The 57,671-nt window shown below is 42.9% G+C and carries 57 protein-coding genes (2 of these 57 only partly in view); 29 read left to right on the top strand and 28 right to left on the bottom strand.

Annotated elements, in window-relative coordinates; translation table 11 throughout:
- Positions 1-1,519, top strand: the 3' portion of a protein-coding gene (locus FG28_RS11675) for a response regulator (protein WP_156102270.1). Its footprint begins 710 nt before the window's first position; 1,519 of the gene's 2,229 nt are visible here — the last part of the coding sequence; its start codon lies off the left edge, out of view; its stop codon occupies positions 1,517-1,519.
- Here the strand turns inward: FG28_RS11675 and lpxK are convergent.
- Entirely contained in the window at positions 1,516-2,514 is a 999-nt protein-coding gene (gene lpxK, locus FG28_RS11670) for a tetraacyldisaccharide 4'-kinase (RefSeq protein WP_036383030.1), read from the bottom strand. The two genes, FG28_RS11675 and lpxK, sit on opposite strands and share 4 nt — an antisense overlap.
- 48 nt (positions 2,515-2,562) lie before the next feature.
- Between lpxK and FG28_RS11665 the strand changes: the two genes are divergently transcribed.
- Complete coding sequence (locus tag FG28_RS11665; RefSeq protein ID WP_036383028.1) at positions 2,563-3,657, top strand: Nif3-like dinuclear metal center hexameric protein; 1,095 nt, start codon at positions 2,563-2,565, stop codon at positions 3,655-3,657.
- Between the two features lie 5 nt (positions 3,658-3,662).
- Positions 3,663-4,442, top strand: a complete 780-nt coding sequence (locus tag FG28_RS11660) for a zinc ribbon domain-containing protein (RefSeq protein WP_036383025.1) — start codon at positions 3,663-3,665, stop codon at positions 4,440-4,442.
- 259 nt (positions 4,443-4,701) lie between these two features.
- On the opposite strand, the gene FG28_RS11655 is transcribed toward FG28_RS11660, so the two are convergent.
- The 5 genes from FG28_RS11655 to FG28_RS11635 all read right to left on the bottom strand — a co-directional run bounded on the left by FG28_RS11655 (position 4,702) and on the right by FG28_RS11635 (position 8,627).
- Entirely contained in the window at positions 4,702-6,051 is a 1,350-nt protein-coding gene (locus FG28_RS11655; protein WP_036383023.1) for an NAD(P)/FAD-dependent oxidoreductase, read from the bottom strand.
- Between the two features lie 274 nt (positions 6,052-6,325).
- Entirely contained in the window at positions 6,326-6,874 is a 549-nt protein-coding gene (locus tag FG28_RS11650; protein WP_036383021.1) for a ClpP family protease, read from the bottom strand.
- 55 nt (positions 6,875-6,929) lie between these two features.
- Positions 6,930-7,784: a mechanosensitive ion channel gene (locus FG28_RS11645; RefSeq protein ID WP_036383019.1), complete on the bottom strand. Its 855-nt coding sequence runs from the start codon at positions 7,782-7,784 to the stop codon at positions 6,930-6,932.
- Between the two features lie 24 nt (positions 7,785-7,808).
- Positions 7,809-7,997, bottom strand: coding sequence for a hypothetical protein (locus tag FG28_RS11640; protein ID WP_036383016.1), 189 nt, complete (start codon positions 7,995-7,997; stop codon positions 7,809-7,811).
- Positions 7,998-8,627 (bottom strand): RNA polymerase sigma factor, encoded by a 630-nt coding sequence (locus FG28_RS11635; protein WP_231562621.1) that lies wholly within the window; start codon positions 8,625-8,627, stop codon positions 7,998-8,000.
- Between the two features lie 84 nt (positions 8,628-8,711).
- On the opposite strand from FG28_RS11635, the gene FG28_RS11630 reads away from it, so the two are divergent.
- The gene (locus tag FG28_RS11630; RefSeq protein ID WP_036383014.1) at positions 8,712-9,395 is read left to right on the top strand and encodes a hypothetical protein; all 684 of its coding nucleotides are present in this window, start codon (positions 8,712-8,714) and stop codon (positions 9,393-9,395) included.
- Positions 9,396-9,401: 6 nt separating this feature from the next.
- Here the strand turns inward: FG28_RS11630 and FG28_RS11625 are convergent, their stop codons facing one another.
- From FG28_RS11625 to FG28_RS11615, 3 genes are read right to left on the bottom strand one after another with little or no spacing between them, the layout of a single operon-like run.
- Complete coding sequence (locus FG28_RS11625) at positions 9,402-10,550, bottom strand: MFS transporter (RefSeq protein ID WP_036383013.1); 1,149 nt, start codon at positions 10,548-10,550, stop codon at positions 9,402-9,404.
- Positions 10,551-10,591: 41 nt separating this feature from the next.
- The gene (gene kynU / locus FG28_RS11620) at positions 10,592-11,860 is read right to left on the bottom strand and encodes a kynureninase (protein ID WP_036383011.1); all 1,269 of its coding nucleotides are present in this window, start codon (positions 11,858-11,860) and stop codon (positions 10,592-10,594) included.
- A 58-nt stretch (positions 11,861-11,918) separates the two neighbouring features.
- Positions 11,919-12,383 (bottom strand): GNAT family N-acetyltransferase, encoded by a 465-nt coding sequence (locus tag FG28_RS11615; protein WP_036383010.1) that lies wholly within the window; start codon positions 12,381-12,383, stop codon positions 11,919-11,921.
- Between the two features lie 65 nt (positions 12,384-12,448).
- Here FG28_RS11615 and FG28_RS11610 point away from each other — a divergent pair, with 65 nt between their 5' ends.
- On the top strand, positions 12,449-13,090 hold the full coding sequence (locus tag FG28_RS11610; RefSeq protein WP_036383008.1) for an O-methyltransferase: 642 nt from the start codon (positions 12,449-12,451) through the stop codon (positions 13,088-13,090).
- Here FG28_RS11610 and FG28_RS11605 read toward each other — a convergent pair.
- The 6 genes from FG28_RS11605 to FG28_RS11575 all read right to left on the bottom strand — a co-directional run bounded on the left by FG28_RS11605 (position 13,056) and on the right by FG28_RS11575 (position 18,964).
- Positions 13,056-13,628 carry a phosphatase PAP2 family protein gene (locus FG28_RS11605; protein ID WP_036383005.1) on the bottom strand — a complete coding sequence of 191 codons (573 nt, stop codon included), beginning with the start codon at positions 13,626-13,628 and terminating at the stop codon, positions 13,056-13,058. The genes FG28_RS11610 and FG28_RS11605 overlap by 35 nt on opposite strands.
- A 3-nt stretch (positions 13,629-13,631) precedes the next feature.
- Positions 13,632-13,910: a twin-arginine translocase TatA/TatE family subunit gene (locus tag FG28_RS11600; protein ID WP_036383002.1), complete on the bottom strand. Its 279-nt coding sequence runs from the start codon at positions 13,908-13,910 to the stop codon at positions 13,632-13,634.
- An 86-nt stretch (positions 13,911-13,996) separates the two neighbouring features.
- Positions 13,997-16,309: a M1 family metallopeptidase gene (locus tag FG28_RS11595; RefSeq protein WP_036383000.1), complete on the bottom strand. Its 2,313-nt coding sequence runs from the start codon at positions 16,307-16,309 to the stop codon at positions 13,997-13,999.
- 62 nt (positions 16,310-16,371) lie between these two features.
- Entirely contained in the window at positions 16,372-16,890 is a 519-nt protein-coding gene (locus FG28_RS11590) for a DUF6702 family protein (RefSeq protein WP_036382998.1), read from the bottom strand.
- Positions 16,891-17,417: 527 nt separating this feature from the next.
- The gene (locus FG28_RS11580; protein ID WP_036382994.1) at positions 17,418-18,227 is read right to left on the bottom strand and encodes a carboxypeptidase-like regulatory domain-containing protein; all 810 of its coding nucleotides are present in this window, start codon (positions 18,225-18,227) and stop codon (positions 17,418-17,420) included.
- The gene (locus FG28_RS11575; RefSeq protein ID WP_036382992.1) at positions 18,224-18,964 is read right to left on the bottom strand and encodes a carboxypeptidase-like regulatory domain-containing protein; all 741 of its coding nucleotides are present in this window, start codon (positions 18,962-18,964) and stop codon (positions 18,224-18,226) included. The genes FG28_RS11580 and FG28_RS11575 overlap by 4 nt, the downstream gene beginning before the upstream one ends.
- Before the next feature lie 213 nt (positions 18,965-19,177).
- Here FG28_RS11575 and FG28_RS11570 point away from each other — a divergent pair, with 213 nt between their 5' ends.
- From FG28_RS11570 to FG28_RS20795, 5 genes are all read left to right on the top strand, one after another.
- A complete protein-coding gene (locus FG28_RS11570; protein WP_156102269.1) occupies positions 19,178-21,589 on the top strand; it encodes a hypothetical protein in 2,412 nt (803 codons plus the stop codon).
- A 3-nt stretch (positions 21,590-21,592) separates the two neighbouring features.
- Positions 21,593-22,753 carry a gliding motility-associated C-terminal domain-containing protein gene (locus FG28_RS11565; protein WP_036382987.1) on the top strand — a complete coding sequence of 387 codons (1,161 nt, stop codon included), beginning with the start codon at positions 21,593-21,595 and terminating at the stop codon, positions 22,751-22,753.
- Positions 22,754-22,831: 78 nt separating this feature from the next.
- Positions 22,832-23,566, top strand: coding sequence for a M15 family metallopeptidase (locus tag FG28_RS11560; RefSeq protein WP_036382985.1), 735 nt, complete (start codon positions 22,832-22,834; stop codon positions 23,564-23,566).
- 41 nt (positions 23,567-23,607) lie between these two features.
- Positions 23,608-24,372: a M48 family metalloprotease gene (locus FG28_RS11555; RefSeq protein ID WP_036382984.1), complete on the top strand. Its 765-nt coding sequence runs from the start codon at positions 23,608-23,610 to the stop codon at positions 24,370-24,372.
- Between the two features lie 117 nt (positions 24,373-24,489).
- The gene (locus FG28_RS20795) at positions 24,490-24,657 is read left to right on the top strand and encodes a DUF6747 family protein (protein WP_176712395.1); all 168 of its coding nucleotides are present in this window, start codon (positions 24,490-24,492) and stop codon (positions 24,655-24,657) included.
- Between the two features lie 96 nt (positions 24,658-24,753).
- Here the strand turns inward: FG28_RS20795 and FG28_RS11550 are convergent, their stop codons facing one another.
- Positions 24,754-25,140: an ankyrin repeat domain-containing protein gene (locus FG28_RS11550; RefSeq protein ID WP_036382981.1), complete on the bottom strand. Its 387-nt coding sequence runs from the start codon at positions 25,138-25,140 to the stop codon at positions 24,754-24,756.
- A gap of 208 nt (positions 25,141-25,348) precedes the next feature.
- Between FG28_RS11550 and gpmI the strand changes: the two genes are divergently transcribed.
- From gpmI to FG28_RS11535, 3 genes are read left to right on the top strand one after another with little or no spacing between them, the layout of a single operon-like run.
- Complete coding sequence (gpmI, locus tag FG28_RS11545; RefSeq protein WP_036382979.1) at positions 25,349-26,866, top strand: 2,3-bisphosphoglycerate-independent phosphoglycerate mutase; 1,518 nt, start codon at positions 25,349-25,351, stop codon at positions 26,864-26,866.
- A gap of 45 nt (positions 26,867-26,911) precedes the next feature.
- A complete protein-coding gene (map, locus tag FG28_RS11540) occupies positions 26,912-27,730 on the top strand; it encodes a type I methionyl aminopeptidase (RefSeq protein WP_036382976.1) in 819 nt (272 codons plus the stop codon).
- 19 nt (positions 27,731-27,749) lie between these two features.
- On the top strand, positions 27,750-28,514 hold the full coding sequence (locus FG28_RS11535; RefSeq protein ID WP_036382974.1) for a class I SAM-dependent methyltransferase: 765 nt from the start codon (positions 27,750-27,752) through the stop codon (positions 28,512-28,514).
- Here FG28_RS11535 and FG28_RS11530 read toward each other — a convergent pair whose 3' ends face one another.
- From FG28_RS11530 to FG28_RS11495, 8 genes are all read right to left on the bottom strand, one after another.
- Positions 28,515-29,519, bottom strand: coding sequence for an FAD:protein FMN transferase (locus FG28_RS11530; protein WP_036382972.1), 1,005 nt, complete (start codon positions 29,517-29,519; stop codon positions 28,515-28,517).
- Complete coding sequence (locus tag FG28_RS11525) at positions 29,520-29,879, bottom strand: hypothetical protein (RefSeq protein ID WP_036382970.1); 360 nt, start codon at positions 29,877-29,879, stop codon at positions 29,520-29,522.
- Between the two features lie 88 nt (positions 29,880-29,967).
- Positions 29,968-31,278: an NADH:ubiquinone reductase (Na(+)-transporting) subunit F gene (gene nqrF, locus FG28_RS11520; RefSeq protein WP_036382968.1), complete on the bottom strand. Its 1,311-nt coding sequence runs from the start codon at positions 31,276-31,278 to the stop codon at positions 29,968-29,970.
- Between the two features lie 2 nt (positions 31,279-31,280).
- Entirely contained in the window at positions 31,281-32,024 is a 744-nt protein-coding gene (gene nqrE / locus FG28_RS11515) for an NADH:ubiquinone reductase (Na(+)-transporting) subunit E (protein WP_036382965.1), read from the bottom strand.
- An 11-nt stretch (positions 32,025-32,035) separates the two neighbouring features.
- Complete coding sequence (locus FG28_RS11510; RefSeq protein ID WP_036382962.1) at positions 32,036-32,683, bottom strand: NADH:ubiquinone reductase (Na(+)-transporting) subunit D; 648 nt, start codon at positions 32,681-32,683, stop codon at positions 32,036-32,038.
- A 1-nt stretch (position 32,684) separates the two neighbouring features.
- The gene (locus tag FG28_RS11505; protein ID WP_036382961.1) at positions 32,685-33,434 is read right to left on the bottom strand and encodes a Na(+)-translocating NADH-quinone reductase subunit C; all 750 of its coding nucleotides are present in this window, start codon (positions 33,432-33,434) and stop codon (positions 32,685-32,687) included.
- Between the two features lie 2 nt (positions 33,435-33,436).
- A complete protein-coding gene (locus FG28_RS11500) occupies positions 33,437-34,702 on the bottom strand; it encodes an NADH:ubiquinone reductase (Na(+)-transporting) subunit B (RefSeq protein ID WP_036382959.1) in 1,266 nt (421 codons plus the stop codon).
- A 1-nt stretch (position 34,703) separates the two neighbouring features.
- The gene (locus tag FG28_RS11495) at positions 34,704-36,056 is read right to left on the bottom strand and encodes a Na(+)-translocating NADH-quinone reductase subunit A (RefSeq protein WP_036382958.1); all 1,353 of its coding nucleotides are present in this window, start codon (positions 36,054-36,056) and stop codon (positions 34,704-34,706) included.
- A 151-nt stretch (positions 36,057-36,207) separates the two neighbouring features.
- On the opposite strand from FG28_RS11495, the gene FG28_RS11490 reads away from it, so the two are divergent.
- From FG28_RS11490 to FG28_RS20160, 8 genes are all read left to right on the top strand, one after another.
- Positions 36,208-37,452 (top strand): type IX secretion system plug protein domain-containing protein, encoded by a 1,245-nt coding sequence (locus FG28_RS11490; protein ID WP_036382957.1) that lies wholly within the window; start codon positions 36,208-36,210, stop codon positions 37,450-37,452.
- A 28-nt stretch (positions 37,453-37,480) separates the two neighbouring features.
- Positions 37,481-38,677: a DUF3667 domain-containing protein gene (locus FG28_RS11485; protein WP_036382955.1), complete on the top strand. Its 1,197-nt coding sequence runs from the start codon at positions 37,481-37,483 to the stop codon at positions 38,675-38,677.
- 3 nt (positions 38,678-38,680) lie between these two features.
- A complete protein-coding gene (gene apaG / locus FG28_RS11480; protein WP_036382953.1) occupies positions 38,681-39,067 on the top strand; it encodes a Co2+/Mg2+ efflux protein ApaG in 387 nt (128 codons plus the stop codon).
- A gap of 79 nt (positions 39,068-39,146) precedes the next feature.
- Complete coding sequence (pruA, locus tag FG28_RS11475; RefSeq protein WP_036382951.1) at positions 39,147-40,775, top strand: L-glutamate gamma-semialdehyde dehydrogenase; 1,629 nt, start codon at positions 39,147-39,149, stop codon at positions 40,773-40,775.
- An 86-nt stretch (positions 40,776-40,861) separates the two neighbouring features.
- Positions 40,862-41,626: a creatininase family protein gene (locus tag FG28_RS11470; RefSeq protein ID WP_036382949.1), complete on the top strand. Its 765-nt coding sequence runs from the start codon at positions 40,862-40,864 to the stop codon at positions 41,624-41,626.
- 2 nt (positions 41,627-41,628) lie between these two features.
- On the top strand, positions 41,629-42,591 hold the full coding sequence (locus FG28_RS11465) for a GlxA family transcriptional regulator (RefSeq protein WP_036382946.1): 963 nt from the start codon (positions 41,629-41,631) through the stop codon (positions 42,589-42,591).
- A gap of 75 nt (positions 42,592-42,666) precedes the next feature.
- Positions 42,667-43,704, top strand: a complete 1,038-nt coding sequence (locus FG28_RS20165) for a DJ-1/PfpI family protein (RefSeq protein ID WP_051947290.1) — start codon at positions 42,667-42,669, stop codon at positions 43,702-43,704.
- A 149-nt stretch (positions 43,705-43,853) separates the two neighbouring features.
- Complete coding sequence (locus FG28_RS20160; RefSeq protein WP_051947289.1) at positions 43,854-44,681, top strand: S9 family peptidase; 828 nt, start codon at positions 43,854-43,856, stop codon at positions 44,679-44,681.
- 305 nt (positions 44,682-44,986) lie between these two features.
- Here the strand turns inward: FG28_RS20160 and rsmG are convergent, their stop codons facing one another.
- Complete coding sequence (rsmG, locus tag FG28_RS11450) at positions 44,987-45,622, bottom strand: 16S rRNA (guanine(527)-N(7))-methyltransferase RsmG (protein ID WP_036382944.1); 636 nt, start codon at positions 45,620-45,622, stop codon at positions 44,987-44,989.
- 114 nt (positions 45,623-45,736) lie between these two features.
- On the opposite strand from rsmG, the gene FG28_RS11445 reads away from it, so the two are divergent.
- Positions 45,737-46,837 carry an acyl-CoA desaturase gene (locus FG28_RS11445; protein ID WP_036382942.1) on the top strand — a complete coding sequence of 367 codons (1,101 nt, stop codon included), beginning with the start codon at positions 45,737-45,739 and terminating at the stop codon, positions 46,835-46,837.
- Positions 46,838-46,853: 16 nt separating this feature from the next.
- A complete protein-coding gene (locus FG28_RS11440) occupies positions 46,854-48,041 on the top strand; it encodes a pyridoxal phosphate-dependent aminotransferase (protein ID WP_036382940.1) in 1,188 nt (395 codons plus the stop codon).
- Positions 48,042-48,184: 143 nt separating this feature from the next.
- On the opposite strand, the gene FG28_RS11435 is transcribed toward FG28_RS11440, so the two are convergent.
- Complete coding sequence (locus FG28_RS11435; protein ID WP_036386507.1) at positions 48,185-49,675, bottom strand: TrkH family potassium uptake protein; 1,491 nt, start codon at positions 49,673-49,675, stop codon at positions 48,185-48,187.
- Positions 49,675-51,024, bottom strand: coding sequence for a Trk system potassium transporter TrkA (gene trkA / locus FG28_RS11430; RefSeq protein ID WP_036382938.1), 1,350 nt, complete (start codon positions 51,022-51,024; stop codon positions 49,675-49,677). The genes FG28_RS11435 and trkA overlap by 1 nt, the downstream gene beginning before the upstream one ends.
- A 195-nt stretch (positions 51,025-51,219) precedes the next feature.
- On the opposite strand from trkA, the gene ubiE reads away from it, so the two are divergent.
- From ubiE to FG28_RS11415, 3 genes are read left to right on the top strand one after another with little or no spacing between them, the layout of a single operon-like run.
- Positions 51,220-51,948: a bifunctional demethylmenaquinone methyltransferase/2-methoxy-6-polyprenyl-1,4-benzoquinol methylase UbiE gene (ubiE, locus tag FG28_RS11425; protein ID WP_036382937.1), complete on the top strand. Its 729-nt coding sequence runs from the start codon at positions 51,220-51,222 to the stop codon at positions 51,946-51,948.
- A gap of 4 nt (positions 51,949-51,952) precedes the next feature.
- Positions 51,953-52,651 (top strand): porin family protein, encoded by a 699-nt coding sequence (locus FG28_RS11420; protein ID WP_036382936.1) that lies wholly within the window; start codon positions 51,953-51,955, stop codon positions 52,649-52,651.
- Between the two features lie 49 nt (positions 52,652-52,700).
- A complete protein-coding gene (locus FG28_RS11415; protein WP_036382934.1) occupies positions 52,701-53,111 on the top strand; it encodes a DUF6326 family protein in 411 nt (136 codons plus the stop codon).
- A 61-nt stretch (positions 53,112-53,172) separates the two neighbouring features.
- On the opposite strand, the gene FG28_RS11410 is transcribed toward FG28_RS11415, so the two are convergent.
- A complete protein-coding gene (locus tag FG28_RS11410; protein ID WP_036382932.1) occupies positions 53,173-53,889 on the bottom strand; it encodes an RNA methyltransferase in 717 nt (238 codons plus the stop codon).
- Between the two features lie 24 nt (positions 53,890-53,913).
- Here FG28_RS11410 and FG28_RS11405 point away from each other — a divergent pair, with 24 nt between their 5' ends.
- The 3 genes in view from FG28_RS11405 to accD are tightly spaced (at most 55 nt apart) and all read left to right on the top strand, a layout consistent with a single transcriptional unit that may run on beyond the window.
- Positions 53,914-56,502 (top strand): BamA/TamA family outer membrane protein, encoded by a 2,589-nt coding sequence (locus FG28_RS11405; RefSeq protein ID WP_036382930.1) that lies wholly within the window; start codon positions 53,914-53,916, stop codon positions 56,500-56,502.
- Between the two features lie 55 nt (positions 56,503-56,557).
- Positions 56,558-57,625 (top strand): class II fructose-bisphosphate aldolase, encoded by a 1,068-nt coding sequence (fbaA, locus tag FG28_RS11400; protein WP_036382928.1) that lies wholly within the window; start codon positions 56,558-56,560, stop codon positions 57,623-57,625.
- Between the two features lie 27 nt (positions 57,626-57,652).
- Positions 57,653-57,671, top strand: the start of a protein-coding gene (gene accD, locus FG28_RS11395; RefSeq protein WP_036382926.1) for an acetyl-CoA carboxylase, carboxyltransferase subunit beta. Its footprint extends 842 nt past the window's final position; only the first 19 of its 861 coding nucleotides appear in the window; its start codon is at positions 57,653-57,655; the stop codon falls past the right edge of the window.

Genomic DNA, 57,671 nt, shown 5'->3' with positions numbered 1-57,671 from the left:
ACGGGCAGCGAATGAACAATTGTCCAACATTTACGAGGTTATGGGGCGATATAATGAAGCCCTGACCTACAACAGAGCTCTAGAGAGCATCAAAGATTCCATTTTTAATATAGAAAAGGCCAAACTGGATGCCAGTACCGCAGACAAAATTCGGTTTGAGCACCAAATGAATGAAATAAACAAGCTCCAAGCCAAAAACGAGGAATTGAGCGAATCCAAGAACCGTTCGGAGATCACTGCCATATTAACCTCCGCATTTTTGACCATCATCTCTTTACTGGCAGTATCGCTTTTTAGGAACAACCAAATCAAGCTCAAGACCAACGACCTATTATATACCAAGAACAAAGAATTGGAGTTGGCCAGGGATTCTGCGGTTTCCGCCATGGAGGCAAAGACCAATTTCCTCTCTACGGTTACCCACGAACTTCGAACACCTCTTTATGCCGTGACCGGGCTCACGCACTTATTGCTGGAGGAAAATCCGGCAGAGCACCAAAAAGAACACCTGAAATCATTGAAGTTTTCAGGGGAATATTTGTTGAATTTCATCAACGACATCCTTCAAATCAACAAGATAGATGCTGATAAGCTGGAACCCCTGAACATTGAGTTCAAATTGGAAAAAGTGCTTACCGATGTTGTGGATTCCTTACAGCAAAATGCAAACGAGAACAAATCGAAGCTTATTTTGGATTATGACCCCAACATTCCCCAAACCCTGCTTGGAGACCCGATCAAGTTATCACAAATCTTCATGAATCTTGTGGGGAACGCCCTTAAGTTCACCAAAAATGGGAAAGTGGAGGTCATTGCCAAATTGTTGAAAAAAGAGGAAGATCAAGTAAAACTTTACTTTGAGGTCAGGGATAGCGGTATTGGAATTTCAGAAGATAAGCAGAAAAATATCTTTGACAGTTTTGAACAGGGCTCCATCCAAATCAATAGGGAATATGGAGGCACCGGACTTGGACTTACCATAGTAAAAAGCTTACTTGGTCTCTTTGGAAGCACCATTCAATTGGAAAGTGAATTGGGCCATGGAAGTTCCTTCTTCTTTGAAATGGACCTAAAATGTGATGATAAAGCCATTGATGAAGTTGCTTTTGAACTAAATCCTGAAGAATTTGACTTTAAGGGACTCCACGTATTAATTGTGGAAGACAACAAGATCAACCAGGTCATCACCAAAAAAATGCTCACCAAAAAAGAGATTACCTGCGATATTGCCAATAATGGTAACGAGGCCATTGACATGGCCAAGGCAAACACTTATGACTGCATTCTAATGGACATCCACATGCCGGGCATCAGTGGTGAAGAGGCCACACGCCAGATCAGAAAGTTTGATCCGGATATCCCCATCATTGCACTGACCGCAATCTCTTTGGATGACAGTCTGGAAAGTTTTTACAAAGCCGGTTGCAACGACGTGGTCACCAAACCTTTTAAACCCGAGGTGTTCTATCAAAAAATTGGTGAAAATATCTTTAGACGAAAAATGGAAGGTTTGGTTTAGATCAGACTTTTAATGATTTGTTCCAAGTATATCCCGTCTTCAGAGCCAAAGCTGTGGGCAACTTCCAAATAGAACAAATTTTTTACCCTGCCCTTTAAGCGTACATAGTCCTTTTCCGTGGTCAAGACCATCCCATGATTCCCGAACTGCTCAATTTCCTTGTCCGAGAAATTATGATGATCTCCAAACTCAAAATGCTCAAACTGCAATCCCAAGGACTTTAAATGGTGTACCAACGGTCCAGGTGAGGCAATGCCCGTAACCAATGCCATATGCTTCTTTTTTACTGTTGAAAGTTCAAAATGTTCCACCCCTTCGCCCTTAAGCACATTGTTGTATTCCAATTTAGAAAACAATACTTTCTGATGTGGTAACGGTTTTATTTTTTGGAGAATCAATGTTTGTTCTTCTTCCGAAAATACTTCAGGGCATTTGGTAACAATAATAATATTGGCCCGCCTTGCCTCTCTTTTACTGTCTCTCAGATTTCCCGTAGGGAGGTACCAATCATCAGTATAAAGATGTCCGTAGGCCGTCAACAGGATGGAAAAATCTGGTCTTACCCTTCTATGCTGAAATGCGTCGTCCAATAAGATAATTTCTGGTTTCACCAAGGCTTCCAACTGGGCAATCCCGTTCCTTCGGTCGGTATCAACTGCCACGGTGATTTCAGGGAATTTTTTGTGCAATTGATAGGGTTCATCTCCCAAATCCAACACGGAACTGTTTGCATTGGCCATTAAAAATCCTTTGGATTGCCGTTTATACCCACGACTCAGTACAGCAATTGTATGACCATCCAACAACCTGACCAGATATTCAATCATGGGGGTTTTTCCCGTCCCACCAACACTTAAATTGCCCACACAAAGGGTTGGCGTTTTATAAGATTTGGATTGAAAAACTCCAGTATCGTATAGAAAATTTCGCAAATGCACGATTAGGGCATAAACCAAAGAAAACGGGAACGCTATTTTGCGAAGCAATTGCAGCATGGGGCGAAAATATAATATTTTATCTTTAGCCTACTTAAGAAAAACCAAATGACCGTAAAGGATATTACAAAAATACTGGAAGAACTGGCTCCTATGGCCCATGCCGAGGATTTTGACAACGTTGGATTACTGGTGGGAAATCATAATATGACCGTAAATGGTGTCTTGGTCACGCTGGACACGTTGGAAAATGTTGTGGACGAAGCCATTGCTAAAAATTACAACTTAATTGTCAGTTTCCATCCCATCATATTCAGTGGTCTCAAAAAACTTACTGGCAGTACGTATGTGGAACGTGTGGTCATGAAGGCCATCTCCAATAACATTGCCATTTATAGCATGCATACGGCCCTGGACAACAGCAAACATGGGGTAAATGCCAAGATTTGTGAGGTATTGGGCATCCAAAATCCAAAGATTCTGATGCCCAAGAAAGGAACCATCAAAAAATTGACCACCTATGCACCCAATGGAGAATCAGAAGCTATAAAGTCGGCTCTTTTTGGTGCCGGAGCAGGTGAAATTGGAAAATACAGCAATTGCAGTTTTAGCTTGGAAGGCAAAGGAAGTTTTGTCGCCGGTGAAGAAGCCAATCCAACGGTTGGAAAAATTGGGGAGGTCCATGTGGAAAAAGAAACCCAGATCAATGTGATCTATTCTTTTGAAAAAGAACAAAAAATCCTTGAAGCACTTTTTAATGCCCATTCCTATGAAGAGGTGGCCTACGAAATCTCTGCACTGGAAAACATAAACCAGGACATTGGCATTGGCATGATGGGCACACTGGAAGATGAAATGGATGAAATGGCCTTTTTGCAGTATGTCAAGAAGAAAATGAACGCATCCATGGTGCGCCATTCCAAATTGCTTGGAAAGAAGGTAAAACGAGTGGCGGTTCTGGGAGGGAGTGGCTCCTTTGCCATTTCGGCCGCTAAAAAGGCAAAAGCGGATATTTTTGTGACTTCTGACCTAAAATACCACCAGTTTTTTGAGGCCGAAAACCAGATTGTCCTTGCCGATATTGGGCACTTTGAAACTGAGCAGTTTACAAAAGATTTATTGGTTGATTATCTTACAAAAAAAATTCCTAATTTTGCAGTCTCTTTATCGGAGAGTAAAACAAATCCCATCAAGTATTTATAAATAATATGGCGAACAAAAAAGAAAGCACCGTGGAAGAAAAATTGAGAGCATTGTACGATCTACAGCTCATTGATTCCAGGGTTGACGAAATACGCAATGTACGAGGTGAACTCCCATTGGAAGTACAGGACTTGGAAGATGAGGTATTGGGTCTAAAAACCCGTATGGACAAACTAAAAACGGACGTTGAGACCATCAATTTTGAAATCACTGCCAAGAAAAATCTTATTGAAGAGTCCAAAGCGCTTATTAAAAAATACGCTGAGCAACAAAAAAATGTGCGAAACAGCCGAGAGTTCAACTCCTTGAGCAAGGAAGTGGAATTCCAAGAATTGGAAATTCAATTGGCTGAAAAGAACATTAAAGAATTCAAGGCACAGATTGAGCAGAAAAAAGAAGTGATTGCTGAGACCAAAGAAAAACTTTCGGAGCGTGAAGGCCACTTGAAGCACAAAAAAGGTGAATTGGATGCCATTCTTGCTGAAACAGAAAAAGAGGAAAAAGCCCTTTTGAAAAAATCAGAGGAATACGAAGAAAAAATTGAAGACCGTTTGGTTCAAGCGTATAAAAGGATTCGCACCAACGTAAAAAATGGTCTTGCCGTGGTTCCTGTGGAGCGTGGCGCTTCTGGAGGTTCGTTTTTCACCATTCCACCCCAAGTACAGGTGGAAATTGCTTCCCGTAAAAAAATCATTACGGATGAGCATAGTGGACGAATCTTGGTAGATCCACTATTGGCAGAGGAAGAGCAAGAAAGAATGCAAGGTTTGTTTGCGAAGCTATAATTTGCATTTCCTATAAAATTAAAAGCCACTTTTTAAGTGGCTTTTTTATTGTGCCTTTGTCATTCCGAACTCGTTTCGGAACCCCATATCACCTTATAGTTTTGAGAAAATTCGCAAGATTCGTGTGAAAAAGATTTCTTGACTACCTCTCCATCAGTGCGACCCTGAAATGAATTCAGGGTGACGGGTTTAACCCAAACAATATATCTTCGAGAAAATTGGTGAAATTCGTGTCGAACTAAAAATATAAAGAGCTTTGCTAATCCTCTTCTAAAAGTTCCAAGATTTTATCTTCCACTTCTTTGGTTTCCCATTCTTCTGAAATATTTGGAATTTTCAAGATTTCCTGCATAATATCTTCCTGTTTGTCCCCAATGGCCAAAGCTTCGGCATAAGGCCTTTCAGAGAAGGTCACCCTGCTATACACTGGAATCCATTTGTCTGGATGTTTGGAAGAAAACCACTTTTCAATCTTCTTTTGCAGCAGAAACTTAGGGTCAGCCGTTTTACTGCTCATCTCTACAAAATTTCGGTAACTGAGCTCGGCAATGGCATCGGCATTGGGTTTTCGTTCTTCTTGGTATTCTTTAAAAATGGCATCCCAATTGTCTCCATGGGTTTCCATGAGCTCGTTCAGCACATAAATATCCTCAAAACCGGCGTTCATGCCCTGCCCGTAAAAAGGAACAATGGCATGTGCAGAATCCCCAACCAAGGCCACCTTATCCCAATAAGTCCAAGGATAGCATTTCATGGTAACCATGGCACTCGTTGGGTTTTTGAAAAAATCTTGGGATAGATTCTCAATATTCTTTTTCACATTTGGAAAATAGGTTCTAAAAAAGCTTCTAGCCTGATCTTCTGTAGTGATACTTTCAAAGGAGACTTCTCCCTCAAAAGGCAAGAACAGCGTACAGGTAAAACTTCCATCGATATTGGGCATGGCTATGAGCATGAATTTGCCCCTTGGCCAAATATGAAACGAATTCTTGTCCAATTTATGGGTACCATCCGCATTGGCGGGAATGGTCAGCTCCTTGTACCCTACATCGATGAAATCTTGGGAATAATCAAACCGGCTTCGGCGCTGCATTTTGTGCCTTACCCGCGAGAAAGCGCCATCACACCCGAAAACAAGGTCGTATTGATATTCCTTCCACTCGCTCTTTTCTGTTTCTCCAGTATAGATTTTAGCTTCGGGAAGGTTTACATCCCATACTTTTTCATTGAACCGGAAAACAGTTCCGGCCTCTTCAGCCAAATCAATCATTTTTTTATTGAGAATCCCACGGGAAATGGACCAAATGGCCTCTCCTTCCTTTCCATATTTTTGAAAATAGACTGGTTTTTCATTTACGTGCATCGCGCGCTTGTCCAAAGGAATGGCAATCTCCTTGATGCGTTTTTCCAAGCCTACTTTTTGCAATGAACGCCAACCCCTATTGCTCATAGCGAGGTTGATGGAGCGACCTGAAAATTTAATGGTCCTGATATCCGGCCTACGGTCAAATACCGTAACCGAATGTCCTTTTTTACGTAGATAAATGGCTAAGAGCGAACCCACCAATCCGGAACCGATGATGGCTATGTTTTTAGGCGTCTGTGTCATAAATGCCGAATGGCGAATTCCAATTAAAGCATAAAAATACGGAAATTGGGTGGTATACGCTGTTTTAACATAGTCTATCAGAAAATCAATCTGTTACAAAACCAAATACCTAGAGCAGCCAATACATCACCCATTTTTAACACTTCTTTAAAGTCTTTTGGTATCCATCTTGCCGTATATATATTAAAATATTCCGCTTCGGCGTCCATATATATGCAAAAAGTCCTTCCCAAAACTTGCGAAGGACTTTTTCCCTTTTTAGGGTATCTGTTTCTTATTTCAAAATCTCGTCCACAATGCCGTATTCCACAGATTCTTCAGCACTCATCCAATAATCCCGATCAAAATCTTTCATGACCTTATCAAAAGGTTGACCACAATTATCCGCTAGAATCTGCGCACCCAATTCCTTGGTCTTTATAATTTCCCGTGCTTGAATTTCAATATTGGAAGCTTGGCCACGAGCACCTCCGCTGGGTTGGTGAATCATGACCCGTGCATGGGGCTGAATGAACCGTCTTCCTTTTTTTCCTACGGATAGAAGGATTGACCCCATGGAAGCCGCCAAACCGGAGCAAACCGTTGATACGGGACTTTTAAGTTGTTTTATCGTGTCATAAATGGCAAAACCGGAGGTTACATACCCTCCAGGGCTATTGATGATCAATTGAATTTCCTTGTTATTTAGCAAATCCAAGTACAGCAGACGATCTATGACGTGTTTTGCAGAATCATCATCAACCATTCCCCACAAAAATACCTTTCGCTCTTCTAGCAGTTTTTCTTGGATCAATTCTTGAACCTTTCCTTTCTTTGAACTCATTTTTTATTTGTTGAAAGTTTCAAAAATAATCAAATTCCAAGGAAATATTGGTGCATTATCCGCTTTTGTCCAAATACGGTGACTGCGGCTTTATTTCTACCTTTTGAGCGACCACATCTTTGATGGGAATTATAAATTTTCCGGCTTTGGTCACCAAGGTAAGACTATTGTTATCAATGGCCTCAATGGTCCCCGCATCGGCACCGATTGTTATTTTATCACCCACAGCATAGATTTTTCTGGTATAGTAAGAGCGCAGGATATCTGCAATGACATCTTTGGAGCCCAATCCCAGTCCCAAACCAAAGGCCAAGAGAAAGGAAGCCAAAATCAAGGTGATGTTGTTGGTAATTATGGTCGTGTCCACCCCAGCTTGGTTCAAAGCGGTTATCGACATAAAAACAATGATGATGTAGAACAAGAGGTTACTTACCAGATTTGAGCCTCCCAATTCCAAAGAATCGAACAACCGTTTTACGGTATTCTTTACCAAGTTTCCAATATAGAATCCTATCATAAGTAAAACCAGTGCACTGAAGAATCTAGGCAAATAGCGCAAAAGATTACCTATTTCGGTGGAAATGATTTTCCAATTGAGTATATCGGCAGCCACAATAAAAATTACCAGCACTAGTCCCCACTTTACAAATCCCAAGATTATTTTTATAATGTCCACTTTTACATCCCCCTTGCCAAAAATATCCATGTCGTTGATTCGTTCACTGAGTGCATTTGCCTTGGTGAGCTTTAAAATTTTTCCCAAAAGGAACAGTGCTATTTTTATGACCAACCATCCCAGGACAAGAACGGTAATTGCTCCTATGATCTTTGGAAGTACCACGGCTATTTCCTTTCCCATTGCCGATAGTGAATCAATTGTGAGATTTTTCCAGTTGTTCAGTGTTTCCATAGTTGTTGTTTATTTATGTTGTAGTTAGTTCTCTCCCAAGGTTCTGAAAAGTTTTCGCAAAGCGCTGCCCACATTAAGGGAAAACAGTGCAGCCATATCCATGATCAACTTTGCCGCTGCAATGTCGTTCATTACTTTTTGCTTCATTTCTGGAGGGGCCTCCTTAAGCGAAGCCTCCAATTGTTTAAACGGGTTCCTGTGTTTCTTAGCCATCTATTGTAGGGTATTATAGATTTGCATTAGTTTTTCCTTTGCGCGCTTTAATCGCATTTTCACCGCACTTTCCCCAATCTCCATTAGGCTTACCAATTCTTTGATACTGGCGCCATCTTGATACTTCAGCAATAAAAGTGATTTATCTTCAACTGAAATCAGCTCCAAGGCTTTTTTTAGCTTCTCGGCTTTCATTTCATATAGGCTCTCATCGGGAACTTCGGTCTTCAACTTGTATTCAGTTGCTTCTACCGGAATTGATTGATCCCGCATCTTACGCTGTTTGTTCCGGTTTACATAGTTGACACAAAAATTATAGGTGAAGGAATATAACCACGTTGAGAATTTGGACTTCCTTTTGAACATTTTCAATTTAATGAACAACTGTAAAAAAACATCTTGGGTCAAATCCTCGGCTTCGTCGTCCGATTTGGCAAAACCACAGCATTTATTGTACACCATTTTGGCATAACGATCATACAATAGACCAAACAGCAAAGGGTCATTGTTTGCAACTATCTGTTCCACTAATTCCTCATCCGAAAGATGGGTACACAGGTCTTCCGTTTCCAAAGATGCTTTGTCGGGGTTACTTATAATTATTAGAAACAGCCTTTTAAGAAAAGTCACTTTGTTGGGTTGATTTAATTTGATCTCTCGAAAAAATGGCGCGCAAGATACCAAAAACATGGTATATTTGATTAAAAATCAGACATGAAGCCCATATATCCACTCCTTATCCTTTCGTTGGTACTTTTCATCGGTTGCAAAACCGAACCCAAAACTTCAAATGCAGAAGCACAACCGGAAGCTGAAAAGACCATTCCTGAAAAAATTGCCGATGCCCATGGCTATGAAAACTGGAAGTACGTTTCCGAAATCACCTTCACTTTTAATGTGGACCGGGACAGCACCCATTTTGAGCGAAGCTGGGTGTGGAAACCCAAGATGAATGAGGTAACCGCCATATCTGGCGAAGATACGTTGACGTATAATCCAAAATCCATGGACAGCATTGCCTATAAAAGAAACAGTGGTTTCATCAATGACCGTTATTGGCTTGCTGCCCCTTTTAACTTAATGTGGGACTCCAACAGCTATACTTTTGAACATACCGAAGCTGAAAAAGCACCTATTAGTGGGGAAAACATGCAAAAATTGACCATTGTATACAAAAATGAGGGTGGGTATACTCCCGGTGATGCATACGATTTTTATTTTAAGGATGATTACATCCTAAGGGAATGGGTCTACCGAAAATCCAACCAAGAGGAGCCTTCTTTGGCCACTACCTGGGAAAACTACAAAAATATAGGGGGATTAGAGATTGCCCAAGACCACAAAAAGGGAGATGGCAGTTTTCACCTCTACTTTACCGGTTTGTCCGTAACGGAATAGCAACTTTTATTTTCGTTTTTTCTGAAGGAAAAATGTAATCCCCAAAACCAGTAGGGCCAAGCAAAGTAGTATAATAAAACTGTAGTTCAGGGAAGAACTTTCGGCAACAAATCCTAGAATCACCGGACCCAACAAAAAGCCCATATAACCCGCTCCTGCAATAAAAGCAACCCCTTGAGAGGAATCCACTCCCTTTACATTGCCCCCAATTCGGAATAATTCGGGAACAATTACCGAGAAACCGAGACCGCAAAAAGCGAAGCCGATAATGGACCATGTGGTCTGCTGTGTCAATACCAAAACAAAACCAATAGCTGCAATAAAAGCACCCAGTCCCACTATTTTTATGGGACCGATTTTGGCACTGATTCCATCTCCAAGAAACCGACCCAAAGTCATTGTAGTTGAAAATGCCAAAAATCCGGCTCCAATGAGCATTTCAGGGGCCATGGTCATTTCTTTTAGGTAGAGTGCGCTCCAATCAATGATAGCACCCTCCCCACCAAACGAAACAAAACCAATAATGCCCAACAATAATAGGGGTTTAAAGAGTTTTAGACTAAAAGGTTCCTTTTCCACTGGGGCGGCCACTACGTGGATGTAATGTTTCTTCAGAAAAAAATTGATGACAAATACCAAAATCACGGTAATGCCCATGTGCAAAACGGGGTTTCCAATCACTGGGATCAGAAAACTGCCCAGCCCCACCAAAATACCACCCAAACTAAAAAAACCATGTGCGGCTGACATAAAATTTTGCTTCTCCTCTTTTTCAATCTCCGTGACCAAAGTATTAATGGCTATATCAATAAAACCATTACTGGCACCAAAAAGGTACAAAGCCGCCATCAACAAATAATAATTGGATGCCATAAGGGGCAACATGGCCGTTACGGAGACAAACACCACCCCGTACCACGATGCCCGGCCCACACCAAGTTTGTTGATGATCTTGGAAGCCACTGGGAAAATGGTAAAAACTCCTAAAGACAAGCAAAATAAAGCGATGCCCAAATCAGCCTTATCTATGCCCAATTTTTCCTTGACGGAAGGGATATAAATGGCCCAGGTACCGAACCAAATATTGATACTGGTAAATACCCATGCCGCCCCAAAATATCTTGGTTTGGATAAAATGAGCCACAGGGATTTCATAAAGTTAAAGGGTTTGGTTGGTTCATTATAGCGCTTTGTGCTTATTTGTCCTGTATTCCAGCTTTTAAAATCTGACCAAAACGGAACATATCCTCAAAAGAGCAATAGAACGGGGCTGGGGCCAATCGAATAACATTAGGCTCACGCCAATCGGTGATGACTCCGTTTTTCATAAGATAATCGAACAGAGGCCGTCCTTCGCCATGCAAAAAAACAGAAAGCTGACAACCACGTTCTTTTGGAGTGATGATTTCAAATGAACTTTCCACTTGTTTGTCGATTTCATGCAAAATGAACTCCAAATAGTCCACAATGGTCCTTTGCTTTTCAATAAGGGCATCCATACCCACTTCATCAAACAATTCCAAAGACGCCAAGTATGGCGCCAGGGACAATATGGGAGGGTTGCTCAATTGCCACGCATCTGCCGATTCAATGGGGTCAAATTCAGGTTCCATTAAAAACCGAGTTTCTTTTTTGGTGCCCCACCACCCTTCAAAACGGGGAATGTCTTTTTTGCCCAAATGCTTTTCGTGCACAAAAATACCCGAAGCATTTCCAGGCCCACTGTTCATATATTTATAGCTGCACCAAGCGGCAAAGTCGGCATCCCAATCGTGCAGGTTCAATTTTACGTTGCCCACAGCATGGGCCAAATCCCAACCTACAAAAGCGCCTACTGATTTTCCCGCTTTGGTGATGGCTTCCATATCCAACACCTGACCGTTGTAATAGTTTACACCGCCCATCAACACCAAGGCGAGCTCCTCTCCTACTTCATTGATTTTTTCAAGGATATCCTCTGTTCGCCAAAAATGTTCCCCTTCCCGCTTTTTGAACTCAACTAGGGCATCTTTTGGGTCCAGACCATGAAATCGCAATTGACTCTGCAACATATACTGATCGGAGGGAAATGCCTTTTCTTCACACAGAATTTTGAACCGTTTTGCGGTAGGGCGATAAAAAGACACCATCAAAAGGTGGAGATTTACGGTCAGGGTGTTCATCACTGAAACCTCTTTTGGGCTTGCGCCCACAACCTTCCCCAAGCCTGATGCCAATCGCTCGTGATAATCCCACCAAGGTTTGTCCGCATAAAAATGCCCTTCCACAGCCAATTCGCGCCAATCCTTCATCACCTCGTCCACAAATTTTTGGGTTCGTTTGGGCTGCAACCCCAAGGAATTGCCTGTAAAATAGATGACATCCTTTCCGTTTACCTTGGGATAGTGAAATTCTTGTCGGTATTTGAAAAGCCTGTCCTTAGCATCCAACTGCTGCGCAAACTCAAGGGTATTTTGGAATGTCATGCTTTTTCTTGATTTGCCTCAAAAATACAATTTGTGAACCTATTTTGGCTCAAGGAAATCATTCTAAGCGCATTTCAATGATGTGCTTTTTAAATCCCACCTTTTCATAAGCCTTTATGGCAGGAAGATTATCGCTGTAGACCGTCAATCGAATCTCTTTTAAACCTTTTTCTTCGGACCATTTTTTCAGTTCTTCCACAATAAGGGCATTAATACCCCTACCTCTGTATTCTGGATCAGTGTACATAAAGCCCAAATAAGCATAATACTCATGATTTAGGTAATTCCTTGCCCGTTTGGAAATGGCATATCCGGAGGACACCACTTTCCCTTCCGTTTCTGCCACAACAACACAGCTGCTATCATCCAAAATCATTTGTTTGAGGTCATAATAACTTATAGGATCTTCTTTGATGGTTACGTCGTATGGTCGTTCTGCAGTGATGATGCCTTGTTCAAAATGCAGCAGGATGGACAAATCCTCCAAAGTTGCATTACGAATTGTGATTTGGTCTGAAGTCATTTTAATTGAGGATACAAGTTGTCTCCGAATGTAGTTCTTTTATCTATTTTTGAAAAAAATAACCCATGCATTTCCTGTCCAACATACTGGAAGACTATATAGAGGAACACTCCCAAACAGAACCCGAACTATTGGCGGAGTTATCACGGGAGACCCATTTAAAGGTATTGCAGCCACGCATGATCACTGGGCATTTTCAAGGTCGGGTTTTGAGTCTGCTCTCCAAAATCATCGCTCCCCAAAATATCTTGGAAATAGGAACCTATACGGGGTATTCTGCTATTTGTTTGGCGGAAGGACTCCGCAACAACGGAGAATTGCACACTATTGAAATCAATGAGGAACTGCACGGTTTTCAACGTAAGTATTTTGATAGAAGTGATTTTGGGCCCAAAATCATTCAACATACGGGAGATGCGTTGAACATCATCCCAAAACTGGAACTCACCTTTGATTTAGTTTTTATTGATGCCCAAAAAGTGAACTATGACGCCTATTTTGAGGCCGCTATTCAAAAAACGAAACCGGGCAGTGTTATTTTATCGGACAATGTGTTGTGGTCCGGGAAGGTGGTGGAACCTGTTCCAAAATCGGATAAAGCGACCCTTGCCTTGAAGGCGTACAACAAAAAACTGCAAAATGACCCCAGAGTTGACACGGTATTGCTGCCCATTAGGGATGGGTTGACCCTGAGTAGGGTGAAATAAATCGGTTGTACAGCTTATAAAAAAGCAGTCCTGAAAGCAATCCTACCACTGTACCCACTAAAATATCGATGGGGAAGTGCACCCCTACATAGATTCGGCTCATGGCGAACAAAATAGGCCAGATAAAAAATAAAATAACCCACTTTACTTTTTCTCTCAAGAAAAGAAATACCAAAGTGGTTATGGAAAAGGAACTCGAAGCATGCCCAGAAAAAAAACTATAGTCTGTTGGTGTTTTTAGGATTCGAATCAAGGTATTGATTTCCTCTGTGTTGTTGGGCCGCAAGCGGGCCACTGATATTTTGGTCCAATGGGTTATGGCTGTGATAAAAAGCACCAAACCGATCAGGGTCAAAAGTTTAAACCAAGCTTCCCTTTTTGGAAATTTCAGGAACAGTAATACGAGAAAAAGGATAAAAAGTGGGGTCCATGTGGCAATATTGGTAATGGTGGACCAAAACCCATCATATTCCTCAATGCCCAAACTATTGAGATAGATAAACGTGTCCCTATCCCATTCGAGCACTTTTTTTAACATGGATTATTTGAGATTTCTTTTTACCGAACCTGTGACCTCATCCACATTTTTCTTGACATCATCGATTTCTTTCCGGATATCCTTGGTAAAATCGGTATCAATGCCCTGCTTGTCGGCACTTTTTTGGATTTCGCGCTTAATATCATCGGTTGCATCCCGAAGTTGGCGCATTCCCTTGCCAAGTCCTTTGGCAATCCCAGGAATTTTATCGGCGCCAAAGACCATCACCACTATAAATAGGATGAAAAAAATCTCTGCGCCACTTATGAATAGAATATGCATGCAACAAATATAATGAGAAGTTGGTAGGAAAATAAAAAAAGCCTCGTGAAATCACGAGGCTTTTAACAGCTATTTTGTAACTAAATTTATCCTTTGATATTATCCTTAAACTTATCAAAGTCTGATTTCTCTTCTTTCTTGGGCCAAGCATTGTTGGTGGTATCTATATCCGCAGTTTCCAACTTTGGATCCACCACAATACCTACCAATTCTTTTTGGGATGAGATAACCCTTTTTACCTCAGCATCGTTCTTTCTCCAAATTTCAGGTGGGTAGGTAACACTTTCCGTTGTACCATCGGCATAGGTGTACTCCACAATCAATGGCATTGGGATTCCTCCTGGCTTGTCGAAAGTAACTTCGTAGAAATATTTGGGCTCCTTAACCTGTGACCTTTCGGCCTCGGTCATGTTGTCCATCATAAATTCCTTCAGGTTTTGGGAAGTTTCCGTTGGGGATTTCCCTTTAAGCTCGGGCATATAATCCTCACTGTCTTCTTCTGCCAAGTATACCAAAGGCGGCAAATCGGCCTCAGTGATATTTCTATCAGCCATATATTTTTCCATTTCTTTGGTAGGCTTGTTGGTCACATAGTATTTTTTCACCCCTTTTACACCTATATCCACATAATCGGTGGTGTAGAACCAGCTTCTCCAGAACCAGTCCAAATCTACAGCGGAGGCGTCTTCCATGGTGCGGAAGAAATCCTCTGGTGTCGGGTGCTTGAACATCCAACGTTGTGCATAGGTTTTAAAGGCATGGTCAAACAATTCCTCACCCATTACGGTCTCCCTTAGGATGTTCAATGCCGTGGCGGGTTTACCATAGGCATTTGGACCCAACTGGTAAACGTTTTCTGGGTTGGACATGATTGGAGAGATGTAACTCTGATCTCCGGCCATGTACGGTACAATATCCGCAGGGTTCCCTCTGCGTGAGGGATATTTTTCATTGGGAGCAATCACGGAAGGATTGTTTTTTCCGAATTCCTGCTCGGCCAAATACTGCATAAAAGTATCCAGACCTTCGTCCATCCATCCCCATTGACGCTCATCGGAGTTTACGATCATGGGGAAAAAGTTATGGCCCACTTCATGGATGATCACACTGATCATTCCAAATTTCACTCGATCGGAATAGGTACCATCCTCATTGGGACGACCATAGTTCCAACAAATCATAGGGTATTCCATCCCTTGATTCTTGGCGTGAACGGAAATGGCTTTGTGATAGGGATAAGCAAACGTATGCTTGGAATAGGTCTTTAGGGTCTGAACCACAGCTTTTGTGGACATTTCTTCCCAAAGTGGATTTCCTTCTTTTGGATAAAGGGAAACCGCCATTACATCCTTACCGCCAATGTTAACGGCCTGCATATCCCAAATAAACTTACGGGAAGTGGCAAAAGCATAATCCCTAACATTGGTCGCTTTGAATTTCCATGTTTTGGTATCGGTTGAGAATCCTTTTTCAGCGGCCTCAGCTTCTTCTTGGGTCACGATGATCACAGGCTTGTCATAGGATTTTTTGGCATCCTTGTAGCGCTTCATCATTTCTTTGGTGAAGACCTCATCCCTGTTCTGCAATTCCCCGGTAGCATCCAAAATGTGGTCCGCTGGCACGGTAATGCTCACATCGTAGTTTCCAAAGGGCAGTGCAAACTCTCCGCTGCCCCAGAATTGATGGTTCTGCCATCCTTCCACATCACTATAAACTGCCATTCGTGGAAAGAACTGGGCAATAACGTAGGCACGGTTGCCGTCTTCAGGGAAATATTCGAATCCAGAACGGGCCCTGTTTATGGTATGATCGGGAACATTGTACCACCACTTGATGGAGAAAGAAACTTTTTCCCCACTCTTTAGTGGTTGGGGAATGTTCACCCGCATCATGGTCTGGTTGATGGTATGGGACAATGGTTTTCCACTGGCATCCGTCACTGATTCAATATTAAAACCACCATCAAATGGTTCGCTCATATAGGTTTCAGCAAAATTACCGGCGGTGTACGCGATATTCACCCCATTCCCGTCACGAAGCGGGGATTTGGAATCCTTGGAACGGACATTTTGGTCCAATTGTACCCAAAGAAACTCCAAATCATCTGGGGAATTGTTGTGATAGGTGATGGTTTCCTCACCATGGATTATTGCTTTTTTGTCATCCAACTGCACATCGATCACATAATCTGCCTGCTGTTGGTAGTAATCCGGACCTGGCGCCCCTGATGCGGAACGGTAGGTGTTGGGCGTGGAAAATTCCTCATACAACTGTTTAAATTTACTCTGATTGTAATGACCTGGCTCCCGCTCTGGTTTGGCTTCTCCTTCTTCCTGTGCCATTAAAACTGCACCAAAAAGAAACAGTACGGAAGCAACATGATACTTGACTCTGTTCATTTTTCTATTTGATTTTAAAACGGTGAAAAATAGCTCTTTTTTAACCAATCGTTAACAATACGTTACAAGTTTAACATTCCTTTATTATTTTCCTTGATGAGCACAAAACTCTTCTTGTGTCCCTTCCATTTTAGGTGGACCACGTTCTGTTGTTCCTCAAACAAATCGGTGAGGATCTCATTTTGGACGGATATGGATTTCAACGTTGGGAAGCCTACTTTGGGAATTTCAAGATAGCAGATGACCACATCATTGTCATATTCCTTTCCCAAAAAATTATATTCGGCTGGTTTACCATTGAGTTCCATGGCAAATTTGGCCCTGAAATATTTTTCTATGTATTCATCGGCCACTTTTGACTCATTGGGTGTGGCCAACTTGGATTTAATGCCATACCGCTCTTCCAAAAGGTCATCCAAATCATCAATAAAAATGCGACTGGTAATCTGAAATGCATCCTCTTCCTCAGCATACACCACATTAGTGACACTAACGTAGAATTTATGGGCTGATGTGAATGACAAAAAGAGCACTGCCAAAAATGGCAATAGCAGGTTCCTTGCTGTTTTCATTTTCATCATACTAAGGTATTTGACTCCAATACTGGGGCAATGTTACAGGATTTCATGGGATTTTTATGCAAAAGACTTGCCAAAATCTACTTTTTAGATACTGGACCTGATATATTGGAAAAAAGACAAAAAATCGGTATTGGTTATTGGAATTTGATATTTGTTACTTGGCTCTTGCTTATTGGAATTTTGAACTTGAACTTGAACTTGAACTTGATTCTTGACTCTTGGTTAATGGTTAATGGTTAATGGAATTTGGTATTTTGGAACTTGAACTTGAACTTGACCCTTGATTCTTACTCCTGATATTTAGGTTTTGTCCACTGCTAATCGAATTATCATTCTGAACGAGCAAACCGAGTGAAGAATCTCACTATTGGTTCCTGACACAAATTAGCATGAAGGTTGTTTTCTCTTGATTCTTGAACTTGATTCTTGATACTTGAATCTTCAAAACTGCCCCTTCGACTGCTTGCATGTCCGTCATGCGGGCACTCAGGGTCTCACTTCCAACTTCCGACTTCCGACTTCCGACTTCAATCCAAGTTATTGTTCTCCCGGTACACTCTACTTTTTTGCACCATAAAATCCCATATTTTCAACTTGTCTTGTGAATCAACCGTGGTTTGAAACGCTTCGTCCACCTCGCAGAAATACATAAAATCCTTAATTTTTTCCATGGGAATCTTCAAGGTGGTCACAAAAAGCGAATCCACATAAAAATCCTGTACCCGCTGCGTCCGAGCATAAGTATTGTCCACCTTTACCCGATTCTTCAACATTTTGGTACGACCCGTAATGGCATTGATAATGGGATTGAGGGACACAGCACCTCCAGCCCCGCCAAGTCCACCACCACCTTTAATACTCATGGAAGATGCCTCCTTGAGCAATCGTTCACTTTGGGTAAAATCCTTGGCATTGGCATTGGGCAGCCCCAGTGCTTCGGCGTCCACCACTCTTTGGGCAGGGAGTTTTTCAAGATCTTTATCCAAAACACCAGAAAGGTTATACGGACTCACCACCACCTCTCGCAATTCATTTACAAATTCTTCCATGGGAACGGTCACAAAGTTGGAATTGTACAGCGGTTTGGTAACAGGAAGCAGCTTTCTTTGAAAGTGCACTGCAGAAAACACCAAAGTGTCATTCACCTGCACCCTAATGGTGAAATTCCCATCAATATCTGTGATCACGGCATCTTCAGAAGAAATATTTTGGACCACAACGCCCACAACATCCTCAGTGGTGCTGGTGACCGCACCCCTCAATATTTTACGGCTACCATCTTGAGCCGTCGCCCAAAGTGTGCATAAACATAGTAATGGGAAAAGAAGTTTTTTCATTCCTCATTCAACTCCGTCAAAAAAGCCTTGCTCTGGGTCACCAAAAAATCAATCAATTGAAACTCGTTTTCCTTGCGCAACAAGGTCTGGGAAGGAATTTTATCATCACAATACAATAAAAAGGCATCTATTTTGTCTTGCGGCAGCTTAAGATCCACCACAAAAAACTCATCGTCATACACATGCCGAAGTACCTCGCTGACCTTAAGTGGGGCCCTTTGCACACCCGCTGCCTCATTGGATTTAAAAAGCGCCTTAAAAATATTCACAAAATTAAGACCGTCCCGCATGCCACGCACCGTTCGGGACTCGGCCACGTTTTCAACCTCCGTGCTTCGGTCAATTTCGTAATCAAATTGTTTAAAATCCTCATTCTTCACCTCCAAAAACCGTTCTTGGTTTTCAGGGGTCACCACCACCTCGTCCAACTCCCGCACCTTTTCGGTCACCTCCACTACCAAGCGATTGTTCTGTAGAATTTCCTCGGTAATGGTAATTACCTCCAATTGGTAGTTCACCGCGGTAAAGACCAACTGGTCACCCACTTTTACCATAATGGCATACTCCCCATCGTCGTTGGTGATCGTGGCATTTCCCGAGGTAGAATTGATCACGTTCTCGTTGGGCACATTGGTGCTGCGGTACAGCACTTTTCCGCGCAACAATTGTCGGTCCTCCTGTGCCATGGACAGACTGGTGAAAAGCAACGAAAACAGAATCAAAACTATATTTTTCATAAGAAAGCATTTAGCCCAAGTTAAAGAAAACTCTTGAAGCCCATATAAAAAAGGAAAGCTGTTCTAAACTTTTGTTAATTCTCCTGGGGCGTACTTTTAAAAAGGGTATCCGTTCACCTGTGAACTTCGCCTTTTGAACGGGATTTATTAGTAAAATCCAATCATAAGTTTAGTTTTGTGGATTCCGTTTGGAAACCTCAAATATCAAACACTGTGAAAACGCAAATTGTCTTTTTGATCGTTACCCTACTGCTATTCTCTTCCCTGAAAGCCCAGGTAAAAATTGGCAATAATCCCCAAAATTTGGACCCCGCCTCTGTTCTGGAATTGGAAAGCAGCAATCGCGTGCTGGTCATCACGCGGGTCACCACGGCCCAAATGAGCACCATTAGCCCGTTGCCGGGTGCCTTGGTCTACAATACCGATGAAGAATGTATCCACTACTATAACGGTGTGGAATGGATCAACATCTGTGAGGCGTTGGACAACTCGTTTACCGTACGCAGTGAAGCAGTTTTTAACACCGCTCCCGACTCTAGAGACAGTACTGTGGTAGTGACCCAAACCGAAACTCCGGATGGCATCAACTATAATTTTGAGGTGAACCAGATTACGGGCGACAATGTATACAACGGTACCTTGTTTGGTAGCGATTTGGCCCCTCAAACCGTTGGGGTAAGGGAACTACAAAATGGCGGGGTTGGGCTTGAAAAATTGGAAGATGGCACTTTGGCCGGGCAACTCATGCAATGGAATGGTACCGATTGGACCTTGATCTCCGAAGCGGACATTAGTGTTACTGAGCTAGATGGTGTTGTGGGGAATGAGGTAACGAATGTGACCGATGGAACATTGACAAGATCAGGAGCGGGAACCTTGGCGGATCCCTACACACTTGGGGTCTCAACCAACGGAATCTCGGACAATGAAATTGCGAATGATGCTGTTACGCTCCTAAAACTTGCCAATGGAACAACCGCAGGAGAACTCATGCAGTGGAACGGAACCGACTGGGTTTTGGTAGATCCATCGACATTGACCATTACCGAGATCGATGGAATTGTGGGTAACGAAGTTACAAACGCCACCGATGGAACATTGACTAGGTCAGGGGCAGGCACCTTGGCGGACCCCTATACACTGGGAGTATCCACCAACGGAATATCGGACAACGAAATCATCAATGACGCGGTGACACTTGCCAAGATCGCTAACGGGACCACTGCCGGTGAACTCATGCAGTGGAACGGAACCGACTGGGTTTTGGTAGATCCATCGACATTGACCATTACCGAGACCGATGGAATTGTGGGTAACGAAGTTACAAACGCCACCGATGGAACATTGACTAGGTCAGGAGCGGGAACCTTGGCGGATCCCTACACACTTGGGGTCTCAACCAACGGAATCTCGGACAATGAAATTGCGAATGATGCTGTTACGCTCCTAAAACTTGCCAATGGAACAACCGCAGGAGAACTCATGCAGTGGAACGGAACCGACTGGGTTTTGGTAGATCCATCGACATTGACCATTACCGAGACCGATGGAATTGTGGGTAACGAAGTTACAAACGCCACCGATGGAACATTGACTAGGTCAGGGGCAGGAACCTTGGCGGATCCCTACACACTTGGGGTCTCAACCAACGGAATCTCGGACAATGAAATTGCGAATGATGCTGTTACGCTCCTAAAACTTGCCAATGGAACAACCGCAGGAGAACTCATGCAGTGGAACGGAACCGACTGGGTTTTGGTAGATCCATCGACATTGACCATTACCGAGATCGATGGAATTGTGGGTAACGAAGTTACAAACGCCACCGATGGAACATTGACTAGGTCAGGGGCAGGAACCTTGGCGGACCCCTATACACTGGGAGTATCCACCAACGGAATATCGGACAACGAAATCATCAATGACGCGGTGACACTTGCCAAGATCGCTAACGGGACCACTGCCGGTGAACTCATGCAGTGGAACGGAACCGACTGGGTTTTGGTAGATCCATCGACATTGACCATTACCGAGACCGATGGAATTGTGGGTAACGAAGTTACAAACGCCACCGATGGAACATTGACTAGGTCAGGGGCGGGAACCCTGGCGGACCCCTATACATTAGATGTAAACGCACAAGGAATTGATACGGATGAGCTTGCCGATGATTCAGTAACATTGGCCAAAATAGGAACACTGGGGGCTGCCGATGCCAATAGCGTCCTCACCACTGATGTTGCCGGCGACCCACTATGGGAACCCAGAGCAAACTTTGGAGGACCTGCCGTTGCTGGTAAAATAGATGCAACAGGAAACATACCACTAAGCGAACTCAACATCACTTCAGTTGACCATGTCAATGGTACAGGGGTTTACACCGTAAATTTTGCAGATTTGGGGTCAACAAATTATGTGGTCAACACTAGTGTGGAAAGTAATGGAACCAATGATGTTATTTTAAATATTAGCGGAGTCACAAATACTAGCTTTACTGTGGAAATTAAAGAAATTGTATCTCCATTTATGCCATACGGGGATAGTGGAGGAGATACTGTCAACATTCCAGAAACACAGATTAATCCAATTGATAAAAACTGGTCATTTACCATTTTTAACTTCTAACCCTTGAAACCCCTCCTCCACATATCCATTTTGCTATTGGGCAGTGTGCTACACGCCCAAACTGGCCTGTATCATGCGGGCAATATGCAGGTGCATGGCAATTTGGGGTTCCATACCAGTTTTATCAACGATTCCGCCTTTGATCAAACCGAGGGCTTGGTAGGCTTTTACGAGAGCAACGTTATCCAGGTAGCGGGCAATATACCACCAACCCTTTGGGATATGGAGGTGATGGTGCCCAACAATATTTTTTTACGGAATTCGGTAAATGTGCGGAACAACCTCAATTTTATTGAGGGCAACATTCTTACCACCCTCAACGACCCATCGGTCTATCTTAATTTTATGGACCAAGGTACCTATACCGAGCAGGCCAATGATAGAAAAATAACCGGGTTTGCCGCCATCACCGACCGGGATGTTTTTCAATTCCCCGTAGGCGATGAGAACCAACTTCGGTCCTTGACCTTGGATTCGCAGGGAACAACACCTTTGGCCATCTGCGCCTATTTTTTTGAAGACCCTTCCTCACCCATATCCATCACCCAAAGTTTTGATGTCAACGAAAAGGTACGGGACATTGGTACCGTGAGCGACACGGAATTCTGGATTGTGCAGAGCAGCGTACCGGCCCAGGTCACCATCAGTTGGAACGCCCGGAGCGGATTGGGCCTTATTCCCAATGCCTCTCTGGAATCGGTTAGATTAATAGGATGGAACAAAGCTTCCAACCAATGGACCATTATTGGCAACGCCGCCATTAGCGGTGATATTACCGAAGGCTTTTTAACCTCCAACACCTTTGTTCCCAATGATTTTGCCGCCATTACGTTTGGCACCATTCCCCTGCCCACAGACACCTTTGCTGTGGACAATCCTACCTTGGGCAACTATTTTTTGAGTCCCAATGGCGATGGGACCAACGATTTTTTGGTGATTGAGGGCATGGAAGAATCGCCCAACAACAGTTTGATCATCTACAATCGGCTTGGACAAAAAGTCTATGAGAAAATCAACTATATCAATGAGTTTTATGGGATGTCCAATGCGGGAAGTCTTTACACCAACCGCGAAATCGGTCTGCCCGAAGGTGTCTATTTTTACCTGGTCACATTGGATGATCTAGGACTGGAATACACTGGTTTTCTGTTTTTAGACCGATAGTCCCCAATCCATCACCAGCAAATAGTGTAGCTTCCTTGACAAAAAAATACTTCTTACCTTGGCACAAAAATCAATTCCATGAAACGAAGGACTTTTGTTAAAACAGCATCCATTTCCGGTTTGGCCTGTTCCCTACCTCCAGTTTTTCCGCATTTTATTTCTGATGAATATTCCACTGACGAATTGATGGGCAAGGCTGTTATAGATCTCTTTGGTGAGGGCATCAACCTTAGAAAAGAGGCCTATGAGTCTTTTGTGGAAATGAAAAAAGCCGCCTACACGGATGGTTTCGATATTAAAATGGTTTCCAGTTACCGGGATTTTTACCATCAAGCAAGCATTTGGGAGCGAAAATATTTAGCGTTTACCGAAGATGAAGGCTTGGAACCCCTGCAGGCCATAGACAAGATCATTGAATATTCCACCATTCCGGGTACCAGCAGGCATCATTGGGGCACCGATATTGACATTATTGATGGCTATCCCAAGGTTTCAGGCGATGTTTTGGTTCCCGAAAAATTTGAAAAAGGCGGTCCCTTTGAAAATTTTAAACTGTGGCTGGATGAAAACTCGGAAAAATTTGGATTCCACCTCGTCTACACCAACGAACCCAAACGAAGGGGCTTCAAGTATGAGCCTTGGCATTATAGCTACGCCCCCATTTCCATTCCCATGTTAACGGCCTACAGGAAAATCAACATTCTGCGTTTGCTTCAAAAAGAGGAATTTTACGGCGCGGAACACTTTACCACAGGCTTCATTAAAACCTACATTCAAGACAATATCCTGGACATAAATCCAGCCCTGTTGTAGTGCTTTTTTTCGTATCTTCATTCGTATAGAACACGACCATCATGAGAAGAGGAAGTTGGAGAATCCGCATCCTGATCGGACTGGCCATTGTGGCCTTCGCTTTTATCCGCCGTTGCAACAACCAAGAAGAGAATCCCTATACCGGAAGGGTCCAAAACATAAACATGACCGCAGAACAGGAGATTGCCATTGGGCTGCAAAGTGTTCCGGAAATGGCTCAGCAGTATGGTGGTCTCTACCCTGATGAACGAATGCAGGCCTTGGTGGATGCCGTGGGCAAAAAGCTGGTCAATAGCAGTATTGCCCGTGAAACACCTTATGAATACGACTTTCACCTCTTGGCCGATGATCGTACCATCAATGCCTTTGCCTTGCCCGGAGGGCAATGTTTTATCACCTATGCGCTGTTTTCCCAACTCAATGAAGCCCAATTGGCCGGAGTGTTGGGGCACGAAATAGGCCACGTGATCGGTAGGCACTCTGCGGAACGGATCGCGGAAAGCAATTTTTGGCAAACCCTGGCCACAGGTGCCTCTGTGGGTGGCGATATGGGAAGCGTGGTGGCAGGCATTGGTCAGAACACCTTATTGAAAAATGGCAGGGACGATGAACTGGAAAGTGATGAACTGGGTGTCCTGTTCATGGTCCAATCCGGGTATGATCCCTATGAGATGATCAAGGTCATGGAGATTTTAAAGGCGGCTGCCGGACCGGACCGTGTACCCGAATTTCAAAGCACGCATCCAGACCCCGAAAACCGGATAGAAAGGATAAAGGAAGTCATTAAAAAATATTCAGGTCGATAGATTCGACACGTTTATCGAGAAAAAAAGACCTTTGCAAAGATTTGCGTATCTTTGATATACCCCCAAATCCTACAATTGTTTTCTTATCCCGTTTGTGCTATCCAAAAACGAGAACACATGGGAACACTAGTACACTTTAAGAACCTCTACGTAGAGGCATTTGACGATTGTAAACCGAGCTTTATTGTACTTTTTTTAAAAGGGTATTCCGTATTTTGTGGCATCATGTTGATGATGGCGTTGTATGCGTTTTTTTATAGAGCTTTTACTGGCTTTGAATTCTAAGCCCAACATATACTCTTTTACAGGACACTACAAGTAAATGAGAAAAAAAAGCCCATCCTTTGGATGGGCTTTTTGCTTTGAATGAATAAACTCCTTTTATTTTTTCATAGCATCTTCCAAAACGGCAAGTGCTTCAGCGGCATTGGACATTTCGGCATATTTTTTAGCAGTATATCCTTGATCGGAACGTCTTTTAAAGTTTGCTCCGTTTTCAATAAGCAGTTTCAAGATTTCTGCTTGGTTGTAACGGGCTGCAAAATGTACAGGAGCCATCCCAAGGGATTTTTCATTGACATCCTCACCAAGCTCAATAAGTTTTTTAACAGTCTCTACATCGCCTTGCATAATGGCCTTACAAAAAGAATTGACCTCAACGGGCAGGGCGGATACATTCAGATTCACATCTGATTTAGGTTCATTGGCAGAAACGCCAGTTGCTACTAGCATGCAAAATGCAGCTACTGTTAGGATTGTTTTTTTCATGATGAATTGTTTTTGTTTATGGATTAAACTGTTACAAAAGTAGACTTCTCCCAGGGGCAAATGTTACAGCATTAACAGTTAAATAACTAAATTTTAACAATGCTTCATTTTAAGTGCCTGATAATTATTAAATCCATAACTATAAAAACTTACGAAAAGCTAGGGCATCCAACCAGATCACTTTATTTTTGAAGTACAATTTTACACCATGAACAAGAAGACAATCCTTATGATTTTGGATGGCTGGGGAAAATCCCCGGATCCAAAAGTTTCTGCCATTGCACAAGCCAATACACCCTTTGTTGATTCGCTATATACCCAATACCCCAATGCCAACCTACTTACCGATGGAATGAACGTTGGACTGCCGGAAGGTCAAATGGGAAACAGTGAGGTGGGCCACATGAATTTAGGTGCCGGTAGAATTGTCTATCAGGATCTGGCCAAAATCAATAAAGCGGTCAAAGAAGACACCTTGAAAGACGAAAAAGTGTTAAAGGATGCCTTTGACTATGCCAAGAGCAATGACAAAGCCGTTCATTTTTTGGGTTTGGTCAGTGATGGTGGGGTGCATAGCCACATAGATCACTTAAAAGCCTTGATCAAGGCTGCTGACGACAGCGGGGTTCAAAATTCCTTTATCCATGCCTTTACCGATGGACGTGACGTGGACCCCAAAAGCGGAAAAGGTTTCTTGATTGACCTTACCCATTTCTGCTCGGACAAGAATGCCAAGCTGGCAACTGTGGTTGGAAGATATTACGCCATGGACCGTGATAAAAGATGGGAACGTGTAAAATTGGCCTATGATGTCATGGTAAATGCCGAAGGTGAAAAAGTTAAGGACATTAGCGATGCCATGCAAAAAAGTTATGATGCAGGGGTCACCGATGAATTTATAAAACCATTGGTTTTGACAGGAGAAAATGGCCAACCATTAACCAAAATAACAGAAGGTGATGTGATTGTCTTCTTCAACTTTAGGACAGATCGTGGTCGTGAACTTACACAGGTCTTGAGCCAGCAGGATTTTCACGAGCAGAACATGCACAAAATGGATCTGTACTACGTTACCATGACCAATTATGACGATTCGTTCAAAGGCATAAAAGTGGTCTATGACAAAGAAAACATCAAGGATACTTTGGGCGAAGTATTGGCTAAAAATGGCAAAAAGCAGATTCGTATTGCAGAGACTGAAAAATATCCACACGTAACCTTTTTCTTCAACGGAGGGCGGGAAGAACCTTTTGAAGGCGAGCAACGTATCCTATGCCCATCACCAAAAGTGGCCACGTATGACCTGCAGCCCGAAATGAGTGCGTATGATATTCGGGATGCGATTATCCCGGAACTCAAAAAAGGAGAGGCTGATTTTATATGCCTCAACTTTGCCAATCCTGATATGGTGGGCCATACCGGAGTTATGGAAGCTGCCATAAAAGCCTGTGAAACGGTGGATGAATGTGCCAAGGATGTCATTACAGCGGGATTGGAAAATGGCTATTCCACCATTGTTATTGCAGACCACGGAAATTGCGACACCATGATCAACCCAGATGGAAGCCCAAATACTGCACATACCACCAATCCAGTTCCTTTGATTCTTGTGGATAAGGACATAAAGGAAATCAAGGGTGGTGTTTTGGGTGATATTGCCCCTACCATTCTAAAAATGATAGGCATTCCACAACCCGAACTTATGACCCAAAAACCATTGGTTTAGAGCAAAATTCGCCATAATCCATAGATTCAATTTATCTTTGCGGCTATGATTCACGTAAAGACAGCAGAGGAAATTGAACTGATGCGCGAAAGTGCTTTGGTGGTTTCCAAAACTTTGGGCCTATTGGCCAAGGAAATCAAGCCAGGGGCCGTTCCATTAAAGTTGGATAAAATGGCCGAGGAATTCATTCGGGAACAAGGTGCAGAACCCGGTTTTTTGGGCATGTACGATTTTCCAAATACCTTAAATTGGAGTCCCAATGCGCAGGTAGTGCATGGCATACCCAACAATGACCCTCTAAAAGAAGGTGATATTGTTTCTGTGGATTGTGGGGCACTGAAAAATGGGTTTTACGGAGACCACGCCTATACCTTCGAAGTTGGCGAAGTAGCTGAAGAAACCAAAAAACTGCTCAAGGTCACCAAAGAATCCCTTTACATCGGAATCAGGGAGTTTAAAGAAGGAAACCGAGTTGGAGATGTAGGCTATGCCATCCAAAAATACACTGAAGACCATGGCTATGGCGTGGTACGCGAATTGGTGGGTCATGGTTTGGGAAGAGAGCTCCATGAAGACCCCCAAATGCCCAACTATGGAAAACGCGGACGAGGGAAAAAATTTGTCAACGGTATGGTGGTGGCCATAGAGCCCATGATCAATATGGGGACCCGACGCATTAAGCAATTGAAGGACGGATGGACCATTCTCACTGCAGATGGTAAGCCCAGTGCGCATTTTGAGCATGACGTAGCTTTAGTGGATGGAAAACCAGAGTTGCTCTCCACTTTTCAATACATTTATGATGCCTTGGGCATCACCAGTGATGAGGAGGATGAGTTCAGAAGTAAGAAATTGGTACTTTAAGCATCAATTAGTGTGATTCGTGTCAGATATATTCAAGTTTTTCCTCAATCTAATTCCAAGACCTTTACTTATACGATTAAGCTATTGGGTACGGCCATTGATAGCCTTTTCCCTAAAGGGAACCAAGTTCACGGACCCCATTGACGGCAAAAGTTTTAAAAAGTTTTTACCCTATGGGTATGAGAATCCCAGGGAAAACGTGCTCTCCCCCTCCACGCTTTCATTGGAGAGACATAGACTGTTGTGGCTCTATCTGGTAAACGAGACGGATTTCTTCACCCAACCGCACAAAGTGCTCCATTTTGCCCCGGAACAAGCTTTCTATAAGCGATTTAAAAAGTTGTACAACATAAAGTACACCACAACAGATCTAAATTCTCCCTTGGCAGAAGTAAAAGCGGATATTTGCAATCTTCCTTTTGAAGATAACAGCTTTGATGTGATTCTCTGCAATCATGTATTGGAACATATTCCCGATGATACGAAGGCCATGCAAGAGCTCTACCGCGTTATGAAACCTAGTGGTTGGGGCATCTTTCAAATTCCACAGGATTTGAAACGGGAAAAGACCTTTGAGGATGATGCTATCACCGACAAAAAAGAGCGAGCCAGAATCTTTGGTCAGTATGACCATGTGCGTATCTACGGAAGAGACTATTTTGATAAACTCCGTGACGTAGGGTTTACTGTTGAAGAAGTGGATTATACGCAGACGCTTCCAGTGGAGGAGGTGGAAAAATACCGATTGGCCAAAGGCGAGATTATCCCCTTTGTGAAAAAGTGATTATTGCTTTACAAACGTCTCGAAACCAGAGGTCATAAACTCTTTGGTATCCCCATTTTCATCCAAGTAGATGATATACGCCTCCAATTCTGTATGTTCAGCCAAAACCTTCTTGGATTCCTCTAAATCCATCGCCATAAAAGTTGTGGCATAGGCATCTGCAACGGCACAGGTATTGGCGACCACACTCGTTGCCAAAACATACGAATTTTGGGTATAACCCGTCTTGGGGTTTATAGTGTGGACGTACTTTTCTCCTGTTTCCGAATCAATCCGAAACTTGCGGTAGTTGCCTGACGAAGCCATGGCCTTATCTTCCAAGGTTACAATCAATTTTAATTGGCGACCCGTTTCTACCTGGGGATCGTCAATGCCCACGGTCCATTGCTTTCCCGAAACAAGATTGGTTCCCTTGGCCAAAACCTCTCCCCCTACTTCAACCAAATAATTGTCTGTGCCTTTGGCATCCAACAGGGCACCCAAACGGTCAATGGCGTAGCCTTTTGCCACCGCATTAAAGTCAAAACGGATGGCGGAGTTTGCCTTAGTAATGGTATTATCACTATTCAACTGCACTTTTTCCCATCCCACATAGTTCAACAAGCTATCTACCTTAAGGCTGTCCAACTCAATCTGCTCCCCAGGACCAAATCCCCAAGCGTTGGCCAAAACACCAATAGTGGGGTCAAAATAGCCATTTGAGGCTTGATGTACGTTAGAGGAAATAGCAAAAACTTCCTTGAACATGTCATCTACCACCACTGTGGAATCCCCTTCGTTGATTTTTGAAATATCCGAAGTGGGCACGTAAGTGGACATGGATTGGTTCACTGCTTGAAAAACAGAGTCAATCTCTTTTTGGTAGTCCAAGGTTTCATCAGAAATGTAAATAATGGAATACGAAGTACCCAAGGCTCCACCACTATTCAGGTTTTTTACCCATGAGGGGGAATTACATCCCAAAAGCAATATGGCTACGGTTAAAAGAAGTGCGTTTTTCAACATTTATATCTCAATAAGTCCTTGATAATCCACAATATATTCTTCATCCAAACACAACGGAAGTTCTTGGTCGGCGGCATTGGAAAGCCCGACTCCAGCAAAATAGGTTTTGGCCTCAAACTTTTCTGCATGGTTCTTGACCGTTTCCATCAATTCCTCATCGTACTCCCTGGGGTTAAGGGGAAATTCCACATTCCGAACCACAATAAAATGCAGCACTTTTTCTTTGAGACAAACATATTGCGGATTTTTCTTGAGTTTACTGTTGATGGCCATAAACTCAAAGCCGTCGGCTTCCAACTCATGACCTACAATGTTCATGGCCAGATTATGAAGTTCCTGCGCTGTTAATTCTCTTCCCATATGGATAAAAAAACCGATGCGTTGGCATCGGTTGGTTTTTATGATTAACTACCTCTCGACTGCGCTTGAGGTGACGTTTAACTTTGATTTATCCTCCAAAGTCATCGAACCTGATATTTTCATCTGGAATACCAAAGTCCTCTCCCATTTTCTGAACAGCTTTGTTCATCAATGGTGGACCACAGAAATACAGTTCAATATCCTCCGGAGTTTCGTGGTGATTCAAATAATTATCGATAACACAGTTATGGATAAATCCAACAAAACCATCACCTTCTTCGTCGTTAATATCTTTTTTGACCTTCCAGTTGTCTTCTTCCAAAGGTTCTGAAAGTGCCATGTAGAACTTAAAGTTAGGGAAATTTCGTTCCAATTCCTTGAAGTGCTCAATATAGAACAACTCCCTCTTGGAACGACCTCCGTACCAGTAGGTCACCTTTCTGTTGGTCTTTAAGGTCTTGAACAAGTGATATAGGTGCGAACGCATAGGCGCCATTCCGGCTCCACCACCAACATAAAGCATTTCGGCATCTGACTCGTTGATGAAGAATTCACCGAAGGGTCCAGAAATGGTCACTGGGTCACCTTTTTTCAAACCAAAGATATAGGATGAGGCAATCCCGGGATTTACATCCATCCATCCATTTTTAGAGCGATCCCATGGTGGTGTGGCTATACGAACGTTCAACATGATCTCGCGTCCTTCAGCAGGATAGGAGGCCATGGAATAAGCGCGCTCCACAGTCTCTGGATTCTTCATCACCAAGGGCCACAGATTGAACTTGTCCCACTCGGCCTGGAATTTATCCGGAGTTTCATGTTCTTCGGGGTGGGCGGTGATGTCTATATCAGCATATTTTACTTCGCAGGGCGGAATCTCAATTTGAATGTATCCACCAGCTTTATAGTTCATTTCCTCTGGAATCTCAACCACAAATTCCTTGATGAACGAGGCCACGTTGTAGTTCCGTACCACTTTGGCATCCCACTTTTTAATACCAAAGACCTCTTCCGGAATGGTGATTTCCATGTCTTGCTTCACCTTTACCTGACAAGCCAAACGGGCTCCTTCACGCAGTTCCTTTTTGGAAAAGTGTGGCGTTTCAGTTGGCAATGCCTCACCGCCTCCGGAGAGCACATGGCACTCGCACTGGATGCAGGTTCCACCTCCCCCACAAGCGGAAGGCAAGAATATTTTTTGATTTCCCAAAGTGGAAAGCAATGACCCTCCTGATCCCACTTCCAATTCTTTTTCACCATTAATGGTAATGGTCACCGGACCTGAAGGAGACAGTTTTTCCTTGGTGAACAGCAATAGGGCCACCAACAATAACAACAAAATAAGAAAAGCTACTACGGTAATTAAAATAGTACCTCCAGTACTTGCGGCTAATATCATCTTTATTTGTTTATAACTTCGTTATAGGAAACTGCTTTTTCTTTGTCCTCAATCTCCTTTTTAATTTCTTTTTCTTCTTTGTTCTCAGCTTTTACCGTGGTGGTCTCTGTTCCTTCAGGTGGCTCATTGTCACCGGTTAGCATACCCCCAAAGCTTTGAAAACCTATTCCCATCAATCCTGTGATGATGAAGGTGATGCCCAAACCACGCAACGGGGCCGGTACATTGGAATAGCGAATTTTTTCACGAATTGCGGCAATCGCCAAAATGGCCAAGAACCAACCAATCCCAGAACTAATACCATAATTAAAGGCCAATCCAATATTTGGAATCTCACGGGTCTGCATAAATAAGGAACCTCCCAAAATAGCACAGTTCACCGCAATCAATGGTAAAAAGATACCCAAGGAATTGTAGAGTGCTGGAGAAAACTTCTCCACCACAATCTCTACCAATTGTACCATGGTGGCAATGGTTGCGATAAACAGGATAAAGGAAAGGAACCCTAAATCATAGTCGGCATATTCTGGTCCCATCCAGGCCAATGCCCCATCTTTCAACAAATATTGATCCAACAACCAGTTTAACGGAACGGTAACCCCCAAAACGAAGATGACGGCAGCTCCCAAACCTACGGCTGTGGATACTTTTTTGGATACGGCCAAATAGGAACACATTCCCAGAAAGACCGAAAACACCATATTGTCTATAAAAATCGACTTAAAAAATAATTCTAAATGTTCCATATCTTCCTAGTTTATGCTTCTTCTATCAACGCTCTATTCTTGGAACGTTGCACCCAAATGATGATTCCCACTACAATCAATGCTGCTGGGGGAATGATCATAAAGCCATTGTTCTCGTATCCCAAGGCATACAATCCGGTTTTGGCCACAGGATCTCCCAAGACCTTGAATCCAAATAAGGTCCCAGAACCCAAAAGCTCCCTGAAAAATCCAACGATGACCAAAATAACTCCATATCCCAGGGCATTTCCTATACCGTCCAAGAAGGATTTCCAAGGTCCATTGCCCAAAGCAAAAGCCTCAAAACGTCCCATGATGATACAGTTGGTAATGATCAATCCCACAAATACAGACAGTGTTTTGCTCAATTCATAGGCAAAGGCTTTCAGTACCTGATCCACAATAATTACCAGCGCGGCCACAACGACCAGCTGTACAATAATCCTGATTTTTGCCGGGATGATATTACGTAGTAAAGAAATGACCACGTTACCCACCCCAAGCACAAACAATACTGAAATTGCCATTACCACCGAAGCTTTTAGTTCTGCAGTAATTGCCAGGGCCGAACAGATTCCCAATACCTGAATGGTAATGGGGTTGTTGTCCGCCAAAGGATCTAATATCAGATTTGTATCTTTTTTTGATAGTAGCGCCATATTATTTTTTTCTAATAGTTTCTAAATAAGGTTTGTAAAGCTTCAGGGCGTCTTTGATCATGGCAGTGACCCCGTTCCCGGTAATGGTGGCACCCGCCAAGGCATCCACTTCATTATCGTCCTTGTTCTCGTTCAACGGGTCTCCATTTCCCTTGGCCACGGCAATCCCAGCATAGCTGTTGCCGTCCATAATGGATTCTCCAACAAAATCATCCATAAAGAAACGCTGGTTAATGTTGGCTCCAAGTCCGGGTGTTTCCCCTTTGTGATCAAAGAAAACGCCTTGTACCACCATGTTCTCATCCACGGACATAAAGCCCCAGATGGCATCCCACAATCCTTTTCCGTAAAGTGGAATGATGTAATACTCCTTGCCGTCTTTCTCACCTATTAATAGAGGTAATTCAGCATTACCACCGCTTTTGATGGTACTGAGTTGCTTTTTCATGTCAATCAAGTAGGCATTGTCTTTCTCCTTGGCCTCTGAGCCTTCAATAACCAACTGTTCCTTGATGTATTTTGAAAACTCACTTTCCACTTCCGAAGTGGGTACAAAGTTCACACTGCCTTCACCCTCATTGTCATTTACCCCCATGGCATAGAGGATGTTCTGCTGCTTTTCAAATCGCTGGTTTTCATCAACCTTCGGCTTTAGTGCCGATGCCAAAAAGGCAAGAAGGGAACCTACAACGATTACCATCAAGACCGCGAAAACTACAGTGTAGCTATTTTTTTCTGTATTGACTGACATAATTAAGCTGTTTCCGTTTTTAATGCATCAACTTCTTCATCCGAAGCTTTGGGATAAATGGTTGCTGTCTTCAATCGTTTCAATCTCTTTTTGATATTGCCCTTTATCACGTAGTGATCAATAGTAGGGGCAAACACGTTCATCAACAGTATTGCCAAGAAAACGCCTTCTGGGTATCCTGGGTTGAACACACGGATCATGACGGACATAAATCCGATCAAGAAACCGTAAATCCATTTCCCTTTATTGGTCTGGGAGCCCGTTACGGGATCGGTGGCCATGAACACAATACCGAAGATGAGACCACCCACCAACAAATGCTGCCAGTACGGGAAGCTCATCAAGGTGTAGAATTTACTGTATTCTGGCAACCAACCGGCATCTACAATTCCATTAAAAATCAATCCCATGGCCAAAGAGCCCAATACGGCGCTCAACATAATGCGCCATGAGGCTATTTTGGAGAAAATCAGGAACAGACCACCCAATACAATCAATAAGGTAGACGTTTCTCCCACAGAACCGGGAATAAAACCGTAGAACATATCGGCCAAGGAGTATCCTGTGTCCGTATTGCCCTGTGCCAGATACCCTAGAACGGTTTCCCCAGAAATGGCATCGGTGGAACCCGCTTGGGTAATTCCATCTTTTGCGCCGTGCACCCAAACCTTGTCCCCACTCATCCAAGTTGGATAGGCAAAGAACAAGAAGGCACGGATGGTCAACGCCGGGTTTAAGATATTCATTCCGGTTCCCCCAAAAACTTCTTTACCAATGACCACGCCAAAAGCGACCGCTACGGCCAACATCCAAAGGGGTGTGTCCACAGGAATGATCAAAGGAACCAACATTCCTGTCACCAAATAGCCTTCTTCAACTTCATGGCCCTTGATTACCGCGAACAAGAATTCGATGGCAAGACCCACTCCGTAGGAAACAATCACCAAAGGCAAAACCGTGGTGATGCCCACCAAGAAATTGTCCCAGGTCAGAAAGTGCTCAAACAGGTCAAAATCCACTGGAAAACCATTAATGGCGGAGTAATGCTGATACCCTGCATTGAACATTCCGAACAGCAAACAGGGCACCAAGGCCATGATCACCGTGTTCATGGTACGCTTTAGGTCGTCCGCTCCACGAATATGGCTACCAGAATGCGTTGTTTCGTTGGGTGTATAGAGAAATGTATGCAGCGCATTGAAGGCCGGAGCCATTTTTTTGCCCTGATACTTTAACTTCAGCTGATGTAATTTTTCTTTCATTCCCATATTATCCTAGTTCTTTTTGCAACAAGTCCAATCCTTCCCTGATTATCTGCTGGTGTGGTTGTTTTGATATGCATATAAATTCTGTGAGCGAAAAGTCCTCTGGGGCCACTTCGTAAAGCCCCAATTGCTCCATGTCGTCCAAATCCCCTACCATACAGGCCTTCAACAATTGAAGTGGGTAGATGTCCATGGGAAACACCTGCTCATATTGACCCGTGACCACAAAAGCTCTGTGCTCACCATTGGTATTGGTATCTAAATTGTATTTTTTCTTGGGCTGTAGCCAAGAAAAGGTGAGTGCCCTAGTGGTTGAAATTTTATTGAAAATAGGTCTATTCCATCCGAAGAAATCATAATCATCCCCTTCAGGAATGGCTGTAACGGTGTTATTGTAGTAGCCCAAATGACCTTCGGTATTGGTTTTGGTTCCGGTAAGCACATCGCCATTGATCAATCGATACCTATCTTCATTTACGCCACTGGCATATAGAAAAGTTGAGATTTCCGCACCGATTTTGGTGGTGTAATATTGAGGACTTTTGATAATAGACCCCGCCAATGCAACAATACGCTCTGCATTGAACTTTCCTGTCAACAACAATTCACCAATGAGCACCATATCTTGGGGCGAAATGGTCCAAACCGTCTCCCCTTTATTGATAGGGTCAATTTTATTGATTTGGGTTCCCACCAATCCCGCTGGGTGTGGCCCCGATATTTTATGTAATTCAATTCCTTCCACATCCAAAAAAGGAGACCTTCCGGATTTCCCAACAGTAACGTGGATTTTACCTGGGGTCAATTTGCGCAATGCCATTACCGCAGCTCCCAACTCCTGTTCTTTATCCCTGAGCACGTAGTCTGCATTGGCCGCCAAAGGCGCAGTGGTATATGCTGATACAAATATGGCCTTGGGGGTTACATCTGGATCGGCAATGACATCATAAGGACGCTGTTTGATAAAGGGCCAGCCCCCATTTTGCAACAAGAAAGTCTTAATGGTCGCCGCATCCGCCGTATCAAGGTCAGGAACCTTGCTTTGGGTGTACTTTTGGGTTTTATCCGCAAGAATCTTGAGCGTCAAGATTTTTCTTCTAGCCCCACGAACAATTTCCACCAATTCTCCACTTACGGGAGACACAAAGTGCATTTCTTCGTTGTTCTTGTTATAAAAAAGTGGTTCTCCCGCTTTTACCTCTTCCCCTTGCTTTATGAGCATTTTTGGGGTGATTCCGTGAAAATCATTTAGGTTTAGGGCATACACGTTACTTAAAACGGCTTTGGAAGTAGTCTGTTCTGCTGCCCCGATGAGGTTGATATCCAACCCCTTTCTAATCCGGATGTCTTTAGACATATTGTTGTAGACCTTTTGTTATCAAAATCGGTGGCAAATTTAGCACTAAAAGGTATGTTTTCATAATAATTAACCATAAAAATGGGATTACATCGAGCTAAATTCCCAAGGCATACTTTTTGTTTACCTTTACCCAAAAAATAAGGCCGTAATGCGCTTTTTGATCAAACAAATATTTCTTTGGTTCTTTGTGTCCAGCATTTTTGCCCAGGTACAGGAAGAGGTAAATCCCCCGGAAAACATAAAGACCATCATATTTAGGGGCCCCACGGAAGACCAATTTCCCGTGATTTTGCTGGGGGAATCCATGACCCTGGAATTTGATGATCTAACGGCAAGGGAACAGGATTACTATTATAAAATTATTCACTGCGATTACGATTGGACCCCATCCCAACTCTTAAAATCCCAATATTTGGTAGGGAATGACAACCAACGCATCATTGATTACGAGAACAGTTACACCACCTTACAACCCTATTCCAATTATAGATTGACCATTCCCAATGAAAATGTTCGGTTGAAGGTCAGTGGAAACTATGTGCTGGAAATTTACAACAGCTATGGAGAGCTTCAATTTTCCCGAAGGTTCGTGGTATACCGGGATGCCGTTGCAGTGGGCGGTACAGTGAAACGTTCCCGTGATTTTAATTTTCTGAACGAAAAACAGGTGGTGCAGTTCAACATAAATACGGCCGGATTTCCTGTGGTAAACCCCAAAAATGAAGTGAAGGTCGCTATTTTACAGAACCATTTTTGGCCTACGGCCCTGTACAACATCAAACCGCAGTTTACCATTGGATCGGAACTGGTCTATAAATATGATCAGGAAACCAGTTTTTTTGGAGGTAATGAATTCTTGAATTTCGACACCAAAGACCTAAGATCTCCTTCATTTGCCATATCTCGGGTGGAATTTGGGGATGTTTACAACCATTACCTGTTCACCAATGAATTTCGTTATGATAGGCCATACACCTATTTCCCCGATATTAATGGGGATTTTGTGGTGCGGACGTTGCAAGGAGAGGATGTTTCCCGCGAAGCGGAATACACCAAGGTACACTTTAGTCTTCCCTACACCAATGAAATAGGATTGGACAATGTCTATGTGGTGGGAAAGTTCAACAATTATGACCTTTCGGAAGAAAATAGAATGACATTCAATCAAGACACAGGAAAGTTTGAGGTCACTCTTATGATGAAACAAGGTTTTTACAACTACAAATATGTGGTGGAGCGTGCCGATGGCACTTTAGAGCTCAACTATGTGAGCGGCAATTTCCATTTTACCGAAAACAACTACCTCATTTTAGTGTATTACAGAAATTTTGGAGATCTGTATGACAGTATAATAGGTATAGGTTCCGTCAACTCCAGAACAATAAGTAATTAATTATCTTAGCTCCAAATCCTAAAGGGGCATGGGCAAAAAAGACAGCTTGGTCAGTAAGGGCCGCTATGAGCTTAGGTTTAGGGGCGATCAATGTTTAAACTGTGGACATCCTTTGGATGTGAGCGACAAATATTGCCCCAATTGTTCGCAGGCCAACAGTACCAAAAAGTTGACCTTAAAAGATTTTGTGGATGAGTTTTTCTCCGGGCTGATCAATTACGACTCCAAACTCCTGAAAACCTTATCTGCCCTATTGGTCAGACCAGGGACCATTACCAAGGATTACATAAATGGTAAACGGGTGACCTACACCAATCCCTTTCGGTTTTTGTTGAGCCTGGCATTCCTATACTTTCTAATGTTTACTTACAACACCAGTTTCGACAATCTGGATAGAGCCGCTTCAAAATTTGATGGCAACATTTCCGCAGGAGTACCTGTGGCATATAATGTAAAATCAGGCGCTTTCTCTACTGACAGTACCGAACTAAGAAAACATACAGCCAATGTTCTGGCACAATTGGACTCGGCCGATGCCAATACCCCGGAAGTAAAGAAAGGGGTAAATATTCTGGACTCCCTTATGGTTGCCGTGAACCTTAAAAAGGTGAATCGAGACTCTCTTATGGCCGCGGACCCTGCAGGGTATTATAAAAGTTTGGAAGAGGAAAATTCCGGAACCAATACATTTTCGTCAAAAATGGAATTCTTTGGACGGATGATCCAAGTGGATACCCTTTACAGTTTTCAGCAAGCCCAGGACAAATACAACCTCAAAAGCTCGTTCTCAAACAAAATGGCCTTTCAGTTTTCAAACAGTTTTTTGAAGGTGGTGAAGCAACCTGGAAGCTTTATAAACTCAACCATATCCAAGCTACCTTTTGTCGTCTTTTTATTTTTACCTGTGTTTGCCGTCTTCATTTGGCTGGTGTACATCAGAAAAAAATACACCTACACCGATCATCTTATTTTTAGCTTTCACAACCAATCCTTATTGTTTATCTTGCTCATCCTTAGCTTGATAATAGATGCTATTTTTGATGTAACGAGCGCAGGTATATTCATTACAATTTTTAGTGTATACCTATATCTGGCGATGAAGAAGTTTTACGGGCAAGGAACATTTAAAACCATTGTCAAATATCTCTTTCTGAACACTATATTTACCTTTTTGGCAGTATTTGCGGTAATCATGTTGTTAACAGGAAGTGTTTTTACCTATTGATCTATGTTCACACAGGTTACAAAAGGAATCAAAGTATCGGTGCAAACCACCTTTGAAGGCACATTTTTTAAAAACTACAAAATGCACTATGCCTTTGGGTACACCATTACCATTGAAAACTTAAGCAAGGACGTTGTTCAGCTCACAGCACGGCACTGGGATGTTTTTGACGCCCTCAAAGACATTGAAACCATTGATGGTGAAGGTGTAATTGGCAGAAAACCAGTGATCAAGCCCGGAAAATCCCATACCTATAGTTCCGGTTGTTTGCTGGCTTCCCCCATTGGCGCTATGCATGGGTACTATAACATGGTGAACTTGGCCACTGCCCAAGAATTTGAAGTGGAGATTCCGGCCTTCAAATTTGCCGCTCCATTTGCCATAAACTAATCCATAACATTTTCTGTTCGCCCTTTGTTTGCTTACCTTTGATGGAATGAATTGTTAACATCAAAAATTAAGCATTTTTATGGGAAAAGGTTTTTTTCAAGTTCCGACTGCGTATAACGAACCGGTAAAAAGTTATGCCCCCGGCACACCAGAACGTGAAGAGGTACTGGAACAGTACAACACCTATTACAACGGCAACGTTGAGGTTCCGCTTTACATCGGTTCCAAGGAAATTAAAACTGGGAGCACCAAACCAATGTCGCCCCCACACGAACACCAACATGTGGTAGGACAGTACCAATTAGCCGAAAAACAACATATTGAAGCGGCAATTTCAAGTTGTTTGGAAGCCAGGGAGGCTTGGGCCAATTTAACTTGGGAACAACGAGCTGCCGTTTTTTTAAAGGCTGCCGACCTCATCGCAGGTCCGTATAGGGCAAAAATAAACGCTGCCACCATGATGGCGCAGTCCAAGACCATACACCAAGCCGAAATAGATTCTGCTTGTGAACTTATTGATTTTTTAAGGTTCAATGTAGAATACATGGCGCAGATCTATGCCGAACAGCCAGAATCCTCTGAAGGAATCTGGAACCGCGTGGAATACAGACCACTGGAAGGTTTCACCTATGCCATTACCCCGTTCAACTTTACAGCCATTGCCGGAAACTTGCCATCCTGTATGGCCTTAATGGGCAACGTTGTCATTTGGAAACCCAGTGACAGTCAGGTATTCTCTGCGAAAGTAATCATGGATGTCTTTAAAGAGGCTGGATTGCCCGATGGTGTCATCAATATGGTGACTGGTGATCCTGCAATGATTTCAGATGTGATTCTTTCCAGTCCAGACTTTGCTGGATTGCACTTTACAGGGTCCACTTTTGTGTTCAAGGAACTTTGGAAGCAAATCGGAAACAATATCCACAACTACAAGACCTATCCAAGAATCGTTGGGGAAACAGGAGGCAAGGATTTTATTATTGCCCACCCCACTGCAAAACCAAAACAAGTGGCCACGGCCATTGTTAGGGGTGCTTTTGAGCTCCAGGGGCAAAAATGCAGTGCTGCTTCGCGGGTATATTTACCAAAATCCACAGCCAATGAGATCTTGGATTTTGTAAAGGCCGATTTGGCTTCGTTCAACAAGCCAGGCTCACCTGCTGATATGAGCAACTTCGTCACCGCAGTGATCCATGAAGGTTCTTTTGACAAATTGGCCAAATACATCGATCAAGCCAAAGCTGATGACAATGCGGAAATTATCGCTGGCGGAGGATATGACAAATCCGTAGGGTATTTTATCGAGCCCACCGTGATTTTGACCACCGATCCAAAATACACCACCATGTGTACCGAACTTTTCGGTCCAGTGGTCACCATATATATTTATGAGGACAAGGATTGGGCCGATACCTTGAAATTGGTGGATGGCACTTCTGAATATGCCCTAACAGGTGCTGTTTTATCCGCAGACCGCTATGCCATTGATGAAGCTACCAAAGCGTTGCAAAACTGCGCTGGTAACTTCTATATCAACGATAAGCCCACTGGGGCCGTTGTAGGTCAGCAGCCTTTTGGTGGAGCAAGAGCATCAGGAACCAATGATAAGGCAGGTTCTGCCCAAAATCTTCTGCGCTGGGTTTCTCCACGATTGATCAAAGAGACCTTTGTAACGCCAGAGGATTATCGCTATCCTTTCTTGGGATAGGTTCAAAGTAATATAATTTGATAGCCGTTATTTCCATTTTTGAGGAGATAACGGCTATTTTTATGTTGTACTAACACCAATTCCTTATGCCTAGACCTTATGTGTTGGCCGAAACCAACTGGAAACATTTAAAAGACGAGTCTATTGAACTGGCCGTGCTACCTTGGGCCGCCACAGAAGCGCACAACTATCACCTACCCTATGCCACAGATACGATTGAAGGGACCGCGATTGCCGAAGAATCGGCACGAATTGCATGGGAAGAAGGTGCTAAGGTAATCGTTCTCCCCACAATTCCCTTTGGGGTCAATACGGGCCAATCGGATATTTATTTGGACATGAACTTAAATCCCAGTACCCAATTTGCTATTTTGAAAGATCTTATCACCGTTTTGGACAGACAGGGTATTCATAAATTTATGATTCTAAATAGTCATGGCGGCAATAATTGGAAGTCAATTATCCGAGAGTTAGGCTTACTTTTTCCAAACATGTTTATTTGTGCTTCGCAATGGCCCACAATATTAGACCGAAAACAATATTTTAAAATCCCAGGTGATCATGCAGACGAAATGGAAACCAGTCTTATATTGCACCTAGCACCAGAACTGGTACTACCAAAAAAAGATTGGGGCAGTGGAGCAGAAAAAAAGAATAAAATTAAGGCCTTTAGGGAAGGTTGGGCTTGGACCGAGCGACCTTGGTCAAAAATAAGCGAAGATACCGGAGTTGGAGACCCAAGCAACGCATCCAAAGAAAAAGGAGAGCGATTTTTTAACGCCATTTGTGAAAAAATGGGTCAATTGTTCATTGATATTGCCCAAGCGGATGTAGACAATCTTTACGAATAGCCATGTCGGGTAACCAAAGATTCTTTTTTCTTGTACCACCTCAAGTCCAACTGCTGGATATTACCGGTCCAGCCCATTTATTTTATGAAGCCAAGGAATACGGTGCCGAAATTGAAACAATTTATTTAAGTCTAGACGATGCTATTGAGCAACAATCGGGAGCAGGCATTGCTTTGGGAAACTTGACCCCTTTCCACCAGCATAGCCTAGGCCCAAATGATTTGCTTTTTGTTCCCGGTATGGATGTTCAAATTTTGTTCACCGAAAACATATCCAAAATATTCCATTCGTTTTTTGAGTGGTTAAGGGAACAATATCAGCATGGTGCTAAAATTTGTTCGGTATGCACAGGGGCCTATCTGTTAGGATACGCAGGACTTTTGGATGGGAAAGAATGTACCACCCATTGGAAATACATGGAAGACTTTCAATCTAGATTTCCCAAGGCCAAAGTATTGTCGGACAGGTTGATCATCAAGGATGGCAATCTCTATTCCAGTGCCGGGGTTTCTTCAGGAATAGACCTATCCCTTTTTATTATCGAAGAACTTTTCGGGCCTGTTTTTACATCCAAAATAGCCAAAGAGGTGGTGATTTTTCTCCGTAGAACCGAAAATGACCCCCAACTCAGTGTTTTTCTTCAATATAGAAACCACATCGATACCCGAATCCACCAAGTGCAGGATGTACTGGCCCAAAACCTCAGTACCAAGACCGCCATAGAAGAACTAGCTGAAATTGTGCACATGAGTCCCCGTAACCTTACGCGTTTGTTCAAAAAAACCACTGGGATCACTATTGGGGATTATCTGGACAAGCTTAGAGTGGAACGGGCCATTCAAATGTTGTCCTCGGGATCAAAAGTAAGTGCTGCGGCATCAGCGTGCGGATTACAGAGTCCCAATCAACTTCGATCACTTCTAAAAAAACACACCACTTCCCTCCCATCGGATTGGCACAAATAATTGTCCCAATACTGCGGATGGTTGTCCTTTGACCCCATTATACTTCGGTATACTTTTGACGAAAATCATCAAAAAATGAACAAGGCAATTTTTCTTTTAGCTACCAGCTTGGTCACTTTGTGCGCCATGGCCCAAAACAACATTCCTATGGAAACTATCTACATTTGCCCACCTTGCAACGCCACATGCGATAAAGTCGAACATAATTCTCCAGGAGTGTGCTCCCATTGCAACATGGTCCTCATCAAAAAAAGCGATTCAAAAACCATTGCCTTTTATCTACAAGATGGGGTTGAAGTGCTTGATTTTGCAGGGCCGATGGAAGTTTTCGCCTATGCTGGATACAAAGTGTTCACGGTTTCCGCCAACAAGGAGCCCATAAAATCGCAAGGCATACTTACAGTAACCCCAGATTACAGTGTGGATAATGCCCCAGAAGCCGATATTTTGGCCTTCTTTGGAGGGAATTCGGGAGCGGCTTCCCAAAATCCAAAGGTTATTGATTGGGTACAACGCCAAAAGAACGTACAATATCATTTTTCGGTCTGTACAGGGGCCTTTGTCTTGGCCGAAGCCGGAATATTGAACGGGAAAACGGCAACAACCTTCCATAATGCCCTTGACGATCTGGAAAACAACTACCAAAAAATTGATGTGCGCAAGAATGTCCGTTTTGTGGACAATGGCAAAGTCATTACCACAGCAGGAATTTCAGCAGGAATCGATGGAGCGCTTCATTTGGTGGCCAAACTTCAAGGGCTGAATGCTGCCAAACGCACGGCTTATTACATGGAATACGACAACTGGAATTTGGGCAATGGATTGATTCTTTCAGAGGACAATCCGTATATAAAAAAGAAACCCATTTCTTTCTTCAAAAACTTTGAGGGCACTTATCAATATGAGAATAACGCAGAGTTAAAACTGGTCTTTAATGAGCGTGAAGGTAATCTCGTGGCAAACGTCAATGGTGCCTCATATCCAGTGTACCATGAAGACCAGGACATTTTTTCTGATGTGGGCAATGACCCTGTTTTCTTTCAAAGAAATGAAGCTGGTAAGATTATTGGATATAAGCTTCGTGAGGATGGAAGGTTGTTTCAGAAATTATGATGTCAAGAAAACCTATTTTCTCAATTCTTGGCTTCTTTTGGCTTCTATCCTGTGCCCACGGTCAAAATAAAACCTATCGATGTCCACCTTGTGCATCGGATTGCCATAATCAAGTGTATGTTGAACCAGGGACCTGTCCTGTTTGCAACATGAAGCTTATTGGTGACCAGAATAGCAAATATGAAGGATACATAAAGGAAGATGTCCGTATTCTAAATGATTCCGTAGCACTGAATGCCGCCTACTATTCACCCTTTTATACCGAAGAAATAAAAGCTGCTCTGGTCATTGTACATGGATCGGCACCTTCCACTTATGAAGATGTGAGCTTCTATACCAAACTGGGCACCCAGCTTGGAATGGCCATATTAGCGTTCGACAAAAGAGGAGTGGGTGAATCAGGAGGCACTTACGAATATTTTACGGTTGCACGTAGTAAAGCGTGGTTTGATTTACTTGCTTCCGATGTATTGGCCTGTGTAGAATGGCTCAAATCGAAACCAGAACTCCAACAAGCCAAATTGGGGCTATTGGGAGGAAGCCAAGCGGGTTGGGTCATGCCTTTGGCTGCTTCAAAAAGCAAAGATATCGATTTCATGATCATAGGCGAAGGGGCAGCCGTTTCTGCTGGAGAAGAACATTATTTCAGCCAACTTACAGGAGATGGGGATATAAATGGAATCTCAATACCGGAAGCACACAAAAAACTAAAAAAAATTACCGGGGAAAGAGGGTTTGACCCTAGAAATATACTAGAACAATTGGGAATAGAGACACTTTGGTTTTTAGGCACCAATGACCCTGTTATTCCAGTGGATGCTACACTTGAAGAATTAAAACGCTTAAACAAATCCAATTTTCAAGTGGTATTGCTTCCCTTTGGAGACCATAGTTTTGTCAATACCCAAACCAATAAGCGTTATGATCTTCTCTCATATATAAAACCTTGGTTAAAACAGATTGGTGTTCTTCAATAAACACAAATAGCATATTTATTTTACTATATGTCAGCTGTTTACAAACCTCTATCCGTTCCTAAAAGGAAGTTTTTCTTCAAAAAAACCCATTCCAAAGCAATCTTTATGTAAATTTAACGTTAATTAATTGTAAACTGAACGTAATCTGTTTACCTTTACACATTAAAACCCAATTACAATGAAAGAGCGAGTTAATGTTTGGGGGAAATTGACCAAGTGGCTGAACGACAAATGGCAGTATGCCAAAACGTATTCCAGAAAGTGCAGAGGGGTCTACTATAGAATGTTGAACACATAAAAGTAGATCAACCCCGAAACTTCTGGGGCAGATAGACCACCTTTTTGGTCTCAAAGAAATCCTCCTTAAAATAGTCTTTTAAATCGAAGATTTGAACGGTTTTATAATCTTTCAATTCTTCGGTAAGGTCGCCGCCCTTTAGGTAAAAAATACCATTTTTACGTTCATGGGCGGGGTCCTTTTTTATTTTTCCCCGGGTCCAATGCACAAAAGTGGGCATGGCGGCAACAGCACGACTCACTATGAAATCAAACTCTCCTTCAATATCCTCCACCCTGGAATGAATGGCGGTCACGTTGTCCAATTTTAGCCCATCAACCACCTCTTGAACCACTTTTATTTTTTTTCCAATGGCATCCACAAGGGTAAATTGCACTTCTGGGAACAGTATGGCCAGTGGAATTCCCGGAAACCCCCCTCCTGTGCCCACATCAAGGATTTCCGCCCCTTCATTGAACGATTGAATCTTTGCAATTCCCAAAGAATGAAGCACATGCCTTAGGTAAAGCTCATCAATATCCTTTCGGGAAACCACGTTGATTTTCTGGTTCCAGTCCTGATACAGCGCTTCCAAATCCCCGAAGTGTTGTTTTTGCACATCGGTGAGCGTCGTAAAATAATTGAAAATCAAATCGGCATTCATCTGCAGGCTGTTAATTTTAGCAAAATTAATACTTTTGAACATGTTAACACCGTTCTAACATGAAGGTGTAACCGTATAAGGTGCAATTTGGCTACCTTTGTAAAAAATTTTTATATGGATAAAAGTACCATCCGGTTTTCAAGAAAGGATTCTGCACAGTTCTTTAGAACTCTGAACAAAAGAGTAAACGAATACTTCAACGAAAATGAGATAAAGAAAACCGGGAATTGGAAACTTCACATGAAAACCATTGTGATGTTTGCCATTTTTTTGACCCCCTATTTTCTGATTTTAACCCTTAACCTTCCCTTTTGGGCCTATCTTTTGCTTTCCATTACCATGGGAGTAGGTATGGCCGGCGTGGGCATGAATGTGATGCACGATGGCAACCACGGAGCCTATTCCAACAAAAAATGGGTGAACAAGCTTATGGGAAGCAGCATCTATATCTTGGCCGGGAACGTGTATAACTGGCAAGTACAGCACAACGTTTTGCACCATACCTATACCAATATCCATGAGCATGATGAGGATATGGAGGCAGGACGAATCTTACGATTCTCAAAACATGCCGAATGGCAAAAACATCATAGATTTCAACATTATTATTCCATTTTTCTATATGGATTGCTCACATTCAATTGGGCCATAACTACAGATTTCCAACAGATGTACCGCTATATGAAGCGTAAATTGAGCTACGGAAAACTGCCCAATCCCGTAATCAACTGGAGCACTTTGGTCATCACCAAGATTATCTATTTAACCATTTGGATCGCCCTTCCCATGATTTTTGGTGGCGTTGCCTGGTGGCAGGTACTTCTTGGTTTCTTTATTATGCACTATGTTGCCGGGGTGATCCTTAGCGTTGTATTCCAATTGGCACATATTGTGGATGAAGCAGAAACCCCACTGCCCGACGAAAGCGGAAATATGAAAAATACCTGGGCCATCCACCAACTCTTTACTACAGTCAATTTTGGCACAAAAAACAAGGTTGTAAACTGGTTTACCGGTGGTCTTAACCATCAAGTGGAACATCACATTTTCCCGAACATCAGCCACGTCCACTACACAAAAATTTCTAAAATTGTGAAACAGACGGCACGGGAATTTAATTTACCCTACAACGAGTATAAAACTACCAGAAAAGCTATAATTTCGCACTTCAAACATCTGAAGGAATTAGGGAAAAACCCAGCACTTCAGTACTAGTAAAATAGCAAAATCGATGAGCAACCATTTATCTGACAGGATTCAGAACATGTCCACGTCGGCCACTTTGGCTATGGCTGCAAAGGCCAGGGAATTACGGAATGAGGGAAAGAACATTATTGGATTAAGTCTGGGCGAACCCGACTTTAATATTCCAGATTTTATCAAAGAAGCCGCCAAACAGGCCATTGATGACAACTATAGCAGCTACACCCCTGTAGATGGTTATGCCGAGTTGAAGAAGGCCATCACCCTTAAATTCAAAAGGGATAATAATTTGGACTATGGTCCAAATCAAATTGTAGTGTCCACAGGGGCCAAACAATCCCTTTTTAATGTGGCCATGGTAGTATTGAACCCTGGGGATGAGGTTATTTTACCTGCTCCATATTGGGTGAGCTATAGCGATATTGTGAAATTGGCAGAGGGCGTCCCTGTTGAAGTAAAGACCAGTATTGATACTGATTTTAAAATGACCCCGGAACAATTGGAAGCAGCCATTACCCCCAAGACCCGTATGATTTGGTTCAGTTCACCCTGCAACCCCAGTGGTTCGGTATACAGCAAAGCTGAATTGGAAGGTTTGGCCGAGGTCTTGAAAAAGCATCCAGATATTTTAGTGGTTTCCGATGAAATTTATGAGCATATCAATTTTACTGACGGTGGGCACACCAGTATTGCCGGAATTGATGGCATGTACGATAGGACCATTACCGTAAATGGTGTATCCAAAGCGTTTGCCATGACCGGATGGCGTATTGGATATATAGGTGCTCCTGAATGGATTGCCAAAGGATGTACCAAACTGCAAGGTCAGGTTACCAGCGGTGCAAATGCCATTGCACAGCGTGCTGTGATTACAGCTTTGGAAGCTCCAGTGAGCAAAATTCAGTACATGATCGATAAGTTTCACGAAAGAAGGGACTTGGTCTTGCAATTGTTGGGAGAGATCGAAGGATTCAACCTCAACGTTCCCGAGGGAGCATTCTATGTCTTCCCTGACATTTCTGCTTTCTTTGGAAAGACATTGAAGGGAACCACCATCAATAATGCATCGGATTTTGCCCTTTATCTTTTGGAGCATGCCAATGTGGCCACAGTTACGGGTGAAGCTTTTGGAAACCCCAATTGCATACGTATTTCCTATGCAGCATCAGAAAAAGAACTTAGGGAGGCCATTGCACAAATTAAGGCCGTGGTTTAATTGAATGTCATGCTGAACTTGATTCAGCATCCCATTCTATTCAGAAAGATGTGATGAGACCCTGAAACCAGTTCAGGATGACGGATTCATAAACAACACAGTAATGAAACAGACCTCTTGAAGTTGCACTTCAAGAGGTTTTTTTAGGTCTTTTTCCAGAAATATGGAGTAAGGAGAATCAGCACGGTAAACAGTTCCAAACGTCCCAACAACATCAGGAATCCACACCACCATTTTCCAGCATCGGGTAGGCTATCATAATTGCTCACAGGGTTTAAACTACCAAAGGCCGGACCCACATTGCCCAGGGACGAAGCAGCTCCCCCCACTGCAGAAATAAAATCAAGTCCCAAAAAACCAAGTACCAAAGAACCAATAATGAACAGGAGCATGTACAGTACAAAAAAGGCAATTACGTTGTACACAATATGTTCCGTAACGGTCTTTTGATTATATCGAACGGGAATAACGGCATTCGGGTGCAGGGTTCGCTTAAATTCCAAAATACCATTTTTGATGATGATCAAATGCCGCATCACTTTAATTCCTCCCGCAGTTGAGCCAGCAGACCCCCCTAAAAACATCAACCCAAAGAAAAACACGGTCAAAAAAGGTGTCCACGAGGTAAAATCCGCCGTTACAAAACCTGTTGTGGTGATCACGGCCACCACTTGAAAAAGGGCATGCCTAAAGGCACTTTCCGCTTCTCCCCAGACCATCGGGTGAAATTCTGACACTCCCACATTGGCCTTATAAAATATCGCTAAGGCAACCAATGCGGAAAAAATGACCACAAAACCGAAATAGTACTTGAACTCTTCATCTTTTAAAATGCGTTGCACCCTTTTGGTAAAGGCAAAATAGCTGAGTACGAAATTGCTTCCCGCCAAGAACATAAAAAGGATGGTGATGTATTGGATCATAGGTTGATCGTTCCAATAGGCCAAACTGGCATTTTTTGTGGAAAAACCTCCGGTTGACATTGTGGCCAAGGAGTGGTTGATGGCATCAAAAAAAGTCATTCCGGCCACTTTTAGCAAAACAGTCTCTGCCACCGTATATCCAAAGTAAATCAACCACAACCGTTTTGCAGTGTCTGTAATCCTTGGGTGCAATTTATCCCCGCCAGGGCCTGGAGCTTCAGCAGCAAACAACTGCATCCCCCCAATACCCAACAATGGCAATATGGCTATGGCCAGTACAATGATACCCATTCCCCCGATCCAATGGGTAAGGCTCCTCCAGAGCAAAATGCCTTCTGGAAGCGATTCAATATCGTTTAAAATGGAAGCTCCCGTTGTGGTATATCCGGAAATAGTCTCGAAAAATGCATCGGTAATAGAAGGAATGGTCCCTGAAAACAAGTAGGGCAACATTCCTGAAATGGACATCACAATCCACCCAAAAGTCACTACAATATAACCTTCCCGTCGTTTTACTTCTTTTTTGTGCCCACGTGTGTAGAACATGGCCATCATCCCAAAAAGCATGGTTACAATGGCAGCAAGTGTAATATCCAAGGTTGCACCATCCTTGTAAATGCCACTGGCAAATGCGGCCAAAAGCATAAAAGAGCCATTGCACAAGAGCAACAGTCCCAAAATATGGATGATGATTCGTGTATTGAGTTTCATTACAGGAACAACTTTTCTATCCTTGGGATAGCTTTGGGCAAGCAACAGACCACTACTTTGTCGCCTTCAGCAATCCTAAAGTCCCCTAGAGCAATGATTCCCTCTCCATTTCTGATGACCCCGCCAATGCTGGCCTCCCTAGGAAAATTCAACTCCCTGATCAATTCGCCATTTACCAACGAGGATGCCTTCACCTCAAATTCCAAGATCTCTGCATTGAGGTTGTTCAATCGGGTCAAGGCCAACACCTCCCCTTTTCGGATATATCTAAAGATACTGTTTGCCGCTAGTAGTTTTTTATTGATGAGCGTATCCACCCCAATGGAATGCGACAGCTGAAAGTAGTCCATGTTCTCCACCAAAGCGATGGTCTTTTTTATCTTTTTGGACTTTGCCACCAAACAAGACATAATGTTGGTCTCTGAATTTCCTGTAACGGCAATAAAGGCATCCATGGATTCCAGATTCTCTTCTTCCAGCAGTTCCACGTTTCGCCCATCTCCATTAATGACCAAGGCATGGGGAAGTTCATCGGCAATATCAAATGCCTTTTCCTTATTTTTTTCAATAAGTTTTACATTGAACCGTTTATTGCAAAGGTCCCTGGCCGTTTTAAACCCTACTTTACTTCCGCCCAGAACCATCACATTCTTGATATCCTGCTTTTGCATGCCTGTGAGTTTGTACAGTTCTTCCACTCCCTTATCTGAAGTGATGAAGTATACTTGGTCTCCTTCTTTGAAAACGGTGTCCCCCCTGGGAATCAACGTGTATTGTGTTCCCATCCGCTGTAGGGCAATGGGCATAAAATGCAGTTCAGGAAAAATCTGTGCGGCTTCTTTTACCATTTTGCCCACAAACGGGGCCGTTCTGGGAAGAATGACCCCAAACATGGTCAATAGTCCGCCTTCAAACTCATACGTATCGTTAAATGCGGACTGGTTGAGCATCAACTGGATTTCCATGGCAGCCAATCGTTCAGGGGAAATTAGTTCATCAACACCTAAATCCTCAAACCGTATGGATTCCCGGTTGTCCATAAACTCCGTGTTGGAAATTCGGGCTATAGTTCGCTTACATCCCAACTGTTTTGCCAAAAAACAAAGGGTAAGGTTTGTAGTTTCAGATGCCGTTACGCCAATAACCAATTCCGAGGATTCCACTCGGGCATCCCGCAACACTTGTATGGAAGTGGCATCTCCCCGAAGTACCCTAATGTCCAAATGTGTATCCGCATAGGCCAAACTCTCTTTGTCCGTATCGATCAATGTAATATCCTGTGCTTCATAAGACAATAGTTTTGCCAAATGAAAGCCTACCTCACCAGCTCCTGCAATTATAATCTTCATCGATTAAAATAAGATGTGTTCTTGAATAAATTCAATTTGTGCGCTACAAATGATAAAAAGAATAGTGACCGTGGTCTAAATGACATATTTTTAACAACATACGGAAAGATTCCCCCATTGCTGGGCAAAATTACACAAATATTTTTGTACACCTGCCATATTGCTAAATTGTATATTTGCCACCAAATTCAATAGATGTCAAAAAAAGTTACGCCTTACAAGGAATCACAACTTGGAAAAAAGGAACAGGTCCGCCAAATGTTCGATACCATTTCCAAGAATTATGACGGTCTCAACAGGGTCATTTCCTTTGGAATAGACCTTAAATGGCGTAAACGTATGGTAAACTTACTCAAGGCAAAATCTCCAAAAACCATCTTGGACATTGCTACGGGAACCGGAGACTTGGCCATTGCCATGACCCAAACCGGCGCCGAGAAAATTGTAGGATTGGATATTTCACCCGGCATGCTGGAAGTGGGAAAAGAAAAAATTTCAGAAAAAAACCTGCAGGATACCATAGAAATGGTGGTTGGGGACAGCGAAGATTTGCCGTTTGATGACAACACTTTTGATGCAGTAACGGTTGGCTTTGGGGTTCGGAATTTTGAGAACCTTGAAAAAGGGCTCGCAGAAATTTATAGGGTATTAAAGCCAACGGGGACTTTTATGGTCCTGGAGACTTCCGTGCCCACCAAAACACCATTTAAGCAAGGTTATCGTTTGTATTGCAACTACATTCTTCCCACAATCGGGAAATTGTTCTCCAAAGACCGTTCGGCCTACAGGTATTTGAGTGAATCTGCATCTGTTTTCCCCCACGGCGAGGCTTTCAACAATATTTTGGCCAAAACTGGGTTTATAGGAATAGAGAACAAACCCCAGACATTTGGAGTGGCCTCCATTTATGTCGCGACAAAATAGTTTAATGAAAAACGTCTTTCTTCTGTTCAGTTTGCTGGTATTGGCATGCTCAACTTCCTTGGCCCAGTTATCCGATGACCGTATTCTCAATCTTCAGAATGAGGACAAGAGGTTCTTGAATTGGGGGTATTACCTGGGTTTCAACCAATACGATTTTCAATTTGAATACAAAAATGATATCGGCAGGGATGTCTTGGTCGACAAAAGCTTTGGATTCAATGTGGGATTGATAGGCGAAATGCGCATCAACGAATTTTTGGATACCCGTTTTGAGCCAGGACTGCTCTACACCGCAAGAACTTTGGGCTTTCCAGGGTTTACGGATCAGGCTGATGCGCTTAGAGAGGTGCGCTCCACATATATTCGATTTCCTTTGCTCCTCAAAGCCAGCACCAAGCGTTTTGGCAATTGGAAACCTTTCATTATTGGGGGTGTGTACACTTCCCTGAATTTGGGAAGCAAAGAAGACAGTTTGGACGATAACAGTAGTGGAGAATTCAGAATGAAAAAGAACGTTTATGGCTATGAGTTGGGCTTTGGTATCGATTTTTACACCGAATACTTTAAGTTCACACCTTCCATCCGTGGCGTTTTTGCCCTTTCCGATGAGTTGGTTCCGGATGATGACCCAAACAGTCCTTGGACTGGAAACATCAATGCCATGCGTACCCGGGGAATTTTTATCAATTTTACGTTTGAATAAAATTGTTGGCTCAAAGATCAAATAAACAAAACCACAAAAGAATGCCAGCATGTTAATAGACCCTAAGATAAATGTAAAGATCAGGCTTGCCCTGTTTTGGATAGCATTGATGTTCTTATATATCTATAACGATATATTGTCTCTGTATCAGCCGGGGCATGTCAAGGAACTGGCAGAAGGGTACTCTCAAGGGATGCGTTTTACACAGCCTATCTTATTGGGAGCGGCTATTCTAATGGTGCTTCCCGGCCTCATGGTATTACTTTGTGTAACTTTAAAAGCGCGGGCAAATCGTCTTGTGAACATCATCATAGGCATGTTCCATATTCTTGTACTTATCGCCACACAGTTCATAGGCGAGCAAGACTTGTGGTTTTATTGGCGGTTTTATGAGTTATTGGAATTGATTTTACTGTTTCTGATTATCAGATTGGCATGGAAGTGGCCAAGCACGGAATAGACTAAAATGAATTAAACGGAACCATACTGGAAGATAAAAATGAGCCAAAGTCCAAAATAAACTATCTTCTAACCTCATTCAGAAGAATGGCCGTGGCCGTGGCCACGTTAAGGCTTTCCGTGGTAATTTCTCCAAATTGTGGAATTGAAATACGCTCCGTAATCAACGCACTGACCTCTTTGGAAATCCCGTTGGCCTCATTGCCCATCACTAAAATTCCGTTTGAAGGAAGTTTTTGGTCATATACAGGTTCCCCATCCATAAAAGCACCGTAAACCGATACTGTTGTATTTTTTAAATACGCTTCAAGGTTTGTATAAATTATGTTTACCCTGGCAATGGACCCCATAGTGGCCTGAAGCACTTTTGGATTATAGCAGTCCACTGTATCTTCGGAACAAATCAATTGTTTTACCCCAAACCAATCGCACAATCGGATTATGGTTCCCAAATTTCCCGGGTCTCGTACCGCATCCAAGGCCACCATCCAATCGGAATCTTCATTTTTTTTGGCCTCGGGCATAAAGAAAACCCCCAACACCCCACTGGGATTGGTTAAACTGCTCATTTGTTTCAATAGGGTTTTGGAAACCAGCTCGTATCCTTTAAAACCTTCCGCATTCAGCGAATCATCAACAAACAATTTAAAAGGTTTCAACCCCCATTGCAATAGCTCATTTACCGTTTTTTCGCCTTCCACCACAAACAGGCCATGTTGAGATCGGTACTTTTTTTGCTTTAGGCTTACAACTAGCTTAATTTGGTTTTTCGTAACCATCTAAATCGTGTATTTTTGGCGTCTATGAAGGGTTCTTTACGTCTATTGTGCAACTGGGCAAAAATAGGATTATTGTTGCTTATATTGACCACTGCTGGTTGCAACACCCTTAAAAAGGTTGGTGAGGATGAGTTATTGCTCACCAAAAACAACATTCGGGTAGATGGTGAAAAGGTTACGGACAGTGAGATCAAAGGTCTTATTTCGCAAAAACCCAATAGTAGCGTTCTAGGATACCCCCTTCGACTGAACCTGTACAACCTGGCCAAGGAAAATCCAGATTCTTCTTTTCAGAATTGGCTGTACCGAAAGGAAAAACGCGAAAAAAGACTCAATAACCTGCTTTCCAAGAAACAGGTCAATAGGTTGCAAGAGTCCTTTATGGTAAAGGGATATAGTGAGTTTTTGAAACGAATCGGGGAACCTCCCGTGGTCATAGACACCTCCCTAACCAATAAATCCGTAAATAGATTAGAGGCCTATTACAATAGCAAGGGCTATTTTAACAACTCGGCTTCATATACCATTGTGGATGGAAAAAGAAAGAAAAGAGCCGAATTGGACTATGAAGTGACTTTGGGGAAACCCTTTATCATAGACACTGTTCAAAAAAACATAAGCTCTCCCGAACTGGATTCCATTTACACTATTTCTTCAAGGAGTTCTTTTGTAAAAAAAGGAGAACAATTTGATTTGGACAACTTTACCCTGGAACGTGAACGACTGACAAACTTGTTCCGAAACTCAGGAGTATACAACTTTCAGGAAAGTTCAATCAACTATGACATTTTAAGGGATACTACACTGGTATCGGATGACCAGTTGATGGATGTACAGCTCAACATAAGAAAGTTTAGGAGCTCCGCAGATAGTACGGACACTACCGATCCTTACCGCATCCACCGCCTTAAAAAAATCAACATCTATTCTGACTATTTGTTTGGGGATGAAGTGGACTCCTTAAATTCTGTGGAATACGAAAACTACACCATTTACTATAAGGAAAAACTTAGATATAGACCCAAGGCCTTAACAGATGCCATCTTCTTTGAAAAAGATAGTATCTACAGAGATTTGGACAGGATTCGAACCTACCGGCAGATTACCAACCTGAACACTTTTAAGTATCCCAACATTGAGTTTATCCCGGATACGACCCAAGCCCAATTGATCTCAAATATCTATCTGGCTCCTAGGCCCAAGTTTTCATTAAACATGAATTTTGATGTGACCCACTCCAACATTCAGCAGGTGGGGACGGCGTTCAGCACCTCGGTCATTACTAGAAACGTCTTTGGAGGGGCAGAAACTTTGAACATTTCTGCCAGGGGATCCATTGGCTTATTGAGTGATGCATCCCTATCCAATGAAACATTTACTTCAGAACTAGGTGGTGATGTAAACATCACCTTTCCCAGAATTTGGTTTCCCTTCAACACAGAAAAGATCATCCCCTATTACATGCTGCCCCAAAGTAGGCTGTTGGCGGGTACCAACTTTCAACGGAACATTGGTTTGGACAAACAATCCTTGAATTCCATCCTTTCCTATAACTGGTCGCCCACCACTAGGTTAAGAAACAACTTGGAACTATTGAACGTGGAGTTTGTACGGAATGTAAACCCGGACAATTTCTATAATGTATACCGAAACACTTTTTCCAATTTGGATGACCTTGCGGACGATTTTCAGGACAATCCCGAATATGCTTCCTATTTTGAATATTCAGACAATGAAACCGATCCGCTTCGCTTGATTATTCCTGAAGGTGCCAATGGCTTTGTACAGGCCGTTCTAGGCAATGAAATTCCCGTATCCGAAGATCAACTTGATGAGGTAAACAGCATCGAGGAGCGCAGAAGGCGCCTTACCGAGAACAATCTCATCTTTGCCACAAACTTTACCCATACCAAAAACAGCAAGTCAGACATCAATGATTTGGATTTTTACCAGTACCGAATAAAATTGGAAAGCGCTGGAAATATGCTTTCCTTGATCGCCAATGCCATTCCTTATAATGAAAATGATGATGGACAACTCCTGGTTTTTGGTGTTCCTTTTTCCCAATATGTAAAAACCGAACTTGATTATATAAGACATTGGCAAGTGGGCGATTCCCAAGTAATAGCCTTCAGGAGCTTCTTGGGCATGGCCGTTCCCTACGGAAACTCCAATAACATCCCCTTTGTGCGAAGTTACTTTGCAGGGGGTTCCAACGACAACAGAGCTTGGAATGCCTACGAATTGGGACCAGGAAAAACCAACAACATCAACGACTTTAACGAGGCCAATCTTAAGCTCGCCTTTAATGTGGAGTATCGTTTCCCCATAGCCGGTGATGTAAAAGGAGCCCTTTTTGCCGATGCAGGCAATATTTGGAACGTTTTCGACAGTGAAAAGAATCCCGATGCCATTTTTACTGACTTTTCATCCCTTGGGGATTTGGCACTGGGCTCTGGTTTGGGACTGCGCTACGATTTTACCTATTTTGTCTTTAGGCTGGATGTTGGGTTTAAGACCTACAATCCCGCTGAAGAAGGTTCGGATCGTTGGTTCAGTGATTACAACCTCAGGAAAGCTGTCTTCAATATCGGGATCAATTATCCTTTCTAGAGGAATTATTTTATTACTTTTGTGGCCTAATTTAACTCGAAAACCATCTTAAACTATGTCCCACAATATTAAGCCAGGCGTTGCTACGGGCGATGAAGTTCAAGCGATTTTTAAACATGCCAAGGAAAACGGATATGCCCTTCCAGCCGTAAACGTGGTTGGGTCCAATACCACAAATGCCGTAATGGAGACCGCTGCTTCATTGAATTCCCCTGTTATCATTCAATTTTCAAACGGAGGAGCACAGTTCAATGCAGGAAAGGGACTTTCCAACGAAAACCAAAAAGCTGCCATTTTGGGAGCCGTGGCAGGTGCCAAGCATGTGCACCAATTGGCTGAAGCTTATGGAGCCACCGTGATTTTGCATACCGATCACTGTGCCAAAAAACTATTGCCTTGGATTGATGGGCTTTTGGATGCCAGTGAAGCACATTTTAAAGCTACTGGAAAACCGTTGTTCAGTTCACACATGATCGATTTGTCTGAAGAACCCATTGAGGAGAACATTGAAATCTGCAAAGGATACTTGGAGCGTATGAGCAAAATGGGTATGACCTTGGAAATTGAATTGGGTGTCACCGGTGGTGAAGAAGACGGTGTGGACAATACCGATATTGACGATTCAAAACTGTACACCCAGCCCGAAGAAGTGGCCTATGCCTACGAAGAACTTTCCAAAATCAGTCACAGATTTACCGTGGCCGCTGCTTTTGGAAACGTACACGGTGTGTATAAGCCAGGAAACGTAAAATTGACGCCAAAAATCTTGAAGAATTCCCAAGAATTCGTATCCGAAAAATACGGTGTGGGGTACAATCATATCGATTTTGTGTTCCACGGCGGTTCGGGTTCCACTTTGGAGGAAATCAGGGAAGCCATCGGATACGGTGTCATTAAAATGAATATCGATACCGATTTGCAATATGCATTCTTGGAAGGTGTTCGTGATTACATCCAAGGAAAAGCGGATTACCTTCAGGCCCAAATAGGAAACCCTGATGGAGATGATCAGCCCAACAAAAAATTCTACGACCCAAGGGTTTGGCTCAGAGAAGGTGAAAAAACTTTTGTGGCACGCCTAAAAAAGGCCTTTGAAGATTTGAATAACGTCAATACCTTGTAAACCTTCGTTTAATTTAATTTTGATTGCATGTCGTCTTGGTTTAAAA

Origin of the sequence: Muricauda sp. MAR_2010_75 (genome assembly GCF_000745185.1) — a bacterium.
Lineage (GTDB): Bacteria > Bacteroidota > Bacteroidia > Flavobacteriales > Flavobacteriaceae > Flagellimonas.
This window is presented reverse-complemented; position numbering and strand designations above follow the sequence as displayed.

Excerpts from the sequence above, each read along its gene's own strand:
- lpxK (WP_036383030.1), bottom strand. The coding sequence starts at position 2,514 with ATGCTGCAATTGCTTCGCAAAATAGCGTTCCCGTTTTCTTTGGTTTAT.
- FG28_RS11665 (WP_036383028.1), top strand. The coding sequence starts at position 2,563 with ATGACCGTAAAGGATATTACAAAAATACTGGAAGAACTGGCTCCTATG.
- FG28_RS11660 (WP_036383025.1), top strand. The coding sequence starts at position 3,663 with ATGGCGAACAAAAAAGAAAGCACCGTGGAAGAAAAATTGAGAGCATTG.
- FG28_RS11655 (WP_036383023.1), bottom strand. The coding sequence starts at position 6,051 with ATGACACAGACGCCTAAAAACATAGCCATCATCGGTTCCGGATTGGTG.
- FG28_RS11650 (WP_036383021.1), bottom strand. The coding sequence starts at position 6,874 with ATGAGTTCAAAGAAAGGAAAGGTTCAAGAATTGATCCAAGAAAAACTG.
- FG28_RS11645 (WP_036383019.1), bottom strand. The coding sequence starts at position 7,784 with ATGGAAACACTGAACAACTGGAAAAATCTCACAATTGATTCACTATCG.
- FG28_RS11640 (WP_036383016.1), bottom strand. The coding sequence starts at position 7,997 with ATGGCTAAGAAACACAGGAACCCGTTTAAACAATTGGAGGCTTCGCTT.
- FG28_RS11630 (WP_036383014.1), top strand. The coding sequence starts at position 8,712 with ATGAAGCCCATATATCCACTCCTTATCCTTTCGTTGGTACTTTTCATC.
- FG28_RS11625 (WP_036383013.1), bottom strand. The coding sequence starts at position 10,550 with ATGAAATCCCTGTGGCTCATTTTATCCAAACCAAGATATTTTGGGGCG.
- kynU (WP_036383011.1), bottom strand. The coding sequence starts at position 11,860 with ATGACATTCCAAAATACCCTTGAGTTTGCGCAGCAGTTGGATGCTAAG.
- FG28_RS11615 (WP_036383010.1), bottom strand. The coding sequence starts at position 12,383 with ATGACTTCAGACCAAATCACAATTCGTAATGCAACTTTGGAGGATTTG.
- FG28_RS11610 (WP_036383008.1), top strand. The coding sequence starts at position 12,449 with ATGCATTTCCTGTCCAACATACTGGAAGACTATATAGAGGAACACTCC.
- FG28_RS11605 (WP_036383005.1), bottom strand. The coding sequence starts at position 13,628 with ATGTTAAAAAAAGTGCTCGAATGGGATAGGGACACGTTTATCTATCTC.
- FG28_RS11600 (WP_036383002.1), bottom strand. The coding sequence starts at position 13,910 with ATGCATATTCTATTCATAAGTGGCGCAGAGATTTTTTTCATCCTATTT.
- FG28_RS11595 (WP_036383000.1), bottom strand. The coding sequence starts at position 16,309 with ATGAACAGAGTCAAGTATCATGTTGCTTCCGTACTGTTTCTTTTTGGT.
- FG28_RS11590 (WP_036382998.1), bottom strand. The coding sequence starts at position 16,890 with ATGATGAAAATGAAAACAGCAAGGAACCTGCTATTGCCATTTTTGGCA.
- FG28_RS11580 (WP_036382994.1), bottom strand. The coding sequence starts at position 18,227 with ATGAAAAAACTTCTTTTCCCATTACTATGTTTATGCACACTTTGGGCG.
- FG28_RS11575 (WP_036382992.1), bottom strand. The coding sequence starts at position 18,964 with ATGAAAAATATAGTTTTGATTCTGTTTTCGTTGCTTTTCACCAGTCTG.
- FG28_RS11560 (WP_036382985.1), top strand. The coding sequence starts at position 22,832 with ATGAAACGAAGGACTTTTGTTAAAACAGCATCCATTTCCGGTTTGGCC.
- FG28_RS11555 (WP_036382984.1), top strand. The coding sequence starts at position 23,608 with ATGAGAAGAGGAAGTTGGAGAATCCGCATCCTGATCGGACTGGCCATT.
- FG28_RS20795 (WP_176712395.1), top strand. The coding sequence starts at position 24,490 with ATGGGAACACTAGTACACTTTAAGAACCTCTACGTAGAGGCATTTGAC.
- FG28_RS11550 (WP_036382981.1), bottom strand. The coding sequence starts at position 25,140 with ATGAAAAAAACAATCCTAACAGTAGCTGCATTTTGCATGCTAGTAGCA.
- gpmI (WP_036382979.1), top strand. The coding sequence starts at position 25,349 with ATGAACAAGAAGACAATCCTTATGATTTTGGATGGCTGGGGAAAATCC.
- map (WP_036382976.1), top strand. The coding sequence starts at position 26,912 with ATGATTCACGTAAAGACAGCAGAGGAAATTGAACTGATGCGCGAAAGT.
- FG28_RS11530 (WP_036382972.1), bottom strand. The coding sequence starts at position 29,519 with ATGTTGAAAAACGCACTTCTTTTAACCGTAGCCATATTGCTTTTGGGA.
- FG28_RS11525 (WP_036382970.1), bottom strand. The coding sequence starts at position 29,879 with ATGGGAAGAGAATTAACAGCGCAGGAACTTCATAATCTGGCCATGAAC.
- nqrF (WP_036382968.1), bottom strand. The coding sequence starts at position 31,278 with ATGATATTAGCCGCAAGTACTGGAGGTACTATTTTAATTACCGTAGTA.
- nqrE (WP_036382965.1), bottom strand. The coding sequence starts at position 32,024 with ATGGAACATTTAGAATTATTTTTTAAGTCGATTTTTATAGACAATATG.
- FG28_RS11510 (WP_036382962.1), bottom strand. The coding sequence starts at position 32,683 with ATGGCGCTACTATCAAAAAAAGATACAAATCTGATATTAGATCCTTTG.
- FG28_RS11505 (WP_036382961.1), bottom strand. The coding sequence starts at position 33,434 with ATGTCAGTCAATACAGAAAAAAATAGCTACACTGTAGTTTTCGCGGTC.
- FG28_RS11500 (WP_036382959.1), bottom strand. The coding sequence starts at position 34,702 with ATGGGAATGAAAGAAAAATTACATCAGCTGAAGTTAAAGTATCAGGGC.
- FG28_RS11495 (WP_036382958.1), bottom strand. The coding sequence starts at position 36,056 with ATGTCTAAAGACATCCGGATTAGAAAGGGGTTGGATATCAACCTCATC.
- FG28_RS11490 (WP_036382957.1), top strand. The coding sequence starts at position 36,208 with ATGCGCTTTTTGATCAAACAAATATTTCTTTGGTTCTTTGTGTCCAGC.
- FG28_RS11485 (WP_036382955.1), top strand. The coding sequence starts at position 37,481 with ATGGGCAAAAAAGACAGCTTGGTCAGTAAGGGCCGCTATGAGCTTAGG.
- apaG (WP_036382953.1), top strand. The coding sequence starts at position 38,681 with ATGTTCACACAGGTTACAAAAGGAATCAAAGTATCGGTGCAAACCACC.
- pruA (WP_036382951.1), top strand. The coding sequence starts at position 39,147 with ATGGGAAAAGGTTTTTTTCAAGTTCCGACTGCGTATAACGAACCGGTA.
- FG28_RS11470 (WP_036382949.1), top strand. The coding sequence starts at position 40,862 with ATGCCTAGACCTTATGTGTTGGCCGAAACCAACTGGAAACATTTAAAA.
- FG28_RS11465 (WP_036382946.1), top strand. The coding sequence starts at position 41,629 with ATGTCGGGTAACCAAAGATTCTTTTTTCTTGTACCACCTCAAGTCCAA.
- FG28_RS20165 (WP_051947290.1), top strand. The coding sequence starts at position 42,667 with ATGAACAAGGCAATTTTTCTTTTAGCTACCAGCTTGGTCACTTTGTGC.
- FG28_RS20160 (WP_051947289.1), top strand. The coding sequence starts at position 43,854 with ATGAAGCTTATTGGTGACCAGAATAGCAAATATGAAGGATACATAAAG.
- rsmG (WP_036382944.1), bottom strand. The coding sequence starts at position 45,622 with ATGAATGCCGATTTGATTTTCAATTATTTTACGACGCTCACCGATGTG.
- FG28_RS11445 (WP_036382942.1), top strand. The coding sequence starts at position 45,737 with ATGGATAAAAGTACCATCCGGTTTTCAAGAAAGGATTCTGCACAGTTC.
- FG28_RS11440 (WP_036382940.1), top strand. The coding sequence starts at position 46,854 with ATGAGCAACCATTTATCTGACAGGATTCAGAACATGTCCACGTCGGCC.
- FG28_RS11435 (WP_036386507.1), bottom strand. The coding sequence starts at position 49,675 with ATGAAACTCAATACACGAATCATCATCCATATTTTGGGACTGTTGCTC.
- trkA (WP_036382938.1), bottom strand. The coding sequence starts at position 51,024 with ATGAAGATTATAATTGCAGGAGCTGGTGAGGTAGGCTTTCATTTGGCA.
- ubiE (WP_036382937.1), top strand. The coding sequence starts at position 51,220 with ATGTCAAAAAAAGTTACGCCTTACAAGGAATCACAACTTGGAAAAAAG.
- FG28_RS11420 (WP_036382936.1), top strand. The coding sequence starts at position 51,953 with ATGAAAAACGTCTTTCTTCTGTTCAGTTTGCTGGTATTGGCATGCTCA.
- FG28_RS11415 (WP_036382934.1), top strand. The coding sequence starts at position 52,701 with ATGTTAATAGACCCTAAGATAAATGTAAAGATCAGGCTTGCCCTGTTT.
- FG28_RS11410 (WP_036382932.1), bottom strand. The coding sequence starts at position 53,889 with ATGGTTACGAAAAACCAAATTAAGCTAGTTGTAAGCCTAAAGCAAAAA.
- FG28_RS11405 (WP_036382930.1), top strand. The coding sequence starts at position 53,914 with ATGAAGGGTTCTTTACGTCTATTGTGCAACTGGGCAAAAATAGGATTA.
- fbaA (WP_036382928.1), top strand. The coding sequence starts at position 56,558 with ATGTCCCACAATATTAAGCCAGGCGTTGCTACGGGCGATGAAGTTCAA.